Annotated in this window: 48 protein-coding genes (1 of these 48 running past the window's edge); 15 read left to right on the top strand and 33 right to left on the bottom strand. The window is 42.2% G+C overall.

Annotation, left to right across the window (positions count from 1 at the left end):
• The 4 genes from aceE to ampD form a co-directional block, all read right to left on the bottom strand.
• Nucleotides 1-1,721, bottom strand: the 5' portion of a protein-coding gene (gene aceE / locus AAC147_RS13205) for a pyruvate dehydrogenase (acetyl-transferring), homodimeric type (protein WP_047681817.1). It extends 943 nt beyond the left edge of the window; only the first 1,721 of its 2,664 coding nucleotides appear in the window; the start codon lies at nucleotides 1,719-1,721; its stop codon lies off the left edge, out of view.
• Nucleotides 1,722-1,962: 241 nt separating this feature from the next.
• The gene (gene pdhR / locus AAC147_RS13200; RefSeq protein WP_047681814.1) at nucleotides 1,963-2,727 is read right to left on the bottom strand and encodes a pyruvate dehydrogenase complex transcriptional repressor PdhR; all 765 of its coding nucleotides are present in this window, start codon (nucleotides 2,725-2,727) and stop codon (nucleotides 1,963-1,965) included.
• A 1,051-nt stretch (nucleotides 2,728-3,778) separates the two neighbouring features.
• Nucleotides 3,779-4,633, bottom strand: a complete 855-nt coding sequence (gene ampE, locus AAC147_RS13195; protein ID WP_047681812.1) for a beta-lactamase regulator AmpE — start codon at nucleotides 4,631-4,633, stop codon at nucleotides 3,779-3,781.
• Nucleotides 4,630-5,181 carry a 1,6-anhydro-N-acetylmuramyl-L-alanine amidase AmpD gene (gene ampD / locus AAC147_RS13190; RefSeq protein ID WP_047681809.1) on the bottom strand — a complete coding sequence of 184 codons (552 nt, stop codon included), beginning with the start codon at nucleotides 5,179-5,181 and terminating at the stop codon, nucleotides 4,630-4,632. Before ampD ends, ampE begins: the two co-directional genes overlap by 4 nt.
• A gap of 340 nt (nucleotides 5,182-5,521) precedes the next feature.
• On the opposite strand from ampD, the gene ppdD reads away from it, so the two are divergent.
• The 6 genes from ppdD (at nucleotide 5,522) to yacG (ending at nucleotide 10,542) form a co-directional block, all read left to right on the top strand.
• Complete coding sequence (gene ppdD, locus AAC147_RS13185; protein WP_047681807.1) at nucleotides 5,522-5,944, top strand: prepilin peptidase-dependent pilin; 423 nt, start codon at nucleotides 5,522-5,524, stop codon at nucleotides 5,942-5,944.
• Nucleotides 5,945-6,075: 131 nt separating this feature from the next.
• Nucleotides 6,076-7,617 (top strand): type II secretion system protein GspE, encoded by a 1,542-nt coding sequence (gene gspE / locus AAC147_RS13180; RefSeq protein ID WP_047681805.1) that lies wholly within the window; start codon nucleotides 6,076-6,078, stop codon nucleotides 7,615-7,617.
• A complete protein-coding gene (gene hofC / locus AAC147_RS13175; protein WP_047681802.1) occupies nucleotides 7,614-8,813 on the top strand; it encodes a protein transport protein HofC in 1,200 nt (399 codons plus the stop codon). The genes gspE and hofC overlap by 4 nt, the downstream gene beginning before the upstream one ends.
• 135 nt (nucleotides 8,814-8,948) lie before the next feature.
• Nucleotides 8,949-9,572 (top strand): dephospho-CoA kinase, encoded by a 624-nt coding sequence (coaE, locus tag AAC147_RS13170; RefSeq protein ID WP_047681799.1) that lies wholly within the window; start codon nucleotides 8,949-8,951, stop codon nucleotides 9,570-9,572.
• Entirely contained in the window at nucleotides 9,565-10,323 is a 759-nt protein-coding gene (zapD, locus tag AAC147_RS13165) for a cell division protein ZapD (protein WP_047681797.1), read from the top strand. The genes coaE and zapD overlap by 8 nt, the downstream gene beginning before the upstream one ends.
• Before the next feature lie 33 nt (nucleotides 10,324-10,356).
• A complete protein-coding gene (gene yacG, locus AAC147_RS13160) occupies nucleotides 10,357-10,542 on the top strand; it encodes a DNA gyrase inhibitor YacG (RefSeq protein WP_047681794.1) in 186 nt (61 codons plus the stop codon).
• A 125-nt stretch (nucleotides 10,543-10,667) separates the two neighbouring features.
• Here the strand turns inward: yacG and mutT are convergent, their stop codons facing one another.
• A complete protein-coding gene (mutT, locus tag AAC147_RS13155; protein WP_047681791.1) occupies nucleotides 10,668-11,063 on the bottom strand; it encodes an 8-oxo-dGTP diphosphatase MutT in 396 nt (131 codons plus the stop codon).
• 340 nt (nucleotides 11,064-11,403) lie between these two features.
• On the opposite strand from mutT, the gene AAC147_RS13150 reads away from it, so the two are divergent.
• Nucleotides 11,404-12,993 (top strand): ATP-binding cassette domain-containing protein, encoded by a 1,590-nt coding sequence (locus tag AAC147_RS13150; RefSeq protein WP_047681789.1) that lies wholly within the window; start codon nucleotides 11,404-11,406, stop codon nucleotides 12,991-12,993.
• A gap of 64 nt (nucleotides 12,994-13,057) precedes the next feature.
• Here the strand turns inward: AAC147_RS13150 and secA are convergent, their stop codons facing one another.
• Complete coding sequence (secA, locus tag AAC147_RS13145; protein WP_047681786.1) at nucleotides 13,058-15,766, bottom strand: preprotein translocase subunit SecA; 2,709 nt, start codon at nucleotides 15,764-15,766, stop codon at nucleotides 13,058-13,060.
• Nucleotides 15,767-15,870: 104 nt separating this feature from the next.
• Complete coding sequence (gene secM / locus AAC147_RS13140; protein ID WP_047681783.1) at nucleotides 15,871-16,407, bottom strand: secA translation cis-regulator SecM; 537 nt, start codon at nucleotides 16,405-16,407, stop codon at nucleotides 15,871-15,873.
• A 36-nt stretch (nucleotides 16,408-16,443) separates the two neighbouring features.
• On the opposite strand from secM, the gene AAC147_RS13135 reads away from it, so the two are divergent.
• On the top strand, nucleotides 16,444-16,995 hold the full coding sequence (locus AAC147_RS13135; protein WP_047681780.1) for a DUF721 domain-containing protein: 552 nt from the start codon (nucleotides 16,444-16,446) through the stop codon (nucleotides 16,993-16,995).
• Between the two features lie 117 nt (nucleotides 16,996-17,112).
• Here the strand turns inward: AAC147_RS13135 and lpxC are convergent, their stop codons facing one another.
• The 21 genes from lpxC to leuO form a co-directional block, all read right to left on the bottom strand.
• Nucleotides 17,113-18,033 (bottom strand): UDP-3-O-acyl-N-acetylglucosamine deacetylase, encoded by a 921-nt coding sequence (gene lpxC / locus AAC147_RS13130; RefSeq protein ID WP_047681777.1) that lies wholly within the window; start codon nucleotides 18,031-18,033, stop codon nucleotides 17,113-17,115.
• Between the two features lie 99 nt (nucleotides 18,034-18,132).
• The gene (gene ftsZ / locus AAC147_RS13125) at nucleotides 18,133-19,296 is read right to left on the bottom strand and encodes a cell division protein FtsZ (RefSeq protein WP_047681774.1); all 1,164 of its coding nucleotides are present in this window, start codon (nucleotides 19,294-19,296) and stop codon (nucleotides 18,133-18,135) included.
• A 66-nt stretch (nucleotides 19,297-19,362) separates the two neighbouring features.
• Entirely contained in the window at nucleotides 19,363-20,619 is a 1,257-nt protein-coding gene (ftsA, locus tag AAC147_RS13120) for a cell division protein FtsA (RefSeq protein ID WP_047681771.1), read from the bottom strand.
• A gap of 35 nt (nucleotides 20,620-20,654) precedes the next feature.
• Nucleotides 20,655-21,461: a cell division protein FtsQ gene (gene ftsQ, locus AAC147_RS13115; RefSeq protein WP_047681768.1), complete on the bottom strand. Its 807-nt coding sequence runs from the start codon at nucleotides 21,459-21,461 to the stop codon at nucleotides 20,655-20,657.
• Between the two features lies 1 nt (nucleotide 21,462).
• Nucleotides 21,463-22,383, bottom strand: coding sequence for a D-alanine--D-alanine ligase (locus AAC147_RS13110; RefSeq protein ID WP_047681765.1), 921 nt, complete (start codon nucleotides 22,381-22,383; stop codon nucleotides 21,463-21,465).
• Complete coding sequence (gene murC / locus AAC147_RS13105) at nucleotides 22,376-23,851, bottom strand: UDP-N-acetylmuramate--L-alanine ligase (RefSeq protein WP_047681763.1); 1,476 nt, start codon at nucleotides 23,849-23,851, stop codon at nucleotides 22,376-22,378. Before murC ends, AAC147_RS13110 begins: the two co-directional genes overlap by 8 nt.
• Before the next feature lie 90 nt (nucleotides 23,852-23,941).
• The gene (gene murG, locus AAC147_RS13100; RefSeq protein ID WP_047681760.1) at nucleotides 23,942-25,027 is read right to left on the bottom strand and encodes an undecaprenyldiphospho-muramoylpentapeptide beta-N-acetylglucosaminyltransferase; all 1,086 of its coding nucleotides are present in this window, start codon (nucleotides 25,025-25,027) and stop codon (nucleotides 23,942-23,944) included.
• A complete protein-coding gene (gene ftsW / locus AAC147_RS13095; RefSeq protein WP_047681757.1) occupies nucleotides 25,024-26,217 on the bottom strand; it encodes a cell division protein FtsW in 1,194 nt (397 codons plus the stop codon). The genes murG and ftsW overlap by 4 nt, the downstream gene beginning before the upstream one ends.
• A complete protein-coding gene (murD, locus tag AAC147_RS13090) occupies nucleotides 26,217-27,530 on the bottom strand; it encodes a UDP-N-acetylmuramoyl-L-alanine--D-glutamate ligase (RefSeq protein WP_047681919.1) in 1,314 nt (437 codons plus the stop codon). Before murD ends, ftsW begins: the two co-directional genes overlap by 1 nt.
• Before the next feature lie 86 nt (nucleotides 27,531-27,616).
• Nucleotides 27,617-28,699 carry a phospho-N-acetylmuramoyl-pentapeptide-transferase gene (gene mraY / locus AAC147_RS13085; RefSeq protein ID WP_047681754.1) on the bottom strand — a complete coding sequence of 361 codons (1,083 nt, stop codon included), beginning with the start codon at nucleotides 28,697-28,699 and terminating at the stop codon, nucleotides 27,617-27,619.
• Nucleotides 28,693-30,075 (bottom strand): UDP-N-acetylmuramoyl-tripeptide--D-alanyl-D-alanine ligase, encoded by a 1,383-nt coding sequence (gene murF / locus AAC147_RS13080; protein ID WP_047681752.1) that lies wholly within the window; start codon nucleotides 30,073-30,075, stop codon nucleotides 28,693-28,695. Before murF ends, mraY begins: the two co-directional genes overlap by 7 nt.
• The gene (gene murE, locus AAC147_RS13075; RefSeq protein WP_047681749.1) at nucleotides 30,072-31,559 is read right to left on the bottom strand and encodes a UDP-N-acetylmuramoyl-L-alanyl-D-glutamate--2,6-diaminopimelate ligase; all 1,488 of its coding nucleotides are present in this window, start codon (nucleotides 31,557-31,559) and stop codon (nucleotides 30,072-30,074) included. Before murE ends, murF begins: the two co-directional genes overlap by 4 nt.
• Nucleotides 31,560-31,588: 29 nt before the next feature.
• Nucleotides 31,589-33,343, bottom strand: coding sequence for a peptidoglycan glycosyltransferase FtsI (locus AAC147_RS13070; RefSeq protein WP_047681746.1), 1,755 nt, complete (start codon nucleotides 33,341-33,343; stop codon nucleotides 31,589-31,591).
• A gap of 27 nt (nucleotides 33,344-33,370) precedes the next feature.
• Nucleotides 33,371-33,691: a cell division protein FtsL gene (gene ftsL, locus AAC147_RS13065; RefSeq protein WP_047681743.1), complete on the bottom strand. Its 321-nt coding sequence runs from the start codon at nucleotides 33,689-33,691 to the stop codon at nucleotides 33,371-33,373.
• On the bottom strand, nucleotides 33,688-34,632 hold the full coding sequence (rsmH, locus tag AAC147_RS13060) for a 16S rRNA (cytosine(1402)-N(4))-methyltransferase RsmH (protein ID WP_047681740.1): 945 nt from the start codon (nucleotides 34,630-34,632) through the stop codon (nucleotides 33,688-33,690). The genes ftsL and rsmH overlap by 4 nt, the downstream gene beginning before the upstream one ends.
• 2 nt (nucleotides 34,633-34,634) lie before the next feature.
• On the bottom strand, nucleotides 34,635-35,093 hold the full coding sequence (gene mraZ, locus AAC147_RS13055) for a division/cell wall cluster transcriptional repressor MraZ (RefSeq protein WP_047681738.1): 459 nt from the start codon (nucleotides 35,091-35,093) through the stop codon (nucleotides 34,635-34,637).
• Nucleotides 35,094-35,740: 647 nt separating this feature from the next.
• The gene (gene cra, locus AAC147_RS13050) at nucleotides 35,741-36,748 is read right to left on the bottom strand and encodes a catabolite repressor/activator (protein WP_047681736.1); all 1,008 of its coding nucleotides are present in this window, start codon (nucleotides 36,746-36,748) and stop codon (nucleotides 35,741-35,743) included.
• 89 nt (nucleotides 36,749-36,837) lie between these two features.
• Nucleotides 36,838-37,329 (bottom strand): acetolactate synthase small subunit, encoded by a 492-nt coding sequence (gene ilvN / locus AAC147_RS13045; RefSeq protein WP_047681733.1) that lies wholly within the window; start codon nucleotides 37,327-37,329, stop codon nucleotides 36,838-36,840.
• 2 nt (nucleotides 37,330-37,331) lie between these two features.
• Nucleotides 37,332-39,059 (bottom strand): acetolactate synthase 3 large subunit, encoded by a 1,728-nt coding sequence (gene ilvI / locus AAC147_RS13040; RefSeq protein WP_047681730.1) that lies wholly within the window; start codon nucleotides 39,057-39,059, stop codon nucleotides 37,332-37,334.
• Nucleotides 39,060-39,362: 303 nt separating this feature from the next.
• On the bottom strand, nucleotides 39,363-41,162 hold the full coding sequence (locus AAC147_RS13035; protein ID WP_369793152.1) for an AMP-dependent synthetase/ligase: 1,800 nt from the start codon (nucleotides 41,160-41,162) through the stop codon (nucleotides 39,363-39,365).
• 209 nt (nucleotides 41,163-41,371) lie between these two features.
• A complete protein-coding gene (gene leuO, locus AAC147_RS13030; protein WP_047681724.1) occupies nucleotides 41,372-42,325 on the bottom strand; it encodes a transcriptional regulator LeuO in 954 nt (317 codons plus the stop codon).
• Between the two features lie 1,053 nt (nucleotides 42,326-43,378).
• Here leuO and leuA point away from each other — a divergent pair.
• The 5 genes from leuA (at nucleotide 43,379) to AAC147_RS13005 (ending at nucleotide 50,456) form a co-directional block, all read left to right on the top strand.
• Nucleotides 43,379-44,995: a 2-isopropylmalate synthase gene (gene leuA / locus AAC147_RS13025; RefSeq protein WP_047681721.1), complete on the top strand. Its 1,617-nt coding sequence runs from the start codon at nucleotides 43,379-43,381 to the stop codon at nucleotides 44,993-44,995.
• Between the two features lie 2 nt (nucleotides 44,996-44,997).
• Complete coding sequence (gene leuB, locus AAC147_RS13020) at nucleotides 44,998-46,119, top strand: 3-isopropylmalate dehydrogenase (protein WP_052189549.1); 1,122 nt, start codon at nucleotides 44,998-45,000, stop codon at nucleotides 46,117-46,119.
• Complete coding sequence (locus AAC147_RS20180; protein WP_047681718.1) at nucleotides 46,091-46,300, top strand: hypothetical protein; 210 nt, start codon at nucleotides 46,091-46,093, stop codon at nucleotides 46,298-46,300. Before leuB ends, AAC147_RS20180 begins: the two co-directional genes overlap by 29 nt.
• 733 nt (nucleotides 46,301-47,033) lie before the next feature.
• Nucleotides 47,034-47,723 carry a DNA mismatch repair endonuclease MutH gene (gene mutH / locus AAC147_RS13010; RefSeq protein WP_047681715.1) on the top strand — a complete coding sequence of 230 codons (690 nt, stop codon included), beginning with the start codon at nucleotides 47,034-47,036 and terminating at the stop codon, nucleotides 47,721-47,723.
• A 561-nt stretch (nucleotides 47,724-48,284) separates the two neighbouring features.
• Nucleotides 48,285-50,456, top strand: coding sequence for an ornithine decarboxylase (locus AAC147_RS13005; RefSeq protein ID WP_047681914.1), 2,172 nt, complete (start codon nucleotides 48,285-48,287; stop codon nucleotides 50,454-50,456).
• A gap of 101 nt (nucleotides 50,457-50,557) precedes the next feature.
• Here AAC147_RS13005 and AAC147_RS13000 read toward each other — a convergent pair whose 3' ends face one another.
• The 4 genes from AAC147_RS13000 to AAC147_RS12985 form a co-directional block, all read right to left on the bottom strand.
• Entirely contained in the window at nucleotides 50,558-50,956 is a 399-nt protein-coding gene (locus AAC147_RS13000; RefSeq protein WP_047681712.1) for a hypothetical protein, read from the bottom strand.
• Nucleotides 50,957-51,226: 270 nt separating this feature from the next.
• Nucleotides 51,227-51,733: a peptide deformylase gene (gene def, locus AAC147_RS12995; protein ID WP_047681709.1), complete on the bottom strand. Its 507-nt coding sequence runs from the start codon at nucleotides 51,731-51,733 to the stop codon at nucleotides 51,227-51,229.
• A gap of 259 nt (nucleotides 51,734-51,992) precedes the next feature.
• The gene (locus tag AAC147_RS12990) at nucleotides 51,993-53,147 is read right to left on the bottom strand and encodes a trans-sulfuration enzyme family protein (protein WP_047681706.1); all 1,155 of its coding nucleotides are present in this window, start codon (nucleotides 53,145-53,147) and stop codon (nucleotides 51,993-51,995) included.
• Nucleotides 53,148-53,167: 20 nt separating this feature from the next.
• Nucleotides 53,168-54,538, bottom strand: a complete 1,371-nt coding sequence (locus tag AAC147_RS12985) for a pyridoxal-phosphate dependent enzyme (RefSeq protein WP_047681703.1) — start codon at nucleotides 54,536-54,538, stop codon at nucleotides 53,168-53,170.
• Between the two features lie 287 nt (nucleotides 54,539-54,825).
• Between AAC147_RS12985 and AAC147_RS12980 the strand changes: the two genes are divergently transcribed.
• Together AAC147_RS12980 and AAC147_RS12975 are read left to right on the top strand one after the other, a co-directional pair.
• Nucleotides 54,826-55,746, top strand: a complete 921-nt coding sequence (locus tag AAC147_RS12980) for a lipase family protein (RefSeq protein WP_047681700.1) — start codon at nucleotides 54,826-54,828, stop codon at nucleotides 55,744-55,746.
• Nucleotides 55,747-55,810: 64 nt separating this feature from the next.
• Entirely contained in the window at nucleotides 55,811-56,266 is a 456-nt protein-coding gene (locus AAC147_RS12975) for a hypothetical protein (protein ID WP_047681697.1), read from the top strand.
• A 148-nt stretch (nucleotides 56,267-56,414) separates the two neighbouring features.
• Here AAC147_RS12975 and galE read toward each other — a convergent pair whose 3' ends face one another.
• On the bottom strand, nucleotides 56,415-57,434 hold the full coding sequence (gene galE, locus AAC147_RS12970; protein ID WP_047681912.1) for a UDP-glucose 4-epimerase GalE: 1,020 nt from the start codon (nucleotides 57,432-57,434) through the stop codon (nucleotides 56,415-56,417).
• Nucleotides 57,435-57,671 lie beyond the last annotated feature (237 nt).

Here is a 57,671-nt window from a genome sequence, read left to right as displayed (position 1 = left end):
CCCAACTCGTTGATACCTTCCTGTAGGATCTGACCTTTAGAATCTTCTTTATAGTACGCAACCTGCTCACGGTCTTGCGGAGTATACTGCTGACCATTCGGACTGTAGATACCGATCTGACGGAACAGACCTTCCATACCAAAAGTACGTGCTTCATCAGCAATGATTGGAACCAGACGATCTTTGATCGACTTATTCTTCAGCATGATGTTCAGTGCACGAACGAAAGCGATAGTGGTAGAAATTTCTTTAGATTGTTCTTCCAGCAAAGAGCTGAAATCTTCCAGAGCAGGGATATCAAGTTTTTCGTCGAAGTTAATACGACGGCTTGGCAGGTAACCGCCCAGTGCATTACGACGCTCATGCAGATATTTAGATTCTTCAGAGTCTTTGTCGAAAGTTACGTATGGCAAGTTTTCAATTTGCTCATCAGATACAGGTACATTGAAGCGATCACGGAATTGACGAACACCTTCCATGTTCATTTTCTTAACCTGGTGAGCAATGTTTTTACCTTCGGCGGTATCCCCCATACCGTAACCCTTGATGGTTTGAGCCAAGATTACAGTTGGTTTACCTGTAGTTTCCTGCGCTTTTTTCAGTGCAGCGAAAACTTTCTTAGGATCATGACCACCACGGTTCAGAGCCCAAATTTCGTCATCAGTCATGTCCTTGACCAATTCCGCAGTTTCTGGGTAACGGCCGAAGAAGTGCTCACGAACATACGCGCCATTCTTGGACTTGAATGTCTGGTAGTCGCCATCCAGCGTTTCATTCATCAGTTGAACCAGTTTGCCGCTGGTATCTTTACGCAGCAGTGCATCCCAACGCTCACCCCACAGGACTTTCAGTACCTGCCAGCCAGCACCGTCGAAAATGCCTTCCAGTTCATTAACAATTTTACCGTTACCCGTTACTGGGCCATCAAGACGTTGCAGGTTACAGTTGATGATGAAGACCAGGTTGTCCAGCTTTTCACGAGTTGCGATAGTGATCGCACCTTTGGATTCTGGCTCATCCATCTCACCGTCGCCCAGAAAAGCATAAACGGTTTGCTTAGAAGTGTCTTTCAGACCACGGTGTTCCAGATATTTCAGGAATTTAGCCTGATAGATAGCAGAAATTGGACCCAACCCCATTGAAACAGTTGGGAACTGCCAGAAATCAGGCATTAATTTTGGATGTGGGTAAGAAGACAGACCATTGCCGCCAATTTCCTGACGGAAATTGTTCATCTGTTCTTCTGTCAAACGACCTTCAAGGAATGCACGTGCATAAACGCCCGGAGAAATGTGACCCTGGAAATAAACCAAGTCGCCACCATCATTCTCATTACGAGCACGGAAGAAATGGTTAAAACAAACTTCATAAACAGTAGCGGAAGACTGGAATGAAGCCATATGACCACCCAGCTCCAGATCTTTCTTGGATGCACGCAGAACAGTCATGATTGCATTCCAGCGAATAGCAGAACGAATGCGGCGCTCCAAATCCAGATTACCAGGGTAAGCCGGCTCATCCTCAACCGGAATAGTGTTGATGTAATCACGGGTTGCAGCACCAGCCGCAACATTAACGCCACCTTTACGTGCTTCGTTCAAAACCTGATCAATCAAGAATTGAGCGCGTTCAACACCTTCTTCACGGATGACCGATTCGATCGCCTGTAACCAATCGCGAGTTTCGATCGGATCCACGTCATTTTTCAAAATATCTGACATGGTGTGTTCCTTATCTGTTATCTATTTCTAATGGTTGTTTTGGAGCCTATCTTCTGGTCATACCCTTTGACATTCAGTCAGTCATGACCGGAAGATAGGCCCTGCTATATGTTGCCGCTAAACCCCTTAAATAAAGAGCTAACAACTGTACAGACGCAGCAGCCAGGATCTGTACAGTCAAGTTTAGAATCTATCCCATTTGGGAGTTGTATTAATCCATGACGCCCCGGGGGATAGGCTCTTAGTCCTGATGTTGTTGGAACCGTCTTAGTGAGCGCTCACGACGAGTATGCTCACGAGTCATATCCAATAAAACTTCTTCTATAAAAGACAAATGGCGATGCGAAGCTTCACGCGCTTTTTCCGGTTCTCTCGCCATTATTGCGTGATAAATCTCTGCCCTGTGGCTACTTACTGCTGCCAACATTTCTTTGCGGGTATAAATGAATTCGAAATTACGCCGGATATTCTGTTCCAGCATCGGGATCATACAACGCAATAAATGCAGCAATACCACATTATGGGCTGCTTCTGTGACAACAAGTTGATATTGCAAGACAGCATCTGATTCCGCATTGATATCCCCGCATTGTTGGGCTTCTTGAATAGCGAGGTGTTTTTTCTCAATACGTTTAAAATCTTCATCCGTTCCCCTGAGAGCAGCGTAATAAGCCGCAATACCTTCCAGTGCATGGCGTGCTTCCAGGAGATCAAATTGTGATTCTTGATTCTCTGCAATAAGTTGGGCGAGTGGATCACTGAAACTTTGCCAGAGATTATTCTGTACAAACGTTCCTCCCCCCTGACGACGGAAAAGAAAGCCTTTAGCTTCCAGTTTTTGAATGGCTTCGCGCAATGAAGGGCGTGATACTTCGAACTGCTTCGCCAGTTCACGCTCAGGCGGCAGCTTTTCTCCAGGACGTAATGAGCCTTCGAGAATGAGGTGTTCAAGACGTTGCTCAATCACATCTGATAACTTTGGTTGGCGAATTTTGCTATAAGCCATATCTGCTGTAAGCCATTCAGTAAGTAAACGTTACTTTCGAACTATTTTTATGTGAATTAGTTTTATGTGAATTAATTACTTCAACTATATCCCTATCCCCTGTTTGACAGGGTATTCAGACGAACTTTTAGACAATCAACCTCATTCAACTGACTTCATTTAGTCGGGATTTAGTCAATTGGTAATACCAATTTAAAATACAGGCCATAAAGTAACAAAGTATTCACTAGCTGTCTATAAAGACCTTGGGCTAAATCATAAAAACCTGCAAATTTTAACAAATTATTTTAATTTTTATCAGAAAATTATAACTAAACGGGACTTTCAGACAATAAAATAAGTAAGCATTTAAGAGCATAATACGAATTCATTATCCATTATTATAATTCATTTAGTATATCAATTCATTTGTTTATTTATTATTTAAATTTATACATTATTATTAGTTTGTAACACATGGTGTAAAGAGAAAATGGATATAATGCTTTAATATAAAAGCAACAAGAGCATGTTATCGGTAAAACTCCTAATGTCTAATCTCTAAGCATAACTGAAAAATTACTACTGTATATTCTATATACACAATCAATATGCTGGATAGATAGATAGATTGTGAGCTACCAATATGCTGGATAGATAGATTGTGAGCTACATATTCAAGAATCAAGTTACATAGAAGTGTCAGTTACACAGCAGTGGCAAATGAGTGGTTAGAAAAAACAGCAAGACACATTGAACGCAATACTCTCCCCCTCAGGAATAACAAGAATGTTATGGATATTTTCTTCAAATGGTCACACTAAGTGCCAACTCAGGGAATATTCCAACTTTTCAGGATGGAAAACTATTAAGGATGAAGAGGTTCAGGCTAATTGATATGTACCAATAGATTTCAAGTTGCATCACTGTAGCAAGTGAATACTCACAGCCATCAAAGAAGCAACCTGAAAGATGGACGGTATAAAGCTCTTTTTCATGCAATTCCCGCCATATATGTCAAACCTGACACCGGCGGGATTTTTTTATGTTGCCCCAAAGTGACTGTTCTCAACTAGGCTAACGTCCCATAAATCGTCAACAAGGCAACAATGATCACAATCGTAAATGTCGCTTTTTTCGCGATTTTTACTGCTGCCAGGGGAGTCTCCAAAAGATCCAGATGAGGTTCCTTACTCAATGCAAATTGAGCCAATTGACTGACCACTTTATATTGGGATGTCCGCAAGTCGCTGAGTGATGCAATCCAGGCAGGTAATGCCTTTTCACCATGTCCCAACAGAGCATAAGCGATACCAGCCAAACGTGCAGGGATCCAATCCAGACAATTTAATAACGCATCAACACCTGATTGAGCACGTTGTACAGTAGTCCCATATCTTGCTAACCATCCTTGATATGCTCTTAAAAAACCATAACCCATCAAAATTGCCGGGCCAAATTCCCCCATCACGACTAACCAGAAAATTGGAGCAAGGTAGTAACGGAAATTGATCCAGATTAATGCGTTCTGTATTTCACGCAATCGTTCATCTTTTGTTATATTCGATGGAATTCCTTGTCCCATTGTCAAATGGGTAAGATGGATATTTTGCTGATCTGAATCATCAATACGCACAGCTCGGAGATATTCACGATAGCTATGACGCAAAGAACCCGCACCAACACATAACAAACTAATCATGATGCTCAATAAAATTGCCGGCATACCAAAAACCACTGTACTCAGAACCCCAATGAGCTTCCAGATCAAAAAAATAACCACAAGGGTCATCCCTAAGCTTGCCCACAGTGAATATAATTTTACTCTGGCAAAAAAAGGGGCCAGATAGTGTTCCAACTGCCAATGGTCTCCCATCTTAAAAATGCGCTCCCATGCCAGTATTAACAATAGGATAAAGAGGGTCATCCAACTCGCTCCTTCAATAATTGCCGATAATGTTCCCAATAAAAATAAGGCCCTGGGTCGGTTTTTCTACCCGGTGCGATTTCACTATGCCCTGTAATATTGTTACGAATATCAGGGTATTGTTTGATAAGTAGCTGAGTGACTTCCACCAACTTAAAATACTGGATTTCAGTGAATGGTTCGTAATCCGTCCCTTCCAACTCAATACCTATTGAAAAATCATTACACGTTTCACGATCACAATAACAGGAAACACCCGCATGCCAAGCCCTTTTATCGAATGGAACATACTGTACAACTTCACCATCTCGACGGATCAAACAGTGAGCAGAAACATGCAGTCTTTTTATCTCTTCAAAGAAAGGATCTTCATTGGGATCCAACGTTCCCATAAATAACTGATCAATATACGGCCCACCGAACTTACCGGGTGGTAAGCTAATATTATGAATGACAAGTAATGATGGGATTTCCCCTTCCGGGCGCAAATCATAATGTGGAGAAGTCACTTTTCTGGCAGCATCAATCCACCCTTCATTTAACTTCATTCTCTTACTCCATCGAACTGTTTCATCGCTAATTTTTCCACAACATTGGAAGACAACTGCTCAAAGTGTAACAGATTAGTATGTTAGCATTTTCAATCGAGAGATTTTTTCGCTCTTACTTTCATTTGCGAGCAAGCTCGAAAATTTTCCAGTAAAAAATGTAATCAATAGTTATCTTTTCGAGCCATTTCCACAAAATTCACTAACATCATTTTCTTTTTTTAAAATATCTCCATCCTTATTAGCACCAACTCATATTAAAAATCATGCATAGCTCTGAAAAAAATATGGTGGGATATGCAGAAAAACACATAAAAGAAGAAAATAAAAAGGAGATAATATGAATCAGCAAGGATTTACATTAATGGAAGTCATGGTTGTGATGGCAATTGTATCTATCCTTGGTGCAATTGGTATTCCCAGTTATCAAGGCTATATTCAAAAGGCAGCATTAACCGATGTACTCCAGGCTATTATACCTTATAAGTCTGGAGTTGAAATTTGCCGTTTTGAAACAGAAAGCTACAAAGAGTGCAACACTGGCCATACATCCATTCCATCTGGTCACAATAGCCGTTATATCAGTACTATAACTGTAAAAATGGGAGAAATAGCTATCGTTGGTAAACAAAATCTCAATGGCCTTAATGCCATCTTAAAACCGATTCAGGATATTAAAACAGGTATTACACATTGGCAAACGACATGTAATGCCGAAAATGAATCATTAAAAACAAAATGTCAAGAAACACTGAAATTTTAACAGTCATTAATTTAATCATTAGTTAATAATTGAAAAATATAAAAATTCATTTTTATAAAAAATAATATCTTTCCAAAATACTATTTGGACAAAAATCATTAAGCCATTTAAATAGCAAAGGAATATAATAAATGAAAAATACGGAAAATATTTTAATTGAAAGAAAAATCAAAGAACTCTGCCAAAAACATCAGGCAATTATTATAAAAAGGGATGCTTATACTATAACTATTGCCTGTAGCCAATCCCCTAACGAAGAGTTCATTGCTTCACTACGTTTTATTTCTGGTGCAATAATTGATTTTGATATTTGGCCAAAAGCTAAAATTGAATCTATGTTGACACAAGAAGGACCATTTATACCTTGTACAGAAAGTTACTGTGCTGAAAACGATGAAACAAAAACTTACCGAAGAGAAAAATTAAGTACTCCAAACAATAATCACAATGATACACAATTCAATGACAGCTATACCGAAGATATTGATACTCCCGTCATTCAGTTAATTAATCAGACAATCTCAATCTCTATACAAAAAAGAGCATCAGATATTCATTTTGAACCTTCTCAATACAACTATCGGATACGTATTCGAGTTGATGGTGTGCTGCATTCTATGTCATCACCCTCTTCTCAAATGAATGCGGGTATTCCTGCTCGCTTAAAAATCATGGCAAAACTTAATATTGCTGAAAAGCGCCAACCGCAAGACGGGCAATTTGACTGGAATGATCACAAAACCAGTTATGCAATACGCATATCTACATTACCAACATTGTATGGAGAAAAAATTGTTCTGCGAATTTTAAACACCATACACCAATTATCATTGGAACAACTCGGTCTATCTGAGTCCCATTTACAGCTTTTAAAGCAGAAACTTCGTGTACCACAGGGAATGATTGTGGTCACAGGTCCGACAGGAAGCGGTAAAACTGTCACATTGTATAGTTGCCTGAAATATTTAAATCAAGCGAAGAAGAATATCTGTAGTGTTGAAGATCCGGTAGAAATTCCTTTAACGGGCATCAATCAAACACAGGTAAATAACAAAATTGGACTCGATTTCGCTAAAGTCTTACGGGCATTATTGCGGCAAGATCCCGATATCATCATGGTTGGTGAAATTCGTGATAACGAAACGGCTGAAATATCAATGAAAGCCGCTCAAACAGGCCATTTGGTTTTATCCACTCTGCATACGAATTCCACAATAGACACACTATCTCGCTTGCAAAATCTTGGGGTTTCAGGCTATACCACTGCATCATGTGTAAAATTAATTATTGCCCAACGGTTAGTTCGCAAACTTTGTCCCCATTGCCGGCAAAAAACGGAAGAACCTACGATCATACATTTTGAAAACAGAGAAATAAAACAACAAATTACTGTGCAGCAATGGGTGGCAGTCGGCTGTGAACACTGTTTTTCTGGTTATTATGGCAGGACAGCCATCTATGAATTTCTCGAAATCAAGCCTGAACTCCAGCAAACTTTATCAGAACAATTTTCTGACAAATTTCCTTGTTTGCCCGTCCGACAACAGCAAGCAACTCTTTTCTCTGCTGGATTGGAGTTAGTAGAACAGGGGACAACGACACTGGAAGAGATTTATCAAATTACAGGACAAGAGACATATCCAATAGAGATCAAGGCAGAGAGTACAGAATGAAAATGGAATATATTTATCAATGGCAAGCGATTAATAAAAAAGGAAATATTATAAGAGGAGAAAGTATTGGCCGAAATAGACACTCTATTTTCCAGTACTTGAGCCAACTTGATTTGCAACCTTATACGATAAAATGTAAAAAATTTATTTATTACAGCGAAAAGGAAATTACTTATCGTCTGCATTTCATCCATCAACTAAATACATTACTGACATCAGGTATCCCTTTATTGCAGGGGCTGACTATCCTATTACAAGAATGCAAGAACATCATTTGGCGATGTGTATTGACAGATCTTATTCAAAAAATCAGCCAAGGAGAATCATTTTCCACCGCGTTGCAACACTATCCCCGATTATTTTCTCGCTTATTTTGCCAAATTATCGCAGTAGGGGAGCAAACCGGCCAACTCGAAACTTGCTGCCAACTACTCATTCATAGATTAGAACAACAAAATATACTGCATAAAAAGATCCAAAAAGCGTATCGCTATCCTTTGATAGTCGCCTTTATCACAGTACTTGTCATTTTGTTAATGTTAATTGTCGTCCTGCCCGAATTCAAACAGGTATATTCTGCATTTGATGCCTCACTGCCATTATTAACACAAGGAGTTTTGTCAACCTCTGACTTTCTGACTAACCGGGGTATACCACTTTTAACAACGATATTAATATTGGTAATCCTCTATTCCTGGTTACGTTTTCGATTCCCTATGTTGCATTCAAAGGAAAAAATGCTTCTTCTTAAGCTGCCTCTTTTCAGAAAACTCATAATCTACCAGCACACCAGCCAAATATTCCATATTCTGTTTATGACACAGAAAGCAGGTTTGACCTTAACCCGCGGTCTGGAATGTACACTGAATGCAACACACCATCCTTTATTTATAGCGGGGATAAAAAGCCTTCACCGACAGATTCAGCAAGGGATACCAATGAGTAGTGCCTTGAAAAGAGAAGACTGTTTTCCGCCATTATGTAAACAATTTGTCATAATTGGTGAAGAATCAGGTGAACTTGACATATTTTTGGGTAATCTAGCGTTATGGTATCAAGAACAATTTATCAACTATGCTGATAAATTAGTGCAATTACTTGAACCAGTATTAATGCTGATTATGGCAGTGATTGTTGGCTTGCTACTACTCGCCATGTACTTGCCTATCTTTCAATTAGGTACTATTTTGGCGTAACAGCTTAATTTGCATGTTTTCATTATTTTTTCTCAAGGGGTGTAAAAACTGGAATTATACATGTTTGTTTATAGCTCATGTGCATCCCTTGAGTTACAATTTGCATATGCTATCAGAAATCTTTTAAGGGATAGAATGAATTATATTGTTGCACTCACAGGTGGAATTGGTAGCGGTAAGACGACTATCTCTAATGTATTTTCATCCCTTGGTGTCCCGCTTGTTGATGCAGATATTATTGCCAGAGAGGTTGTTACTCTTGGTTCTCCCGCATTACAAGCAATTTCAGAATACTTTGGCTCCGACATCTTATTACCAGATGGCAGTTTAAACCGCACCGCGCTACGTCAGAAGATTTTTTCAGCACCAGAAGAGAAACAATGGCTCAACTCACTTCTTCATCCACTAATACATGCAGAAACACAACAGCAATTAAATCAGGTCAGTTATCCTTATGTTATTTGGGTTGTTCCTCTGTTAATAGAAAACAACTTAACACACTTGGCTGACCGTATCCTGGTTGTTGATGTTCCTCCTGAGATACAAATCAGCCGGACAATTACACGTGATGGCATCAGCCGTGAACAAGTTGAAAATATTCTGGCTGCGCAAGCCAGTCGTCAAGAACGGCTGGAAAAGGCAGATGATGTCATACTTAACGATCAAAAAAAGCAAGATCTCACTGCACGTATAATCGAATTACATCAAAAATATTTGAAACAAGCAGAATTAGTTAGACAGGAAGAACGTAATGAATGATGAAACCTCCGCTATTATTTTTGAACACCCACTAAATGAGAAAATGCGTTCATGGTTGAGGATTGAGTCTTCACTACAACAACTAGAAAAACAGCGTTATCTGGATTCACAAGCAAACAGTCTCGCGTTTTTTCGTACGATTGCTGAATTAATTGAGATATTGGAACGTGGTGAAGTGCGCTCTGAATTATTAAAGGAACTGGATCGCCAACAAATAAAATTAAAACAATGGCTCAGTGCACCTAATGTGGACACTCCTATGATTCACAAACTGATAGAGCAACTAAAAGAACGGAGCCTCGCATTACATCATGCTCCGCGCCTTAGCCAACAAATTAAAGAAGATCGTATTATCAGCATGGTGCGTCAACGGCTCAGCATCCCTGGAGGATGTTGCAGTTTTGACTTACCGACATTACATCTGTGGCTACATCTACCACAATCTATCCGGGATGAAACAGTTAAATCCTGGCTAGACAGTTTGTTACCATTAAAACAAGCATTAGAAAGTATTCTAGGGCTGATACGCCACTCAACGATGTTCTCTGCGCAAATCAGTCATAACGGTTTCTATCAGGGAAACGCCGATGAGGCAGATCTATTGAGATTAAAATTAGATATTGTGCTGAACTCACTGATTTATCCACAAATCTCCGGCCACAAAACCCGTTTTGCTATCCGTTTCTTACCAATGGATAGTGAAAACGGTACTGTGCCTACGCATTTGTCATTTGAATTGGCCTGCTGTTAATATAATCATCAAACTAAGCAGGAGAGAACTAAAATGTCTGAAGTATTGACTGTCGCATGCCCGACATGCGGCAAGACAATAATATGGGGTGAAATCAGTCCTCATCGCCCATTTTGCAGTAAACGTTGCCAGTTAATTGACTTGGGCGAATGGGCGAATGAAGAAAAGAAAATCCCCAGTCAGGGCGACAGTACAGAAAATGATGACTGGAGTGAATAACCTGATTAGTAATCACATCTTATATTTCCGCCTGCATTGGGCGAAAGTGTACGGTGCTTTTCGCTAAAACATATCACGGTAGTATCGAATCATCTGGCACTACCGCGATATCTGTTTCAATTAGTTCAACCTTTAGTTAATAGATTGACGATACTGCGGTTTGCTGGTGGAAATTCATCAGCAATTAATTCAGCTTGCGGGATCCAACGATAAGGCTGTCCCTCTTTACCAAACGGCTCATTCTTCCATTGGTCAACCAAATAAAAGTAAAGGGTAATATTTCTGTCCGAGAATTCATGTATGATAGTTTCCAACAATTCACAATGAGTTACCGTGATACCAACTTCCTCTTTTAATTCCCTGATCAAAGCCTGTTCTGGTGTTTCTCCCTGTTCGAGCTTCCCTCCCGGAAATTCCCAAAATCCCCCCATGTGTGAATCAGCACGGCGTTGGGTGATAAAAATTTCATCATTGCTATTTTTAATAATTCCTGCCGCAATATGCAGATATTTTTTTTCCATAATACTTTTCCAGAATAGTCTTTCTTGCAGACCATAATAAAACAGCCTTACGGGAAAAACACAGGATTAATATCACGAGATCTAAGTCACTTCTTATCTCTTTTTACCAAACCTTCCACAGATAAGAGAGTATTATGTATACAGATACTCAACAGATTTCGAATTACATCATAGTGGTAACCACTACACAACCATAGGTAATTATTTGATTTAAATACAATAATAATAAAATATAACTGTGAGGTAACTTGGGAAATGAACAGAAAAAATTGCAAATAAGGCTCTGCCCAATAATTAAAAATAAGCATTTTACATCTTAAAGATTGAGGAAAAATCATTCATGCAATATGAAGATCAACCATTAATCGAAGCAAGGCAAATAACCTATCAATTTTCTGGTGAAATCAATCCATTATTTTCTAATATTGATATTTTTTTGCATACAGAACAACACGCTTTAGTGGGCCGTAACGGTATTGGCAAATCTTGGTTAGCATCAATATTGGCACAACAAGTCTCGCCTTCAGAAGGAAATGTAAAACATTTTTGTGATGTCGGTTATTTGTCACAAGGCCTGTCTGCTTTTACCGGCAACGTTGGAGATATGCTCGGACTGACTAATATTATAAATGCCAATGAGCGCATCCTCGCTGGCGCTGGTGAAACGGTTGATTTTGACATTATGGAGGGAAATTGGGATTGGCAATTTCAAATCGAATCCTTATTGGCAGAAGGTGAGCTGGCCCCGGAGATATTAAACCAGCCCTTCGATTCACTGAGTGGAGGAGAACAAACTCGTCTTCGATTGTTGGCACTTAAAAGACGAGGAGCGGGTTTTATGATCCTGGATGAACCAAGTAACCATCTTGATCGACAAGGACGCCTTTGGTTAGCTCAGTGGCTAACAACATTCAATGGCGGTATTTTGCTGGTGACACATGACACTAAACTATTACAGCATGTGTCAGTTGTTTATGAACTCAGTGGGTTAGGATTATCCCGTAGTACTGGTGGTTGGGAAACATGGCAGGAGAGTAAAAAACAGCTCCGGTTGGGTATACAACGTGATGTTGACCAGACCAGAAAAAACCTCAAGCAAGCTTTGCGCGATAAGCAAAGAGATCGGGAAAAAACTGATAAAAGGCAAAGTCAGGGTAAGCAGCGTAGGGAAAATGCCAACCAAGCTAAACTCCTTCTTGATTATTCACTTGGACGCTCAGAAGTCACGTTATCACGGATAGCAAAACAGAATGAAGAGAGATTGCAACGCAGCTCTTCATTAGCCGCTGAAGCCAGTACAAAACTGGAAATTATCGATCCACTGTCAATCGCTGTTGCAATACCACAAGCAGCAACTTCTCCGTTGCTTTATTTACAAGATGTCATTTTGCCCTTTGGTTCCGACTCCTCTATTAGTTTAACCATAAATAATGGTGATCGTCTCGCTATTACTGGCAAAAATGGTAGCGGAAAATCTACCTTATTAAAGGTAATGGCAGGGCTATTAGCACCAAGAAAAGGTATCTGCCGAGTAACTTCTTCACATAATCTGATGGATCAGCACTTTTCATTTCTGGATAAGACACAGTCAGCTCTGTATAACTTTCAATTACAGTCACCAGGCTGGACTGAAGATCGTTACCGTACTCGGCTGGCACAACTACGTATGCGTGGAGAAGAAGCATTAAAACCTGTCAGTTATCTGAGCGGAGGTGAACAACTTAAGGTAGCTCTTGCTTGCCTATTTTGTGGGCCTTCCGCACCAGCCTTGCTGCTGTTGGATGAGCCGGATAATCATCTGGATATTGAGTCACGAGAATTACTTCAACAAGCATTGCATGATTATACTGGTGCCATGATATTGATTTCCCATGACGACCAATTTCTTAAGGCTGTTGGCAATATGCAAGAATTGATACTGGGGAAATAAGTTCTTAAAGTTGAGCAAAGTAGCCAGCGATGAAATATCGCTGGCTGTTTATGACTAATTTTAATTATAAACGACCGTGACAATGTTTATATTTTTTACCTGAACCACATGGACAAGGATCATTTCGTCCAACTTTACGGACACCGCTTGCCATTTGTGCTTCGGCTTCTGACATCAAAGCACCTTGCTCAATTTCATGGCTTAAATGCTGTTGTCTTGCCAGACGTTCTGCTTCCGCACGACGCTGCTGCTCAAGTGCTTCCACTTCTTCTGGCATTCTGACCTGAACTTTGCTCAAGGTGCTGATCACTTCGTATTTCAGTGATTCCAGCATGTTGGCAAACATAGCGAAAGATTCGCGCTTATACTCCTGTTTTGGATCTTTCTGTGCATAACCACGTAGGTGAATCCCTTGACGCAGATAATCCATCGCAGCCAGGTGCTCTTTCCACAATGTATCCAGTGTTTGCAACATGATGCCTTTTTCAAAATTACGCATCATTTCTGTGCCGACAATTTCTTCTTTCTGTTTGTAAACTTCAATTGCCTGCTCAAGAATACGCTCACGCAACGTTTCTTCATGCAGCTCTGGTTCTTTATCCAACCACTCTTTAATAGGCAGAGCCAAATCAAAGTCGTTGACCAAACGTTCCTGTAAGCCAGCCACATCCCACATCTCTTCCAGAGATTGAGGTGGAATATAAGCATCAATAGTGACTTTGAAGACATCTTCACGGATGCTGGAAATAGTTTCACTGACATCGCTCACATCGAGCAGATCGTTACGTTGTGCATAAATCGCGCGACGTTGATCATTGGCAACATCATCATATTCTAACAATTGCTTACGGATATCGAAGTTACGGCTTTCGACTTTACGCTGAGCATTTGCAATGGCTTTGGTCACCCACGGATGTTCAATGGCTTCACCTGGCTGCATACCCAATTTGCGCATCATTCCTGTAACACGTTCAGAAGCAAAAATACGCATCAGAGAGTCTTCCATTGACAGGTAAAAGCGTGAAGAACCCGCATCCCCCTGCCGTCCAGCACGTCCACGCAACTGATTATCAATACGACGTGATTCATGGCGCTCTGTACCAATAATATGCAAACCACCTGCTGCCAGTACTGCATCATGACGCTCTTGCCATGCTGCTTTGATTTGTTCAATTTTTTCTTCCGTAGGTTCTTCCAGCTTAGCAACCTCTGCTTGCCAGCTTCCCCCCAGCATGATATCTGTACCACGTCCTGCCATGTTAGTTGCGATAGTTACAGTACCTGCTTGTCCGGCCTGTGCAATAATATCTGCTTCCATTGCATGGAACTTCGCATTCAAAACGTTATGCTCAATACCTGCTTTTGTCAGTGCGTTGGAAACCAGTTCTGATTTCTCAATTGAGATAGTCCCCACCAATATCGGCTGACCGTTATTTGTACGCTCCTTGATATCTTCAATGATCGCATCAATTTTTTCCGCCTCAGTCATGTAAACCAAATCAGGCAAATCCTGGCGGATCATCGGACGATTTGTCGGTACAACAATAGTATCCAATTTGTAAATAGAACTGAATTCAAAGGCTTCAGTATCAGCAGTACCTGTCATACCTGCCAATTTTTCATACAGACGGAAGTAATTCTGGAAAGTAATGGAAGCCAGCGTTTGGTTTTCATTCTGAATTTCAACATGCTCTTTGGCTTCCACTGCCTGATGCAGACCATCAGACCAACGGCGTCCTTGCATAGTACGCCCAGTATGTTCATCAACAATGATGACTTCACCGTCTTTGACGATATAGTCCACGTCACGGGTAAACAGAGCATGGGCACGCAATGCAGCCGTAACATGGTGCATCAGCATAATATTGGTCGGTGAATATAAAGACTCACCTTCATCCATCAACTTAGCATTCACCAAAAGTTCTTCAATCAGAACCAGACCTCGCTCGGTAAGGTTAACCTGACGTGTTTTTTCATCAACAGAGAAATGCCCTTCTCCCTGAAAGGTATCCGAATCCTCTTTTTCCTGACGAACTAATTTAGGGATCAGCTTATCTACTTTGATGTAGAGTTCAGAACTGTCTTCCGCTGGCCCGGAAATAATCAATGGAGTACGGGCTTCATCAATTAGGATGGAATCAACCTCATCCACTAAAGCATAATGCAGTTTACGTTGTACCCGCTCTTCCGGGCTAAATGCCATGTTATCGCGCAGATAGTCAAAACCATATTCGTTATTGGTGCCATAAGTAATATCTGCCGCATAGGCTGCACGTTTAGCCGGAGCCGGCATACCCGGCAAATTGATGCCAACACTCAGACCCAAAAATTCAAACAACGGTCGGTTATTTTCAGCATCACGTTGCGCCAGATAGTCGTTCACGGTAACAACATGAACACCACGTCCACTCAACGCATTCAGATAAGCCGGCAGCGTTGCTGTCAGAGTTTTACCTTCACCGGTCCGCATCTCTGCAATACAGCGCTCATTGAGTACCATACCGCCCAACAATTGCACATCAAAGTGACGCATACCAAATACACGCTTACTGGCTTCACGAACCGTAGCAAAAGCTTCCGGCAGGATCTTATCCAGTGATTCTCCCTCTTTGAGCCGGGCACGGAATTGATCAGTTTTTGCTTTCAGCTCTTCATCTGACAGCTTTTCGAAATCAGGCTCCATACGATTAATAACATCAACCATTTTACGCAAACGGCGCAGAGTACGGTCATTACGGCTACCAAAAATCTTAGTAAGTAATTTAATCAACATAATTAATACATCTCAGATAAGGCCACAGTTGTAGCCAACCAATTGTCTTTTTTATGACTAATATTTCATGACTGCCCTATTCATTCAGAAATCAGGCAGACGCATTAAGATAAAGATCTATGGTTAGCCAGAGGCCCGGCCCGAATACCTTGAATTTGAGCAACCCAAAGTGCTGGTGTATGGATGTCAGGAGAGATTGCTGCCACAATTGCAACATCAACCGCAGATTTAAATCGGGTTGGTGCTTGTATCAGCATAGCATGTAACGTATCCAGCATTAATTGTTGCATGAATGGCATGGCAATTCGGATACTTTCTTTTGCTTCTTCGTTCCTGACAAGTTCAGTAATGGAAAAAGCAAAAGAAAGCCGGCGAATGACATTGCGGACAGCATGTTGCTGCCAATAATTTAAATAATTAGAAGGTTGACACCGAGAATTTTGTAATTGAAATAAATGTTCAAATGACGAAAGCACCTGATGGTGTTTTCTCTGAGCAGATAAGGTATTCGTATGGAGAATATTTTCTGTCACACTTGCCAGAGCAGGAGGCACACCGATTCCTGTAGCGACCATGCCCAGTAAAAGGTGAGACCAAAAATAACGCCTACCAAATTGTCGCCAAAGATTTAAAATACTCATTAACCCTTCATTAATAAATACGGAACCATCTTCATTATGCGAGATAGCCGCCCACAATCACTAGAAACGTTATTGTCTGAAACATCATTTGAAGATGCGGCAACTGCTGGCAAAAGCCCGCTCCAAACCATTCAGCGGCATGCCATTGCATTACTAAAACTCAATCGTACCGTCCTCAGTTTGCTTCCCGTACAACTACGTCCCTGGTGCCGAGTCGCCAATTATCGTAAACAAATTCTGGTACTGGAAGCAGGTAATGCCAGTTGGAAAACCAGACTTTACTATGAAATCCCTATCTTACTCTCAGCACTAAGATGCGAAATTCTACCATCTTTATCCTCTATCGACATCAGGATTAATCCATCATTAATGGTTAATGGTCGTAATAATGGGCAGAATGTTGAAAAAATCTCAGCAAAAAAACTTAATAATGATAATCGGGATTTATCAATGCGCCAGTTAAGCCATGAAAGTGCAGAAACATTGATGGTATTGGCCGAACGCTGCCCTGAAAAATTGAAAAGGAAATTAGAACGATTGGCTGCGCTGGCCGGAGAGAGTACCAGTACAGCCAAGATGAAGGACTAGCGCTGAATAAAAAACATCAGCGAGAGAAGTGTAATAGATAACATAACCCACTGATGAATCATAAGAATATTCTCAATACATATTTTATCAATAACGTTTATATCAATAACATTTGTATTAATATGCCAACACTGTAGATGGTGCACGGAAAGCCAACGGCATTTCAGCTTCATCTTCAAATGTGACAAATTCCCAAGCACTTTCTTGTGCCAGAACTGCTTGCAGCAATTTATTGTTCAATGCATGACCTGATTTAAATGCAGTAAATGCGCCGATAATGTTATAACCACACATAAACAAATCACCGATGGCATCTAACATCTTATGTCGGACAAACTCATCTTCAAAACGCAAGCCATCTTCATTAAGTATGCGGTAATCATCTACCACAATTGCGCAATCAAAGCTGCCACCTAAGCACAAGCCCTGAGATTGCAGATACTCAATGTCACGCATAAATCCAAAAGTACGCGCACGACTAATCTGACGAACAAAAGAATCCGCAGAGAAATCCAGACTATAACGCTGAGAGCTGGAATCAATAGCGGGATGTTTAAAGTCAATGGTAAAATCCAGACTAAAACCGTGATATGGTGCCAATTCAGCCCACTTATCACCATCTTCCACACGTACTGTATCCTTCATGCGCACAAATTTTTTCGCAACGCTCAGCTCTTCAATACCTGCATCCAACAGCAGGAAAACAAATGGGCTGGCGCTACCATCCATAATTGGAATTTCTGGTGCATCAACTTCAATAACAATGTTATCGATACCCAGACCTGCCAATGCCGCATTCAAGTGCTCAACGGTTGAAATCCGCACATTCTGTTCATTTACCAGACAAGTGCAGAGCATAGTATCACGCACGGATTTGGCATCTGCCGGAAAATCTACCGGAGGATTCAAGTCAGTACGACGATAGATGACCCCGGTATTAGCCGGCGCTGGACGCATTGTCAATGTGACTTTTTTACCGGTATGCAAACCGACCCCTGTCGCCTGAACAATACGCTTTAATGTCCTTTGTTTGATCATCGTTTATATCTCGCAATGTTACCGATCCTGCCAACCACTATAAAATATGATTGGCAGAATATTTTAACACAAAAAGCGGAGAAACCAATTCTTTAGCTATCAATCAGCCTGCTTGCGCAAAAATGCCGGAATATCTAGATAATCAGGTTCCTTACTTGTTTGTGTATTTTGATCATTAACCACTTTGGCAGCAGGTTTATTCTCATCAGACAATGGCGACATTCCACCAGGCATCTGCTGGTAACGACGATCCAATGTATTTGATTGAGATGATTTATTGTTAGTCACCAGTGTGATTTCAGGACGTTTATCCATCCCAATGCCGGTAGCCACAACGGTGACACGCAGCTCGTCATTCATATCTGGATCCAATGACGTACCGATAACCACCGTTGCATTGTCAGAAGCAAATGCACGGATGGTGTTACCGACCGTTTCAAATTCATCCAAACGTAAATCAAAACCTGCGGTAATATTGACCAGAACACCACGCGCTCCGGACAAATCAATATCTTCCAGCAATGGGCTGGAGATGGCCATTTCAGCCGCTTCTTCTGCACGATCTTCACCTTGTGCAATACCTGAGCCCATCATGGCATAACCCATTTCAGACATCACGGTACGAACGTCAGCAAAGTCAACATTCATCAGTCCAGGACGGGTAATCAGTTCAGCGATACCCTGAACCGCGCCTTTCAGTACGTCATTGGCTGCACCAAACGCATCCAACAAAGAGATACCACGCCCTAGTACTTTCAGTAATTTGTCATTTGGAATGGTAATCAATGAGTCCACATGTTTGGACAGCTCAGTGATACCTTGTTCCGCGAAGGCCATACGCTTCTTGCCTTCAAAATTAAATGGTTTGGTGACAACAGCAACAGTCAAGATACCAAGTTCTTTGGCAATTTCAGCCACAACAGGAGCAGCACCAGTTCCTGTACCACCGCCCATACCAGCAGCAATAAACACCATGTCGGCCCCTTCCAGGGCAGTACGCAATGATTCGCGATCTTCTTCCGCCGCTGTACGACCGACTTCAGGGTTTGCACCAGCGCCTAATCCTTTTGTAATGCCGTTGCCAATCTGGATAGTCTGACCGACAGCTGTTTTGCGCAATGCTTGAGCATCAGTGTTAACCGCAAAGAAGTCTACACCTTCAATCCGCTCACGCACCATATGTTCAACAGCATTACCGCCGCCACCGCCGACGCCGATGACTTTAATCACCGCGTCATTGGTTAATTCCAGTGGTTCAAACATAATTTCTCTCCGTTTTGTGCCTTTATGTCGAGGCCTGCGTCATTTTCACGGCCTCTGTATAAAAAATCAAAATTCTTTTCTCAGCCAGCTACTGACTTTTTTGAACCAGCCGCCCACTGACGTTCTTTTCTCAGCATCAGAATCTCCGCCAAGGTGGGATTCTTTGCCATAATGCAGAAGGCCGACTGCTGTTGAGTAGCAAGGCTCCTGCACATAATCTGTCAAGCCGGTAATGTTCAGGGGACGACCAATACGTACTTGAGTATGGAATACCCGTTGAGCACATTCGGCCAATCCATCTATTTGAGCACCCCCGCCTGTTAAAACGATACCTGCGGCCAGATGATGTTTTACTCCCTGCTGACGCAACTGCTCCTGCAATCGCAAAATTTCATCATTTACTAAATTCAGCAGTTCGGTATAACGTGGCTCAATAACCTCAGCCAATGTCTGGCGTTGTAAACTACGGGGAGGACGCCCTCCCACACTTGGGACTTCGACGCTTTCATCCTTGCTAACTATCGAACCCAACGCGCAACCATGGCGCACTTTGATGGTTTCAGCATCACTCGGAGGTGTACCAAATGCATAGGCAATATCACTGGTAACAACATTTCCTGCATATGGGATCACTTTGGTATGACGCAATGCACCGCCTGTATATACAGCGATATCCATCGTTCCGCCGCCGATATCAACGACACAAACGCCTAATTCACGTTCATCTTCTGTCAAAACAGCATAACTTGCTGCTAATCCTGCAAAAATAAGCTGGTCAACTTTCAAACCACAACGCTCAACAGCTTTTACAATGTTTTTCGCCATATCGTTATGGCAGGTAATCAAATGAACTTTGGCCTGCATCCGCACGCCAGAAAGCCCAACCGGGTTTTTGATCCCTTCCTGATAATCAATAGCGTATTCTTGTGGGATTACATGCAAAATACGGTGTTCATCGCGAACACGAACTGATTTGGCGGTATGGACTACACTGTCCACATCATCCTGTGTCACTTCTTCTTCTGAAATTGGCACCATGCCAATCTCATTCTGACAACTAATATGTTTGCCAGATAGCGCCAGATAAACTGAAGATATTTGGCAATCAGCCATTAATTCAGCCTGGTCAATCGCACGCTGGACACATTTAACGACTGACTCAAGATCATTGACACCACCTTTATCCATGCCGCGGGATGGACAACTTCCCACTCCGATAATATTAACCATACCATCGGGCAGAATTTCACCAACCAGGGCAGATACCTTTGCTGTCCCGATTTCAAGGCCAACTACTAATTTTCTGTCCGTTGATTTGATCATCGTTATTCTGCCTGTCTCTGTATTATTGCCAGTCACTATTTATTTTCTTGCCCGTTCATTAAAGCCGGTGCATCAGTTAATAAAGGAGCCCAACCTACCGCAACACCACTGTCATAACGTAAATCCACATAGGCGACACGTTTTCCCGTGTTTTTCAGCAACACAGGATAAAGTTCAATAAAACGTTGAATTCGTTCTTCTTGATCTTTATTGCCTAATTCCAACCGGATGTCATTATCCAGTACCAGTTGCCAAGAATTACGCGCCGTCATGATCACTGCTTTCAATTTCATTTTATGTGCAGCAAGCTGTACAGCCATCGTGCGATATTCTGCCAATACGACTTTTTCTTTACCTTCCGGACCATAGAGCATGGGATAATGTCCCCCGGCACTACGCTCAATCGGTAAACTGAACACCCTTCCTTCCGTATCCAACATGCGTGTATCATTCCAACGCACATAAGGCACGTATTCTACCAAATGAATTTTCAGTTCATCAGGCCACTGTTTACGTACAGTGACTTGCCTAATCCATGGTAGTTGCTCTATCTGTTCCTGGATGACATTCACATCCTGTGTCATAAATGTCTCAGGCGTTCCCAGTGACAGAATGGCCTGTCTGACATCATCATTCGTGGTGTAATGCCGCTCACCAGTTAACACCAGTTTTGAAAGTGGCAGCCTGTTTGAATCCTTCATCCACTCTAATGTCATCCAGCCTCCCCATGTGATAGTGCCAACCACTATCAAGAAGAAGAGGATCCCAGCCAGATAATAACCATTACTGGGGCGGGAGCTTCTAACTTCAATCTCCCGCGTATTCCGGGCTGCCTGTGACATATCAATCGGCCAGCTCCAGAATTCTCGCGACTAACTGTGAAAAATTTAAGCCTGCCTGACGTGCAGCAATAGGCACCAGACTATGACTTGTCATACCTGGAGAAGTGTTCACTTCTAATAAATAGAAATTGCCATTACCATCATCCATAATATCAACCCGTCCCCAGCCACAGCAGCCCAGCACCTTATAAGCTTTTGATGCAATATCAGCCAACTCCTGCTCTTTTTCTGTGCTCAAACCACTTGGACAGAAATATTTCGTTTCGTTGGAAATATATTTAGCTTCATAGTCATAAAATACTTCCGGTGCCTGAATTCGGATGGAGGGAAGAATCTCATCACCAAGAAATGCCACTGTATACTCAGGGCCAAACAGCCACTTCTCAACCAGTACATCTGTGTCATATTGGAACGCCAGTTCCAATGCGCCGCGCAGTTCTGAATAGTCATTCACCTTGGTCATGCCAACACTGGAACCTTCCAGATTTGGCTTCACCATAAGTGGCAACCCTAATTCTTGAACATATTCTTTGATTCGAAAATCATTAAGTTGTTCAAATTTTTGAGAATTAATCACGACATAAGGAGGAACGGGCAGTTTTGCTCCCTGCCATAACAGTTTTGTGCGCAATTTATCCATTGATAAGGCGGATGCCATTACACCGCTGCCGGTATAGGGGATCTGCAAGAATTCTAGTACACCTTGCAATGTACCGTCTTCTCCACCACGCCCATGCAGAGCAATAAAGACTTTGCTGAACCCTTCTTCTTTGAGTTTAGTCACATCAACGTATTTTGTATCGACTGAATGTGCATTAATACCTGCTTCTCTCAACCCAGCCAAAACAGTTTGCCCCGATTGCAGTGAAACTTCACGCTCAGCAGAAGTTCCCCCAAACAGAACAGCGACCTTATCAACCATGATGTTCCCCCTCATTAAAAGATGGCTGTAATTTTGTTTCAGCCAAATTGCGCGCTATTTTACCGATATTCCCGGCACCTTGTACTAATACTAAGTCGTTGTTTTCCATTATTTGTGACAATATGACTGAAATTTGTTCCGGTTCTGACACAAATATAGGGTCTAACTTCCCTCGACTTCGGATGGTACGACATAAGGAACGGCTGTCCGCCCCCGGAATCGGCGTTTCTCCTGCCGAATACACATCCAGCATTAATAAAACATCCACCTGATTTAAAACGTTGGCAAAATCATCATACAGATCACGCGTTCTCGTATAGCGATGAGGCTGGAATACCATGACAATACGTTTATCCGGCCAACCCATTCGTGCAGCTTTAATCGTGGCATCAACTTCGGTCGGGTGATGGCCATAATCATCCACCAACATCACACCGCCATTTTTGCCATTAATGTTCCTGAGGGAAAATTCTCCAAGAAAATCAAAACGACGGCCGGTTCCCTGAAATTCAGCCAATGATGCCAGAATAGCGGCTTCATCTATTCCTTCTTCGGTCGCAACCGCAACCGCGGCAGTGGCATTCAACGCGTTATGTCGCCCAGGTGCATTCAGAACTACATGAAGTTCAGGCGAATCCTCACGGCTGATCGTGAAAAAGCCCTGTGCCCCTTTTTGTTCATAATGGGTAATACGAACATCAGCCTCTTTGCTGAAGCCATAAGTCGTGATATAACGCCCGATGCGAGGAATTAACGCCTTCACAACCGGATCATCGACACACATCACCGCGCGACCGTAAAACGGCAAATTATGCAGGAAGTTGACAAATGTTTGCTTCAGGTTTTCGAAATCGCCCTGATAGGTATCCATATGATCCGGCTCAATATTAGTCACAACGGCCATCATCGGCTGCAAATGCAGGAAAGAAGCATCGCTTTCATCCGCTTCTGCAATCAGGTAACGGCTAGTACCGAGACGCGCATGAGTCCCCACTGCTTTGACTAAACCACCATTGACAAATGTAGGATCAAGGCCGGCCTGAGCATAGATGCCTGCAATCATCGCCGTTGTCGTGGTTTTGCCATGTGTTCCTGCAACTGCAATCCCATGCCGATAACGCATCAGCTCTGCCAACATTTCTGCACGACGGATAACCGGAATACGTGCTTCACGAGCAGCAATAATTTCTGGGTTGTCAGCAGGAATTGCAGTAGATGCAACAACGACACTGGCATTACGCACGTTTTCCGCTCGGTGATGAAAATAAATGGTTGCTCCCAGAGCAATTAGCTGTTGTGTGACAGGGTTGGGAGCCAGATCAGAACCACTTATTTGGTAACCTTCATTAGCCAACACCTCGGCGATACCACCCATGCCAGCACCACCAATGCCAACAAAGTGGATATGCCTGACTTTTCTCATTTCAGGCACTGAAGCTCTTAGTTTCGCCAACTGTTGTATATTCACGTTTTAATCTTCACTCGTTATGTTTACATCATTGTTCTACTGTTATTCAGAACACCTGGTATTCAGAACATGTGTTCAGAACATATAGAACTATTTAGAACGGCCTGAATATTTTTCAGCAGCATCAATTAATGCCGCAGCCACTTGTTCAGTTGCATTAATAATGGCAACGGAGCGGGCTTTTTTTGCCATTTCCCGCAATTGCGAGCGCTGCCACTGTTTCAGCAATTCCACCACAGCATCAGCCGTAAATTGGGGTTGTTCGAGTATCTTTGCCGCCCCTGCTTTCTCCAGTGGTAAGGCATTCCAGTATTGTTGACGATCTTTATGCTGAAATGGCACAAAAATCGCGGGTAATCCTGCCGCTGATACTTCACTGACGGTCAATGCGCCGGAACGACATACTACGATATCAGCCCACGCATAAGCCTGCGCTATATCATCAATAAACTCAGTCACTTTGAATTCAGAGTTGGCTGCGTTCCCATATTTTTTCTGCGTCTCTTCTTGCGCACCTTTCCCTGCCTGATGCCATATCGTGATGCTGTCTCCCATGCGGGCAGCCACTTCCGGCATGGTCTGGTTCAAGATCCTCGCGCCCTGGCTCCCCCCAACAACCAACACACGGACAGGACCTTGTCTGCCTGCAAGACGCTCTTCCGGCACAGGTAGTGCCAATACGTCTTTACGCACCGGATTACCAACCACAGGTGCTTCAGGAAATGCTCCCGGAAATGCTTGTAAGACTGTTTTCGCAATTTTCGCCAGCCAGCGGTTAGTCAAACCGGCAATGCCATTTTGCTCATGCAGAATAACCGGAATACCGCACAACCATGCGGCAATGCCGCCTGGTCCCGAAACATATCCCCCCATCCCCAACACCACGTCCGGCTGATAGCGTTGGAGAATTGCTTTAGCCTGCCGGATCGCCTTAAAAATTCTGACAGGAGCGGCAAGCTGCGCTTTTATCCCTTTACCGCGCAATCCGGAAATCTGTATAAACTCAATATCTATGCCATGTTTCGGAACTAAATTAGCCTCCATGCGATCAGCCGTTCCTAACCAGCGAATATCCCAGCCCTGTTCTTTTAAATAATGGGCAACCGCCAATCCCGGAAACACATGGCCTCCAGTACCGCCTGCCATTACCATTAACCGCCGGTTTTTGCCACTCATTTAGGGCTCCTTACGAACGCCTGTGCTTTTGCCAGACGCACTTCATAGTCAATTCGCAATAATAAAACGATGGCTGTTGACATCACGAGCAAACTCGAACCACCGTAACTTACAAGGGGTAATGTCAGCCCTTTTGTCGGCAACATTCCAGAAGCAGCGCCGACATTGATAAATGCCTGAAAGCTGAACCAGATACCAATGGCACATGCCAGAAAACCAGCAAAACGTTGATCAAGCTGTAATGCCCGGCGGCCAATCATCATTGCGCGGAAAGCGACGAAGAATACCATTGCCAACACTAAAACCACACCCAAATAACCTAATTCTTCTCCTAAAATAGAGAAAATAAAGTCAGTATGGGCTTCCGGCAAGTATTCCAGCTTCTGAACAGAATTCCCCAGCCCCTGTCCAAAAAAATCTCCACGGCCAAATGCCATCAGGGATTGTGTGAGCTGGTAACCACTGCCGAAGGGATCATCCCACGGGTTCAGGAAAGAGGTTACCCGGCGTACCCGGTATGGTTCAGCCACAATCAACACGACTACGGCAAAGATCCCGCAGCCAATGATGGCAAGAAATTGCCATAATTTTGCCCCTGCCAGAAACAGCAGAGCCAGTGTTATCACAAACAGTACTACCACCGTTCCCAGATCAGGTTGTGCCAGCAGTAAGATAGCCAGCGCAATCATGACCCCCATCGGTTTACAGAATCCCCAGAAGTTGTTTCTCACCTCTTCCACTTTTCTCACCAAATAACTGGAGAGATAACAAAAAAGCGATAACTTCGACAATTCCGCTGGCTGAATACGCAGGGGGCCAATCGCTACCCAACGTGATGCTCCATTAACTGAACTGCCAACAAACAACACCACGATCAACATCATGATCGTCATCAATAACATGACGTTGCTGTAACGCTGCCAAAATTCCATCGGAATACGTAGTGTGATAAGTGACAGACTAAACGACAGAATCAGATAAATGGCATCGCGACGCGCAAAGATAAATGGATCTTGTGCAAGGCGCTGACCAACCGGCATTGAAGCTGATGTCACCATCACAAAACCAATCACGGCTAACCCCAATATCATCCAGACCAGGGTACGATCATACATGACGATATCTGTGGGATCTGTCTCCACATTATCCGCCAGCCAATGTTTAAATTTACCAAGGCCTGGAATGGTCATTAGCCTAGCTCCTCCGCCAAACGGGCGAATTCACACCCCCGATGTTCAAAACCATTAAACTGATCAAAGCTCGCACAGGCCGGTGACAATAACACCATATCTCCGGTAATCAATTTCGGTGCAATTTCCCGCATCGCCTGTTCCATCGTATCCGTCAATCTGGATACTTCCGGGCGCAATTGTGCCAACTGATTACCATCACGACCAAAACAGTAAAGGCGAATGTTATTCCCTAATACATAAGGTCTGAGTGGCGCGAAATCTGCCTCTTTTCCATCTCCACCCACTAAAAGATAAAGTGTACCTTCCAGGGTCAGACCACTCAGCGCAGCCTGGGTACTGCCTACATTGGTTGCTTTAGAATCGTTTACCCAACGAACACCCTTTCTCATATGTACTACCTGAAAACGATGTGCCAACCCCTGATATGTTCGCAGTGCCCGCAGGCTCGCCTCACGAGGTATACCTACAGCATCCGCCAGTGCTAATGCTGCAAGTCCGTTGGTGTAGTTGTGTTGCCCGGTCAGACACATTTCCTGTGTGGACAACAGTGATTGTTGATTGACGACCAATTGCTGATGTTCATTATCAAGTTGATAATCACCCCGACCTATTCCAAAACTGATACAACGGCTATCTTTACCTGCCATTGGCAAGGTCAACTCATCCTGTGCATTCACTACACATACTTTTGCCTGATCATAGATACGCAGTTTTGCTGCACGGTATTGTGCTAATCCTTCAGGGTAACGAACCACATGGTCTTCAGTGACATTTAAAACTGTCGCTGCGGCTGCCCGCAGGCTGTAAGTCGTCTCAAGCTGAAAACTGGAAAGCTCCAGCACATATAGCTGGTACGATGGCTGTTTAGTCGATTGTTTTAACAGCGATAAAGCCGGGATGCCGATGTTCCCACCTACACCAACCTGCCATCCCGCTTCTTTTGCCATTTCACCAACCAGACTGGTCACTGTGCTTTTGCCATTTGAACCGGTAATAGCCACAATTGGTGCTGTTGCTTCACGACAAAACAGTTCAATATCTCCGACAATTTCAACTCCGGCGTCAGCCGCTGCCCGCAATTCAGGTGTTGCCAGTGCAATACCTGGGCTGGAGACAATTAAGTCAGCTTCCATCAACCATTGTGTATTGAAACTGCCTGTATGACATTCAACGTTATCAGCTAACTTATCAATTCCCGGCGGCAGGCTACGGGTATCCATCACACGTGGCGTCACACCACGCGCCATGAAAAAATCGACACAAGAAAGTCCGGTTAACCCCAATCCAACTATGACAACTTTTTTACCCATGTAGTTAGGAGTAATATAGTTAGGAGCAATATAGTTATGAGCAATATAGTTAGGCGCTGTGTTGTTAGTCATATAGCCCGTCATGATTAACGTACCTTTAATGTTGCCAGACCAATCAGCACCAGCATCAAAGAAATAATCCAGAAACGCACAATAACCCGCGGTTCTGGCCAGCCTTTCAGTTCATAGTGGTGATGAATAGGTGCCATACGGAAAATACGCTGCCCTCGTAACTTGAACGAACCAACTTGCAAAATGACAGACAGCGTTTCTACAACGAATACTCCGCCCATAATGACCAGCAGGAATTCCTGACGCAGTAATACCGCAATGGTTCCCAGTGCCCCGCCCAAAGCCAATGAGCCAACATCGCCCATAAATACTTGTGCCGGATAAGTGTTAAACCACAGGAAACCCAATCCTGCTCCGACAATTGCGGTACAAACAATTACCAGTTCCCCTGCACGGCTTAAATAGGGAATGTGTAGATAGTTAGCGAAATTAACATTACCTGTCGCCCACGCCACCAATGCAAATCCGGCTGCTACAAAAACTGTTGGCATAATTGCCAGTCCATCCAGACCATCTGTCAGGTTAACCGCATTACTGGTGCCCACAATCACGAAATAAGTCAACAGGATATATAGCAGACCAAGCTGCGGCATCACCTCTTTGAAAAATGGCACAACCAGTTGTGTCGCGGGTGTATCTTTACCAATGCTATACATTGTAAATGCCACACCCAGTGCCAGTACGGACTGCCAAAAATATTTCCAGCGGGCAATCAACCCCTTGGTATCTTTACGAACAACTTTTCGATAATCATCAACGAATCCTACGATGCCGTAACCAAGCAGAACGACCAGTACGCACCAAACGTAAGGATTATCCAGACGTGCCCATAGCAGAACAGAAATGGTAATGGAGAACAGGATCAGCAACCCGCCCATAGTCGGTGTTCCGCGCTTACTTAAATGGGATTCTGGCCCGTCATTGCGCACAACCTGTCCGATCTGTAATCTTTGCAGGTAAGCAATTAAAGTTGGTCCCATCCACAGCGCAATAAACAGTGCAGTCAGCAAGCCGACAATGGCTCTGAACGTCAGATAGGAAAAGACGTTAAAACCGGTGTGATATTTAACCAGATATTCGGCTAGCCAAACTAACATTGGAAGTTCTCCTTCAATGAGTTCACTACCTCTTCCATTTTGGTACTGCGTGAACCTTTAATTAATACAGAAATCGTTTCGTGTTTTTTCAGTAAAGGAAGCAGAGCTGCAACTAATTCAGCCTTGTTTGCAAAATGCTGCCCCCGGCCACTTGCATCAGAGATATATACACTTAAAGGCCCGACGCTAATTAATTGATCGATGTTTGTAGAGGCGATGGCTTCACCAACCTGACGGTGACATTCAACCGCCTGTTCTCCCAATTCCCCCATATCGCTGACAACCATCACGCGATAGCCGGGCATCCGGGACAACACTTGCGCTGCGGCAATCATAGAACCCGGATTGGCATTATAGGTGTCATCCAAAACCATTTTTCCCTCGGCCAAATGAACAGGGAATAAACGCCCCGGAACCGCTTTCAACGCCAATAGGCCAGCGTGAATATTATCGAGGGAAGCCCCTACAGAAATCGCCAGCGCACTGGCAGCTAACACATTGGCAATATTATGTTTGCCGGGTAGCGGTAACATAACGTTACAACTTCCAATTGGCGTATGCAGACAAAAATGCGTTTCCAATAACTGCTCTTGAATATCTGTCGCGTAAAAATCAGCTTCTGCTGTCGGGGTAATAGAAAAACGCCACACTGTCTGTTGCTCACTGCTAGCCTGCTGCCAGTTATGCCAGTCATTGCTCTCCAGATTGATAATGACGGTTCCTGTTGGTGAAAGCCCTGCAAAAATTTCACCTTTTGCTTTTGCAACTCCCGCCAACGAGCCAAATCCTTCCAGATGAGCAGAAAACAGGTTATTTACCAATGCACTTTCAGGACGTACCATTTCAGTGGTATAAGCAATTTCACCAATGTGGTTAGCGCCCAACTCAATCACGGCAAACTGATGTTCCTGAGTGAGTCTGAATAAGGTTAATGGCACACCGATATCGTTATTGAAATTCCCTGCGGTATACAGCGTATTACCACATTGACGCAAAATTGCTGCGGTCATCTCTTTCACCGATGTTTTGCCGGAAGAACCAGTCAATGCAACAACTCGCGCATTACTTTGCTGGCGAACCCAACTTGCCAGTTTGCCCATTGCCAAACGGGTGTCCTGCACGATCACTTGAGGACAATCAACATCAAGAGGTCGGCTAACCAATAATGCCCCTGCTCCCCGTTTCGCAACATCCGCCGCGAAGTGATGGGCATCAAAGTTTTCCCCTTTTAAAGCAATAAACAGATCACCACGAACTATTTTACGGCTATCAGTTTCTACAGACCGAATCTGAGTGGTAACAGCCTGCTGTTCAGAAACACAATGTAGTGTTCCTTCGGTGACTTGGACCAGTTGCTGTAGTGTCAATGGGATCATGCGGTCACCCCCAATAAACGTGCAACCGTCAGGCGATCTGAGTAATCCAACCGACGATTACCCACTAATTGATAATCCTCATGGCCTTTACCTGCTACCAGCACAACATCTTCCTCACCCGCCTGCATGATGGCACTGGTGACAGCTTCAACACGCCCATGAATAACCATTGCACTTCCCGGGTTGATGAAACCCGCCAAAATATCCGCAACAATAGACTGAGGTTCTTCGCTACGGGGATTATCATCAGTAACAACAACCCGGTCAGCCTCTTGTTCTGCAACGCCTCCCATCAGTGGACGTTTGCCTTTATCGCGATCTCCTCCACAACCAAATACACACCAGAGCTGCCCCTTACAATGCAACCGTGCAGCAACCAGCGCTTTTTCCAATGCATCCGGAGTATGGGCATAATCCACGACAACCGTAGGGTGAGCTGATGCCAAAAAGACCTCCATACGCCCACAGACGGGCATCAGACAAGACGCCGTCTTCAGCAATTTTTCCAATGGATATTGCAGTGATAATAGCGTTGCAAGCGCCAATAGCAGATTGCTGACATTAAAGGCCCCCATCAGAGGACTCTTGATAGTTCCTGTCCCCCAACTAGAGGTAAATGCAATGGAGGCACCTTTATTGTGATAACGAACTTCCTCCGCGGATAACCAACGCCCCTGCCAACTTTCCGGCAAACGATTTTCCATCGTGACAGCAACGGCTTCTGGCAGACAAGAGAGCCATTTCAGCCCAACCTCATCATCGGCATTAATAATTTTTTGTTTGACTTCATGGTTACTAAACAACAACCATTTGGCTTCTTCGTAATTTTTCATATCACCATGATAGTCAAGATGATCACGGCTTAAGTTAGTGAAAACAGCAGCCTGAAAAGGTAATGCAGCTACTCGCCCTTGAACCAGACCGTGTGAAGAAACTTCCATTGCTGCAAAAGTTGCGTGCTGATCGACGAGCTGTTGTAAATCAAGTTGAATATCAACGGCGGAGCCTGTGGTATTTTCACTGGGAACTGTCATACCTAGCAGGCCATTCCCTACCGTACCCATTACCGCACTGGTTTCTCCAAGAGCTTGACTCCACTGTGCCAATAATTGTGTTGTCGTGGTCTTACCGTTGGTGCCCGTCACACCTACCAGTTTTAATTTATTACCTGGATGTTGATAAAATTCACCTGCCAATTTCGACAGTTTATTATTTAAATCATCAAAATAGATAACTGGAACACCGTGTATTTCCTGAATAGTGCCGTTATCCGCTTTTCCCTTCGCTTCAGCGATCACCGCAGCGACCCCTTGAGCGATAGCTTGAGGAATGTATTTTCGACCATCTGCCTGGTGCCCTTTAACCGCAACAAACAGATCTCCGGCAGCCGCTTTGCGGCTATCCAATGTCATTTCTCGCAGCGGAAGCTCAGGAGCATCAACTCCCCAAAGAGCCAATAAATCGCGTAAATTACGATCTTCCACTTTTATCCTCTTTATTTATTCATCACAAATTAGTTATTAACCACGAACTCTTTTTTATCGTCCGCAGGCAATGCATCAGGCTCGACGTTCATCGTACGGAGAACACTACTCATGATGTTGCCGAAAATAGGCGCTGAAACTGCACCGCCATAATATTTACCTGCTTGTGGATCATCGACAATCACAACCAGTGCAAAACGTGGGTTACTCGCAGGCGCAACTCCTGCGGTATAAGAGATATATTTATTGACATACTTGCCATCCGGCCCGACTTTTTTCGCCGTACCGGTTTTGATTGCAATGCGGTAACCTTTTATTGCCGCACGTACCCCACCTCCACCAGGCAATGCCACACTCTCCATCATGTGCACCACTGTGCGCATGATATTCTCAGGAAATACTCGAGTACCCGGAACTGGGGGATCGACCTTAGTAATTGATAAAGGACGATAAATACCGAAGCTGCCTATTGTTGCGTAGACTCGCGCTAACTGTAACGGTGTTACCATCAGCCCGTAGCCGAAAGAGAAGGTGGCCCTCTCAAGATCAGACCACCGTTGTCTATTTTTTGGAAATACACCACTCTTTTCTCCGACCAACCCCAAATCGGTCGGTTTTCCCATCCCAAAGCGGTAATAAACATCTACCAGCTCCGAGGCAGGCATCGCTAACGCCAGTTTAGAAACACCAACGTTACTCGATTTCTGTAAAATCCCCGTGATGGTTAACTCAGGACGTGGCGCTACGTCTTTGATTTCATGTCCTCTCGAACCATACATCAATCGGTAAGGTCTGGTATCCAACACGGTATTTTCTTTAACAATGCCACTATTCAGCGCACTCATCACAACCAACGGTTTCACTGTAGAACCGGGTTCGAACATATCAGTAATGGTACGATTACGCATGGCATCTTTTGGCGTTCCCGCCAGATTATTCGGGTTATAAGACGGGCTGTTTGCCATTGCCAACACTTCGCCAGTGTTAACGTCTACCAATACGGCAGAGCCAGATTCCGCCTTGTTAAGTACCACAGCTTTCATCAATTCCCGATAAACCAAAGTCTGAAGACGCTCATCAATACTGAGAGCCAAATCATGAGCAGCTTTTCTGTCTACAGATGAAACATCTTCAATAACTCGCCCGGTGCGATCTTTACGAACAGTCCGGCTTCCCGGCTTACCTGTCAGCCAGCTATCGAAACTCTTTTCCACCCCCTCGATACCATTGCCATCAATATTGGTCACACCAATAATATGTGCAGTCACCTGCCCTGCCGGATAATAACGGCGGGACTCCTGGCGCAAATAGATACCCGGAAGTTTCAGTTTTCCAACATAATCACCAATAGAGGTATTAACTTGACGAGCAAGATAAACAAAACGCCCTTTAGGATATTCATTGATTTTACTGGTTAATTGATCAAGAGGAATGGAGAGCGCATCAGCTAACGCCTGCCAACGGGTGTCATCCGTAATACCGCCTTTTTCAAAGATTTCTTTGGGATCTGCCCAGACAGCATCTACAGGTATACTGACTGCCAATGGGCGTCCATTGCGATCGTTAATCATGCCACGGGCAGTCGGAATAGATTGGACACGCAGAGAGCGGGAATCCCCTTCTTTCACCAAACGATCAGGATTAATGATCTGCAAATAAGCCACTCGAATCAAAAGCCCGATTAAAGCAAGCGAAATGCCTCCACACAGTAAGACAAAACGCCATCTGACAAAACTGGCTTTATCTTCTTGTTTTTTCAACTTTAAAGAGCGTGCAGCTTTCATCGCCTACCTTTTAGTTGTCAACTGGACTTATTGAGTAATCACAATATTTTCTTGTACCGGATCGACATGTTGCATATGAAATTTTTCAGTCGCTATAGATTCGATCCGACTGTGGTCACCCAATGCATTTTCTTCAAGGAGCAAGTTACGCCATTCAATATCTTGGGCATCAATCTGAATTGCCTGACGTTCTTTCTCCGCAGTCAATAAGCGGGTCTGATGGGTGACCGTCACAACACTGATCGCTGAAATCACTACAGCCACCAGTAAAATCAATGGGATTTTGGCATTGCGGATTAAATCGCTGCCAATGACTCCCACTAATCCATGACGTTCACCTGCCATTATTCACCTGCCTTTTCAGCAAATCGCAATACCGAGCTTCTCGCTCTCGGATTGGTTGCCACTTCATCCCCTGAGGGTTTCAACCTGCCAATTGATTTCAGACTACGCCCCCCTAATGCTTTTAATTGCACTTCGGTAAGAGGCAAACCTGCTGGAACCTGTGGCCCCTGACTATGTTGCTGGATAAAGCGTTTCACTATGCGATCTTCCAACGAGTGGAAACTGATGACTGATAATCGCCCTTGTGGTGCTAAAACCTGTAATGCACCTTCCAATGCACGTTCTATTTCTTCCAGTTCACTGTTAATGTAGATCCTGATAGCCTGAAAACTGCGTGTCGCAGGATGCTTATGTTTCTCCTTAATTGGACTCGCCTGAGCAATTAGCTCTGCCAATTCTCTGGTCCGCGTGATGGGTTCTTCCTGATTGCGAGCAACAATGGCTCTCGCAATTCGTTTGGCAAAACGTTCTTCACCAAAAGTTTTCAGTACCCACGCAATATCATCTGCTTCAGCCTTCATCAACCATTCTGAGGCTGATTGTCCCCGGGTGGGATCCATCCGCATATCCAAAGGCCCATCACGCATAAATGAGAAACCACGTTCAGGATCATCCAGTTGCGGTGAAGACACCCCTAAATCCAGCAAAATACCATCGATTTTTCCAGCCAGACCTGCATCTCTTACATAAGTAGCCAAATCTGAAAATGGCCCATGAGTAATAGAGAAACGCAAATCAGTAATTGTTTTTGATGCTTCAATGGCCTGCGGATCGCGATCTATTGCCATCAAACGACCATTTGGCCCCAACTTTGATAAAATCAGGCGAGAGTGTCCCCCTCGCCCGAATGTTCCATCAATATAAATTCCATCTTCCCGGATATTCAGTCCATTGACAGCTTCATCCAGTAATACACTGGTGTGCTTAAAATGACTATTTGCCATGTTTATAGTGATAAATCCTGTAGCCTTGCTGATAAAGGTTCATGTGTGGATTGTTCAGTCGCAATATCACTCTGTACCTGCTGATACCAGACTTGCTCATCCCACAATTCAAATTTATTAAATTGCCCAACCAGCATGACTTCTTTTGTTAGCCCTGCATGCTGACGCAATGTATTGGCTAACAGAAGACGCCCTGCACTGTCCATTTGGCATTCACTAGCGTGTCCTAATAACAAACGTTGAACGCGACGTTCGGCTGGGTTCATGCTGGATAAGCGAGATAATTTTTCTTCGATGATTTCCCATTCGGGTAATGTATAGAGCAACAGACACGGCTGATGAAGATCAATTGTACAAACCATTTGACCTTTTGATTCCGTATTCAGTGTTTCCCTATATCGGGCAGGTACAGTAAGTCGCCCTTTAGTATCGAGATTAACCAGCGTTGCTCCACGAAACATACTCAGGTTACCCCTTGGTGGCCCAAATCTCCACATTATCCCACAAATCACCACAATTAAGAGTTTACGGATGGTATGAAAACCTTGTCAAGCCAGAGCCGATGTGCTTTAGCTAGATTTACAGAAAGATTTAAGAGAGAAAAAGAAGGATTTTTCAGATTTGGTAATATTTATAAAATATAACACTATGATAAATATGAATTATTTAATGATACTGACGGGGCTAATCTGAAAAAAATTTTTTAGGGCAAATAATTACCACTTAAATTAATTTATGTAATCCATATCGCATTATTGCCCAATTGTTAATCAGTGGTAATCTATCAATAATAAAAATATACTCAAGTTAAAATAGTATAAAAAGTAATAATAAAATGAAATAAAATAGAATACCAGAAACTACAATTATTTTAATATCAATCAAATAGAATATTTTCTTCCATTAAAGAAATAACATTCATTTATAGTGCCATTTTAAAAGAAAAAATCTATTTTTTTATCTTCAATAGCAGGTCAGCCATTTTTTTACTCATGGATTTTTGTTTAGAAAAATTTTAGTCAGAATAATCTTAAAATTAAGTCAACGAACCCATTTTAATGATTTTAGATACATGATAAGTACCCTCATATTACATGAGGGCACACAATCAGATTTTACGGCTCAAACTTCCGCGGCGACATAAATGACGGCGCATACGTGTCATTCCCGGAGCGGGTCTCTGTTTTTCATCCAGACTGGCTAATACTAGCGACAGAGCCTGTTCGGCAACATCACGATGGCGTTGTCCCACTGATAACACCGGACATTCAAGAAAATCGAGTAATTCATGGTCACCAAACGTTGCAATGACCAATTGCTCCGGCAATCGTCCACTGCGTTTAAGAATGGTATCCATCACTCCCTGGAGCAAGGCAAATGAAGTTGTGTATAACGCCTGAGGCACTGGATTATTTTCCAACCATGAAGCAAAAACTTCTGCGGCGGCTTCACGTTCATAACTGTTCGCATAAAGATAGTTCACTTTACGCGGATCATTTTCCCATGCTTCGCGGAATCCTTGCTCGCGTAAAAAGCTAACTGATAATTCAGGCAGTGCACCCAAATAAAGAACAGATTCTGACGGGAATTGACGCAATTCCTGTGCCAGCATTTTCGCATCTTCGAGATCATCCCCGACAACACTGACAAAATGTTCACTATCCAATGCACGATCAAGTGCGATAATCGGCAGAGAGCGATTTGCCCAACGTTGATAAAATGGATGTTCAGGAGGAAGAGCAGTGGAAACAATAATAGCATCCACTTGTCGCTGCAAAAGATGTTCAACGCAACGCATTTCATTATCTGGCTGATCTTCAGAACAGGCTATCAATAACTGATACCCGCGTTGCCGTGCCTGACGTTCAAGATAGTTGGCAATGCGGGTATAGCTCGTATTTTCCAAATCCGGTATCACTAAACCAATTGAACGGGTGCGCCCCGCCCGAAGACCCGCGGCAACAGCATTAGGATGGTAGTTATGCTCCCTGACCACTGCCATCACTTTTTCTACTGTCTTATCGCTGACACGATACTGTTTGGCTTTACCATTGATAACATAACTGGCCGTAGTACGTGAAACCCCTGCTAAACGGGCGATCTCATCCAGTTTCACATTAACCCCTCAGTAATATGATAGAAAAAGCCCTACTTTACAGTAGGGCCCGGTAAATATCTGTATATTAATCCGCATATTGCGATCTTTCATCGCATAATTTTCTCACCACGGCTGACACCAACAATACCTGAACGTACCACTTCCACGATTTCTGCAACCTCTCGCACAGCATCAAGAAATGCATCCAGTTTTTCGCTCGTACCCACCAACTGAACGGTATACAACGTTGAAGTGACATCAACGATCTGCCCGCGAAAGATATCTGTGCTACGTTTGATTTCTTCACGGCCATATCCACTGGCCTGTAACTTCGCCAGCATAATTTCACGTTCAACATGAGCACCGGCAGTTAACTCATTGACCCGTAGAACATCCACCAGCTTATGTAATTGTTTTTCAATCTGCTCTAATACCTTAGCATCGCCTTTGGTTTGAATAGTCATACGTGACAAAGTTGGGTCTTCCGTTGGTGCCACTGTCAGACTTTCAATATTATAGCCACGTTGGGAAAACAGCCCGACCACACGAGACAATGCGCCCGATTCGTTTTCAAGTAATACAGACAAAATCCGGCGCATGATCAGGTCCTCTCTGTTTTGCTTAACCACATCTCATCCATTGCTCCACCCCGGATCTGCATTGGATAAACGTGTTCTGTTTCATCAACGGTAACATCAACAAAAACCAGACGCTGGTTTTCAGTCACTTCACGCAAAGCCTGAGTCAGTTTACTTTCCAGTTCATCATACGTTCGGATAGATACACCAATGTGACCATAAGCCTCTGCTAATTTGACGAAATCAGGTAGTGACTCCATATAGGATTGAGAGTGGCGACCGGCATAAATTATATCCTGCCACTGTTTCACCATCCCTAAAAAACGGTTGTTTAAGTTCAGTACCAGCACCGGCAAACCATACTGTAATGCAGTGGACAGTTCCTGAATATTCATCTGAATACTGCCATCTCCTGTCACACATACTACGGTCGCTTCCGGTTTCGCCAGCTTAACCCCCAGTGCTGCCGGCAAACCAAATCCCATGGTGCCTAAGCCACCGGAGTTAATCCAGTGTCTTGGCTCATCAAATGGATAATGCAGTGCGGCGAACATCTGATGCTGGCCGACATCTGATGCGAGATAGGCTTTTCCTTCGGTCAGGCGATAGAGGGTTTCAATCACCGCCTGCGGTTTTATTTTCGGACGGGTGCGATCATAATCAAGGCACTTGCGGCTACGCCACTGTTCAATGGAAAGCCACCAATCTTTTATGGCATCCGGATCTTGTGTATCTTCCGTTGTATCCAACAACTCCAGCATTTGACCAAGTACCTGTCTGGCATCACCCACAATCGGAATATCAGCCGTTACAGTTTTGGAAATTGATGTTGGATCGATATCAATGTGTAATACCGTCGCTTTCGGGCAATATTTAGCAAGATTATTGGTAGTACGATCATCAAAACGCACCCCCACAGCAAAAATAACATCAGAATTGTGCATTGCTTTGTTGGCTTCAAACGTGCCATGCATTCCCAACATTCCCAGACTCTGCCGGTGAGTCGCAGGAAAAGCACCAAGCCCCATCAGCGAACTGACAACAGGAAGATGAAAATGCTCTGCCAGTTTCAGCAATTGCGGTGAACACCCTGAACTGATGGCACCACCGCCCACATACAGCACTGGCTTTTTCGCATCCAGCAGTGTTTTCAGCGAACGCTTAATCTGTCCTTTATGCCCCTGTATCGTGGGGTTATAAGAACGCATACTGATTTTTTCTGGATAAACATAGGGAAATTTCAGTGCTGGATTGACAGTATCCTTAGGAAAATCAATAACAACAGGCCCTGGCCGACCGCTTGCCGCCAGATAGAAGGCTTTCTTGATTGTACTTGGGATATCTTCTGCTTTCTTCACCAGAAAACTGTGTTTTACGATAGGACGCGAGATCCCTACCATATCACATTCTTGAAAAGCATCATTACCTATCAGAGAGCTAGGCACCTGACCAGACAGCACGACCATCGGTACTGAATCCATATAGGCTGTTGCAATTCCCGTGATAGCGTTGGTTGCTCCTGGTCCTGAAGTGACTAATACAACCCCTGTTTTTCCCGTTGAACGAGTATATCCATCTGCCATATGAACAGCTCCCTGTTCATGACGAACCAGAATATGCTCTATTCCCCCAACCGTATGCAGGGCATCATAAATATCCAAAACTGCCCCACCCGGATAACCGAATACATGTTCAACGCCCTGATCGATTAACGATCTGACGACCATTTCGGCTCCTGACAACATCTCCATCGAGTTTGCCTCCAGGCTCTGTTTGCAAGTTAATGTCAGAACTTCATAAGGCCATCATAAGAAACAACCTTACTTATTCCATTTCTTATTTATATAAAATGAATATGTAATAAGCGTACTTAATCATGTTCATTTCATGAATACATTGAACCATTAACATAACGTTAGATACCAAGGTTATCAAACATCAATTCACATACTAAAAACATTTTTTTAAAAAAGATATTGGCATTGAGCTAATTTGAACCAGAAACTACCGTGTTTTTATGCTTTATTTTCAATAATCTTTTTTGTCATTTCTTTTCAATCCCGATACATAGATTCAATTTCACTCTGATAATGCTGTGAGATTACTTTGCGCCGCAATTTTAGTGTTGGCGTTAATTCACCTTTTTCCATGGAAAAAGCCTCTGGCAACAGAGTAAAACGTTTCACCTGGTGGAACTTCGCAATATTTTTTTGTAATTCTTTCAGGCGTTGTTCAAATAACTCGATAACCTGATGATTACGCAGTAACTCAAAACGACTGTGATAATGGAGATTAATGGATTTTGCATAATCCTCCAGCGCTTCATAGCTAGGTACAATCAGTGCAGAAACAAACTGACGGGTATCAGCAATAACAGCAATATGTTCAATAAAACGATCCTGACCTAACGTCCCCTCAATCAATTGTGGAGCAATATACTTTCCTGTTGATGTTTTCATTAAATCTTTCAGGCGTTCTGTAATGAACAAATTGCCTTTATCATCTATCCCTCCTGCATCTCCGGTGCGCAACCAACCATCTTCGGTGAAGGCATGAACAGTGTCTTCCGGCCGGTTAAAATATCCCTTCATCACGATTGGGCCACGAACCTGAATTTCTCCCTCAGTACTAATACGAACATCGATTCCGGGTAATGGACTACCAATCGAACCTAACAGATAATTTTTTTCTTCCCAACAGGAAACGGTGGCACAAGTTTCTGTCATACCATAGCCATACTTGATATTGAGTCCAACAGACAAGAAGAAACGCATAATGGAATCGTCAAGGCGTGCTCCCGCGACTGGCAGAAAACGGATCCGGCCTCCCAATATTTGGCGAAGTTTGTCCAATACCAACCGATCTGCCAGTTTTTCGCCACATAAAGAGAACGGACACCCTTTCTTACTGTTTAATTGACGTAACCAACGACTTTCACCCCGTTTGATTGCCCAGTGAAAAATCATTCTGCGCCAAAACGGCGCACGGGAAACTTTTTCAAGGATTGCGCTATACACTTTTTCATAAAAACGCGGGACAGAGCACATCACTGTCGGTCGCACATCAACCATCGCTTCACGCACAAAATTTGTGTCAGTCAGATAAACATTCAAAGCGCCTGTATGCATGACGTAATAACTCCATGCACGCTCAAAAATATGAGATAACGGCAGAAAGCTCAGAGATACATCCTGCTCAGTCAGCGTCAATCGCTGGTCATGCAGATAAAGTTGAGCAGCCACATTCTGGTAATCCAGCATGACACCTTTAGGCTCTCCTGTTGTGCCTGAGGTATAAATCAGAGTAAAGAGATCACGCAAATTCTGCCCTGCGATACGGTTATCAAGTTCAGATTGATATTGTGACCAATCGGTCGCAATAAATGTTGATAAATACAACGCTTGCGGACATTCCTGCAAATCAACAGATTCATCCAGTACAACCAGATGATTAAGCTGCGGACACAACGCTATCAGAGTCACCGCAACATCATATTGTTCCTGTCCTCCAACGAATAATACCCGTACACCAGCATCATTAAGAATAAATGCAGCCTGCTCACGGCTACTGGTGGAATAAAGCGGTACAGTGACAGCACGTAGCTGTAAGATAGCCAGATCTGCCAATGACCATGCCATTGAGTTATGCGCAAAAATACCGACTTTTTCCTGAATCTCCACACCAAGCGATAACAAGGATTTTGCGATAGATTTTGTTTTCCTATCGACATCCTGCCAGCTCATTTCAAACTGTTCTGATGGTGACCATTGGCGAAATGCAATCTTTTCAGGATACTTGCTGATTTGCTGCTGTAATCGCGTGATCAAGTGATAAGAGTGCAAAGAATTTGTTATCACAATATATTCCTGTTCTAAATCTTCGGTTCATCATATTCAGCAAAGATAACTGACTACTTTTCAGCTTACATGTGTTAGCTATTTTCGCGCAGTCTACCCATTCCTGATGAAAGGGGGAAGAATATTTTTAAGATCTTCTCCCCCCTGACGGGGGAAGTTTGCAGGATTTATCAGATAACTATAGATATGTAGAACTAAATACCACCTTATACCTGCTCACTAAGATCTCTTAGTAACGATTTCATCCATTGGTGCCCTTTATCTCTGTTCATAGAAGCGTGCCATATTAAATAACAAGGACAAGAAATGTTACTATTGGACAGCGATACTGCCCGTATATTTAATTGTTTGGAATAGTGTTCAACCATCCATTTAGGCGCTATAGCAACCAAATAAGTCTGAGACACAATGTTGAGAACACTATTTAAATCTGTTCCCTGATAAGAGATCGAATCCAATAATTCACTATTTTCGTAGTAAGGTTTACTGAATGAATCAGTATTATCTAATGTCACAATCGCATGTCTCTCCTCCAACAATTGCTGTTGATTGATACATTCACTAATTCTGGGATGTTTTTGGGAAACAGCCAGAACCAACTCGTCATTAAATAATGGGAAATGCTGAAAATCAGGATGTTCAAATTTGGTATAACTGATAACGAATTCTATTTCTTGATATTTTAATTGCCGCTCAATATTTTCGCTAATTTGTGTTTTAATCACCACATCAATATTCGGAGAGTGTTTTTTTATTTCTCCAACAATTTGAGCAGCTAAACGGATATCAAGTGGGCTGCAAATAGAAAGATTAAATGTTCTTGTGCTATTATCAGGATCAAACCCGGCACCGGGTAATTCATTATGCACAATCTGAAGTGCCTGCTTAAGTGGTCCGAAAAGCTGCTTTGCTCTTGCTGTTGGCTGAATTCCCCGCCCATGCCGCACAAATAACTCATCATCAAACATCGTTTTTAAGCGGGAAACTGCGTTACTGACCGCTGGCTGTGACATACCTAATGCCTGAGCCGCGCGTGTAATATTCTGCATTTGCATAACAGCATTAAAAACAGTAAGCAAATTGAGATCTACACTACGCAATTGAACTTCACAGGGTTCTTTTCTTCCCATACCTGTAGTTACTGAGTTGTATCCAGCCATTATTTAATTTCACTCCACTATATTTATTACAGCGTTCTCATTAAGGAATGAATATTGGCAACTTTACCATGCAAAATTTCAACATTTTAAAAAGCCATATCAATTAATGAGAGCATTTACCCAATTAGTTATAATTTAATTGAGATTGTTCCTTGTACAAGAAATATGCATACAACATATTCTTATCTATACCCTATGAATTTCAATTCACTTTAGCGAAGTAGGTATAAAAATCAGTCGATAATAACAGGATAACAATCATAAATGATTCAATAGTAAATGACTGTATTCCAATTACCAAACCTATGCAGGCTAAAACCAACTTTTTATATATCGCTAAAATTCATCAAGAATAAACTGTCTATCAGAAATTAATATCTATAACCATTTTCAGAAAGTTTATTTTTATAAAAATCGCTTTCAGAAAAGCCAATGATTTACATTAATAAAAATGAAAAAATACCAACCATAAACAGCATAACTGTTTAATATTATTAATAATTTATTTTTATTGATATGTAAATTATAAATATAGTTATTATTTATATGTCTAAGAAAACCATAGTGAATATTCATTTCATCCCTGTCTCTTCAATGAACATCTGTGTAAAAACACAAACATCATATCTATTATCCATTAAGGCCGGATTTTACTTCATATATTGATACGAAAAATAGATAAAAGCATCGCTAAAAATGTAAAAAATAGTCACTAAGGCTAAATGCAGGTCAAAAAAAGAACTATCAATGAATATTATTTATTCTTAAGCCATTATTTATGCTGCTTGACATTGTTTTGCAGATAACGTATCAATAAATATATCGAACCGATAATACTCGTTTAACAGATTTTCAAAGGTTGACTTACATGATTCACAATTCCCGTCTACTAAGCCTACTACTAATCGCCTTTAATGTGCGCGGTATGCTGGTAGACTGAATTCTAAGTTAACTTTTTACCAGAGATAAAAAAACCCGCGCCGTACGCGGGTTTTTTTATACCGGCTCGGCGCTCTAAAACTCAACATGACAGCCAATCGACAGGAGCACCACATGAGCCAGCAAGTCATTATTTTCGATACAACTCTGCGTGACGGGGAACAGGCGTTACAGGCCAGTTTAAGTGTGAAAGAAAAACTGCAAATCGCTTATGCATTGGAAAGACTAGGCGTTGATATCATTGAAGCCGGCTTCCCGGTTTCTTCTCCGGGGGATTTTGAATCAGTCCAGACTATTGCTCGTGAGATTAAAAACAGCCGCATCTGTGCATTGTCCCGCTGCGTTGACAATGATATTGATATTGCGGCTGAAGCTTTGAGAGTTGCAGAAGACTTTCGGCTGCATGTGTTTTTAGCCACCTCCAGCCTGCATGTCGAACATAAATTAAAAAAAGGGTTTGATGATGTTGTCGAAATGGCAGTCCGCTCTATCAAACGAGCACGCAATTATACCAATGATGTCGAGTTTTCCTGTGAAGATGCCGGTCGCTCCAATATCGATAACTTATGTCATATCGTAGAACAGGCTATCAAAGCAGGAGCAACAACGATCAATATTCCTGATACAGTCGGTTATACAATACCCTACCAATTTGGTGGTATTATCCAAACCTTATTTAATCGGGTGCCTAATATTGATCAAGCCATTATTTCTGTCCATTGTCATGATGATTTAGGCATGTCAGTAGCCAATTCCATTACCGCAGTTCAAGCCGGAGCCAGGCAGATTGAAGGAACAATTAATGGCTTAGGCGAACGCGCCGGAAACTGTTCACTGGAAGAAGTGATCATGGCAATCAAAACCCGCCAACAAATGTTGGGAGTGCATACCAACATTAATCACAAAGAAATTTATCGTACCAGCCAATTAGTCAGCCAAATCTGCAATACTCCGATTCCAGCTAATAAAGCGGTTGTAGGCAGTAATGCTTTTGCCCATTCGTCAGGTATTCATCAGGATGGAGTTCTGAAAAACCGCGAAACTTACGAAATCATGACGCCAGATTCCATCGGCCTGAAAGATACCCAACTGAATCTGACTTCCCGCTCTGGCCGCTCTGCCGTAAAACATCGTATGACTGAAATGGGCTATCAGGAACAAGATTATGATCTGGATGCACTGTACCAAGCCTTCCTGCGGTTGGCAGACAAAAAAGGTCAGGTGTTTGATTACGATTTGGAAGCCTTGGTATTCATTAATCAACAACATCAGGAAAACGAATACTATCGACTGGATTATTTTAGCATCCAATCCGGAACCAATATTGTCCCAACAGCAACTGTGCGTCTGGCGTGTGGTGGTGAAATGAAATCTGAAGCTGCGACCGGAAATGGGACTGTCGATGCTATCTATCATGCTATTAATCGCATTACGGGTTATCCATTGAAATTGATCTCCTATCAATTATCCAGCAAAGGTCATGGGGAGGATGCTCTCGGACAGGTCAATATTATTGTGGAATGCTTTGGTCGCCGTTTTCATGGTATGGGTTTGGAGACAGATATCATTGAATCATCTGCTAAAGCGATGATCCACGCTCTGAACAATATTTGGCAGGCAGAACAGGTTAAAAAAGAAAAGCGACGTATACAAGACTTTCTTTCTAAAAACATTAACCAGAATATTTCCCAGAAAAATATATCTCAGAACGTTACAAAGGAAGCGGAATAACGATGTCAAACCACTCTATTGCAAACAAACAAACATCAACTCACCACCATATTGCAGTATTACCCGGTGATGGCATCGGCCCTGAAGTCATGAAGCAAGCCTACAAAGTGTTGGATGCTATCCGTCATCGTTTTAATATTCGCATCACAACCAGCGAATACGATATTGGGGGAATTGCCATCGACCGGCACGGCAGCCCTTTACCTGAAGCAACAATCATTGGTTGTGAAAAAGCAGATGCTATCCTGTTTGGCTCTGTTGGTGGCCCCAAGTGGGAACATTTACCACCAGCCAGTCAACCAGAACGGGGCGCATTGCTACCATTACGCAAGCATTTCAGACTATTCAGCAACCTGCGACCTGCGCGTTTATATGCTGGCTTAGAATCTTTTTGCCCGCTTCGTCATGATATTGCGGCAACAGGTTTCGACATTTTATGCGTGCGAGAGTTGACTGGCGGGATCTATTTTGGTCAACCCAAAGGACGGGAAGGAGAAGGAAAATACGAACGCGCTTTTGATACCGAAATCTACCATCGCTTTGAAATAGAACGAATTGCACGAATTGCTTTCGAATCCGCTCGCAAACGACAGCATAAAGTCACTTCAATTGATAAAGCGAATGTTTTACAAAGCTCTGTCTTATGGCGTGAAGTCGTTAGTGAAATTGCGAAGGAATATCCTGATGTTGAGATCAATCACATGTATATCGACAACGCCACCATGCAGTTGATCAAAGATCCTTCTCAATTTGATGTTCTGTTGTGCTCTAATATTTTTGGTGACATTTTATCCGATGAATGTGCCATGATCACCGGTTCAATGGGTATGTTGCCTTCTGCCAGCCTGAATGAAAAAGGATTTGGCTTATATGAACCTGCTGGCGGCTCAGCTCCTGATATCGCTGGCAAAAATATCGCTAACCCAATCGCCCAAATTTTATCCACGGCACTGTTGCTGCGTTATAGCCTTGGACGTGATGATATTGCAGATGCTATTGAGATTGCTATCAATGATGCCCTGGAACAGGGTTATCGAACGGCTGATTTAGCAGGTAAAGATAAAGCAGTCAGCACTGATAAAATGGGAGATATTATTGCCCGATATATTGCCGAAAGACGCTAAGCGTCAAACGCTAAACGTTAAATTTAATGAAGAAGAGCTAATATTGAAAAAAGCCAGTAAGTCACCTTACTGGCTGGCGACTCTCTATGAAATTCCACTGTTGAAAAAATGTCTGAGAAATGATTTAACCAAGGAAATAGCTTTATGGAAGCAAAATAATCTGAATGTCGAAGAATTGTGAGAAAATTGTCGATGCTCATTGATTACATCTGTAATTTCATCACTGGCTTGAGTTACAAGACCAGTGCAGTATGAGAGGAGTAAAAATGAGCTCTTTTGGATGGTTTGACTTTAAATGTGCATGGTTTACACCTCCGGAAGGATAATTCACAGAAAAAGCCAAAGTTATAAACATTTATAGTCTGACAATGATAATTTTATTCACTTTTTCTGTGGATATGTATGTGAAAAAGTCAGGGGTAAGACAGGTATAATTTTCTTTCACATTTTACAACGCCTTATAAGATTAAATAAATACCTATTATTTTTCATTACGTTAATGTTTATACTCCCCTTTTTCACAACCTGTGCGATACATCACAATTTCTTGCCTCACTCTCACTGAGCAAATATCAATCAATGATGAATTTATCCACAGGATATGCCTTTTAGTTAAACAAAAATTGCTTATTTTTGTAGAAAACCGCCTTTGATAAGGCTGTAAATCAAACCAGTAATCCCACTTTTTACCACTTATCCCATAAATCTGTGGATAACATGGTGTAAGATCCTGTTTATTATCACTGGGAAGAGGTGAACAATCATAATGAGTCTATTTTTAATACTGAAAATACACCTGAAAAAATCTTTTATATCATGCTATTATCAAGTCAATCAGCGTACTAATAAACTTATAATGAACTTCCACAACCACATGTTCATTTTTTAAACACCATTAAATATGTCTTATAAATATGCAATTCATACCGCCGGCACCACCAGAAAACGAACAACAATTACTCGAACGTGCTCAATCTCTGGCAGGTTTAACCCTGGGAGAGCTAGCCGCACAAGCCAATCTCCCTATACCACCTAACTTGAAACGTGATAAAGGTTGGGTAGGCATGTTACTTGAATATTATCTGGGCGCAAATGCGGGCAGTAAACCTGAACAGGATTTCGAGCATATCGGTGTTGAATTGAAAACGATCCCAGTGGACAGAAAAGGTACACCTCTGGAAACAACCTTTGTCTGTGTCGCACCTTTAACCGGTAACAGTGGTATCACATGGGAAAATTGCCATGTCAGACGCAAACTGTCACGTGTTCTATGGGTACCTGTTGAAGGAGAAAGAGAAATTCCCCTTTCCGAACGTCGCATTGGTTCTCCACTCCTCTGGAGCCCAAATCCGGTTGAAGAAGAACGACTAAGATGTGATTGGGAAGAATTAATGGACTTAATCGTCTTAGGTAAAGTTGAGAATATTACCGCCCGTCACGGTGAAGTACTCCAATTACGTCCGAAGGCGGCAAATAGCCGGGCATTAACAGAAGCTATTGGTGAATATGGTCAACCCATTATGACACTTCCCCGCGGTTTCTATTTAAAGAAAAGTTTTACAGCACCATTATTGGCCCGTCATTTTTTCGTAGGATATGATTAACGCAATCAACAAAGCTGCAACCTGAAAGATGACGGGTATTAATATTTGAGTATTAATAGGAGAATACTTTATATAATATTTATCTCTCGTATCCTGATATTGATAAAAACCAAATAAAACATAAGATAATCTATACTGATAAAAAACCAATCTGATAATCTCGTCAGGTATTTGAAACTATTTCTAATAAATTTACATTTGAATGAATACATATAAAAACAGAATTTTTACTAACATAATTTTTTTGGCTATTTAGTTTTTCTTGTGGCATAGTAATCTCATTCTTTCAGCCATTACTTTTCACTACTTACTATTTATTACTAATTAGAGATTAATATTTATCTCTTATGGTTTACTCTCTGGCTTAAGGCTACATAAATTTCAAAATACAGTACAACCACAAAGGATTCCCCTTCAGTATCTCTAATATGACTGGGGTAATTACAGCTCATGAAACTGCAACCGGAAAAACGCAGAGTATAAAACAGTTAATCATTATACCTAATACCACTCTTCCATAATTCCGTTTTGATTTAGATTTAATATAGGAAGATTGAAATGATAAAAAAACTTAATATTGCATGCAGTAACAATGTATGCGATTTTTTTAATAGTGAAAGAGAAACTATCAATATTAATGAAACTAATTTTATTGATGTATCCGCTGTGGTTATTTCATTGGAAGATACATTAAATGGTGAATTAAAACGTATTGAAAAAACAGGTTATCCACTTCCTATTTATCTTGTCATATCACCGGATGAATCTATACCGCCCAATCTTTTATCTCGTATTACTGGTATATTTCAACCAGAAAAAGGCAATGAAAAATTTTATGGGAAACAACTGGATAGAGAAGCAGAGAAATATGAAAACAACTTATTGCCTCCTTTTTTTGGTGCCATAATCCAATATGTTTCACAGGGTAATTCTGCCTTTGATTGCCCAGGACATCAAGGCGGACAATTTTTTCGCCGTCATCCCACTGGATTACAATTTTTCAATTATTTCGGTGAAAACTTGTTTCATTCAGATCTATGTAGCTCCGATGTTTTTATGGGAGATCTACTCACTCATGAAGGCGCGCCCTGCTCTGCCCAAAAGAATGCAGCGAAAGTCTTCAATGCTGACAAAACCTACTTTATCCTCAGCGGCACTTCTTCTGCTAATAAGGTCGTATTGAATGCTTTATTAACTCCCGGTGATCTGGTGCTTTTCGATAGAAATAATCATAAATCTAATCACATCGGCGCTCTTATTCAGGCAGGAGCAACGCCCGTTTATCTGGAAACTGCCCGCAATCCATTTGGTCTGATTGGAGGTATAGATGCTCATTGCTTTGATGAAGATTATCTGCGTAACTTGATAAAAGAAGTTTCCCCTGAACGAGCAGAAGAAAAACGCCCAATTCGTCTGGCCATCATCCAATTGGGGACATATGACGGAACTGTCTATAATGCCAGACAGGTCGTGGATAAAATTGGTCATCTTTGTGATTATATTTTGTTCGATTCTGCCTGGCTTGGTTACGAACAATTCATTCCGATGATGGCAAATTATTCACCATTATTATTGGAACTTAATGAAAATGATCCCGGCATTCTGGTCACACAATCTGTCCACAAACAACAAGCCGGTTTCTCTCAGACATCACAGATCCATAAAAAAGATCGGCACATCAAAGGACAGCCACGTTATGTAAACCACAAACGGTTTAACCACGCCTTTATCGCCCATGCATCTACCAGCCCATTCTATCTTCTTTTTGCTGCCCTTGACGTCAACGCCAAGATACATGAAGGAGAAAGTGGCCGGCAAATGTGGATGGATTGCGTGAAAATTGGCATTGAAACACGGAAATTGATCTTACAACAATGTCAACATATCAAACCGTTTATTCCAGATACCATCGATGGCTGTCATTGGGCGCATTATGATACAGATGAAATCGCAAATAACCTGCGTTTCTTTGATTTTCTGCCGGGAGAAAAATGGCATTCATTTGAGAGTCATGACAAGCATCAATACTTTGTTGATCCTTGCAAACTTTTACTTATCACTCCGGGAATTGATATCAATGTTGGAGAATACACTCAATTCGGTGTACCTGCGATTATTTTGGCATACTTCCTGCGCGAAAATGGTATCATTCCGGAAAAATGTGATTTGAATTCGATCCTGTTTGTGCTCACCCCTGCCGAAAATATGGCCAAAATGACCCACCTTGTCTCCCAACTTGCTCGTTTTGAGCACATGTTGGAACAAAATGCCCCCTTAGAAATTATGTTACCTACACTCTATCGCACTTATAAAACACGCTATCTTAACTACACTATTCGCCAATTATGTCAGGAAATGCATGATCTATATGTACGTAACAACGTCAAACAATTACAAAAAGAGATATTCCGAAAATCTCACTTTCCCAAAATAGCCATGAGTCCTCAACAAGCCAATATTGAGTTTATCCGTAATAATGTGGAATTAATTCCCCTGCAAAATATTGACAAGAAAATTGCAGCAGAAGGTGCAATACCTTATCCCCCTGGCTTATGTTGTATCGTACCTGGTGAAATTTGGGGAGGTTCTGTATTAAGCTATTTTCTTGCTTTGGAAGAATGTATCAATCAATTGCCAGGTTTCGAACAAAATTTGCAGGGGGTTTATTCCCAAAAAGAACCTGATGGCTCCACTCGTATTTATGGATACGCTATAAAACCCAAAACAAGCTAAATTCACAAGGACACGATTATTTTCTGTCTGATTTATTATCATCCTGCGGTGGTCTGTGTATGACCACCTTACTTAACTTTCGACATAATAAACCAAAGTCACTATCTTTTTCTCAGTATAAAATGAAATTTAGTGTTATCCACTTGATCAATGGCTAAGTCGAGCAGAGAGTTGGGCAATATCTTGATTTCGGTAATATCAATATGTCCCGAAGATGGATGATAGTGAACATAAATAGTTCCAACCAGTGGATAACTGCCATTCTCTCTGTTCTGAATATAAATAGAACAGGTGATTCGATTACTACTCGCTATTGAAGGAATGTGGGCATACTTGATGTCATTTCCGGTCTTAACCGAAGAAACCTTCAAATGATTAATACCTTCTGCATCAATCATCATCACATAATTACCGTCCTTAGCATCAGTGGTATCTATCAAGCTCAGGCTGATAATAAAATTAGATTGCTGATAAAATACAATCTCACTTGTCTCAATCACAATAACTCCCCTGTTTATTTCACCATCTAAACAATCACTCAAAAACCAAAACCATTTTATTGCTGCGATGGTTCAAAACTGTACAAAATACTGCATAAAATTATGCAGTATTATTGTGCTTAGCAATGTAGTTTGAAATCTATTAGTATAGATTTTAAACCTTTTATATATATTTATAATTAATAATTTAAATAATAACAATATATAAATCACATTATTTAATAGTCTTAAAATGAAACTAAAGATACTATTTTCACTGGTAACAATCAGTTAGTTTTCTCTGCTATTCAAATACTTTTTCACTTTTTTCAGCGCCATCTGTCTTTTTAATGGCGATAAGTAATCGATAAAGATAATACCATGCAGGTGGTCAATTTCATGTTGCATAACGATAGACAAAAAATCTTCACTTGTCACTGTAATCGCTTTACCATGCCGATCCAGAGCTTCCACCTTTACTTTTTCAAATCGCTCTACGTCTGCGTAATATCCGGGAATAGATAAGCATCCTTCTTGATTTACAGACCGACGCTCTTTTTCAACGATTTTAGGGTTAATTAAAACCAGAGGTTGATTGCGTTCCGGCGAAATATCAATGACTAACACAGCCTCTTTTCTTCCCACTTGAGGAGCTGCCAACCCAATACCATTACCCGTGTCATACATTGTTTCCAACATATCATCAATCAGAGTTTGGACATCCTCTACATCAGTGACATCAACGCATTTCTGCTTCAATCTTTCATCAGGAATTGTGAGTATATCTAAAACAGCCATAACCATTCTCCTTTATTCACGAAGCGGCTAAAACACCTCTTACGTCTGATTCAGAAAAAGTAGTATCTCTTCCCATCCAGATGGATTGAAAAATACTTTACCACTAAAAGGCAAGCACGCTATACCCAATGGATTTCAAGATAGAAGATACAGGCAATTTTAATTAATATCGGTAAATTATAGTGATAAAAAATGCCAACCGAGAAACCCGGCCGGCATACGATTTTTTATTTACTTATATTGTAACATTATATTTTTTCTACAGATTTTCTGTTTCCAATGCTTGTGATAAGTCAGCAATCAAATCATCTACATTTTCAATGCCTACTGAGATACGGATTAATTGTGGTGTGATACCTGCCGCCAGACGTTTTTCCAACGGAATTGAAGCATGGGTCATCGTAAATGGCTGACCAATCAAACTTTCTACGCCTCCCAAACTTTCTGCCAACGTAAATAATTTCAGAGCCTTAATTACCCTATTCGTATAACCATCATCACCTTTCAGCACGATAGAAATCATGCCACCAAACCCTTTCATCTGCCGTTTCGCCAGTTCATGCTGAGGATGAGCGATAAGACCGGGATAAAAAACTTTTTCTACCTGTGGTTGTTGCTCTAACCAATGAGCAATCTTCTCTGCGTTGCTGATATGTCGCTCCATACGCAGGGCCAATGTCCGTATTCCACGCAGAACAAGAAAACTACTAAAAGGATCAAGAATTCCGCCAATCGAATTTTGCAAAAAAGCAACCTGCTCTGCCAGTTCAGGATTATCACCTACCACCGCAAGCCCTGCGACAACATCCGAATGGCCGTTCAGATATTTAGTCGCAGAGTGAACAACAACATCAAACCCTAAATCAAGCGGACGTTGAATATAAGGCGAAGCGAATGTATTGTCCGCAACACTGATAATCTTATGGCGTTGAGCTATCCGGGCAATCGCCGCTAAATCAGCCAGTTTGAGTAGTGGATTTGTGGGTGTTTCAACCCAAATCATTCGGGTATCTGGTTGAATGGCCGCTTCCAATGCCTCAATATCTCCCGCTTCAACATAGGTGACGCGCAAACCAGCCGTCCGGCGACGTACTTTTTCCAGCAGACGATAAGTTCCGCCATACAGATCATCTACGGCAACAATATGACTGTCTTTATCCAGCAATTCCAGAATAGTCGAACTGGCCGCCAGGCCAGAGCCAAAAGCATAACCCCGGCTACCATTTTCCAGCTCAGCAATTGCACGCTCCAAAGCATCACGTGTAGGATTCCCACTGCGGGAATACTCATACCCTGTATGCTGACCCGGTGCTGGTTGTGCATAAGTGGATGTAGCATAAATTGCAGGCATTACAGCACCAGTATGGTCAGGGATATAACCAGCATGAACGCTTTTAGTATCAAATTTAGTCATTAATTTATTCCTGAAAGAGATTAATTGAGTTGTTGACGCCATGCGTTCAGCACATCCGTACGAGTAACAAGGCCGATGAAGTGATTACCATCATCAACAATCAGCGCTACATGACCCGCATCAAAAGTCGCAACCAACTGCTCTAATGGCGCTTTTTTATGAAGAGTATTAACCTGACTGGTCATTGCCTGACTGACAGGCAAAGAGAAATTACGGGAATTAGCCTGAATAGCATGCATTAAATCCCACTCATCTATGATGCCGACAACTTGCTCATTATCGAGCACAGGGAGCTGTGAAATGTCATACAACCGCATTCGTCCATGAGCAATTTGCAAGGTATCCTGTGGAGAAACAAAAACCGTCGCACCATCCCGGTAACGATACGTTACATAATCGCTTAAATCGTTTTCTTTCTGCTGTGAACGCAATCCCTGCTCCAATAACCAATAGTCATTGAACATTTTGGACAAATATTTATTGCCACTGTCACAAGCTAAAGTCACCACCCGTTTTGGTGCTTTTTGCGCACGACAATAGCGTAAAGCAGCCGCCAATAACGTACCTGAAGAAGAGCCAGCCAGGATACCTTCCTGTAACAGCAACTTTCTTGCACAAGAAAATGCTTCTGCATCCATGATCCGGTAAGCATGACGAATCTGGGAGAAATCCCCAAGCGGAGGGATAAAATCCTCCCCAATACCTTCGACAAACCAACTTCCTGCTTCATCGTAGTGGCCGTATTCAACGTAATCAGCCAGAATAGAACCTTTGGGATCAGCAAGAACAAATTCAGTATTAGGAGAAACTTCTTTGAAGTATTGGCTTAAGCCGCCCAATGTTCCACCAGAGCCGACTCCCACAACCACCGCATCCACGTCATGTTCCATTTGCTGCCATATTTCAGGGCCAGTCGTTGTCGTATGGGCCAGCGAATTCGAAAAGTTATTGAACTGATCGATATAATAGGCTCCGCTGATTTCCTTTGACAAACGTAAGGCATAATCCTGGTAGTATTCCGGGTGTCCTTTACACACATCAGAACGTGTCAAACGAACATCCGTCCCTAGTGCTCTCAGGTGATATATTTTCTCCCTGCTCATCTTATCCGGTACAACCAGAATCAGCTTATAGCCTTTCATAGCAGCAACCAGCGCCAACCCGATACCAGTATTACCCGCTGTAGCTTCAATGATAGTGCCACCAGGCTTTAGCAAACCCTGCTTTTCCGCCTGCTCAATCATTGAGAGTGCAACCCTGTCTTTAATAGAACCACCTGGATTTTGGTTTTCTAACTTAATAAATAACTGACATGGGCCAGTGTCCAGATGGGTCAGTTCCAGTAATGGTGTATTTCCAATCAGTTCCAGAACCGAACGTGGTGCTGACATATTAGCCTCTTAATATTCAGTAATATTTAAAAATAATACTTACAGATTAATAAAGGATAACGCTGCATAGCGGCAGATTTAAAAGAACAAATCAAAACTATATATAACAAAATGTAATTAATTACTGGCTAAAAACATAACGCGATCAAATTCCCAGAAATTCTGTCAGAATGATATACGCTTAAATTATCCCTTTTATATTTTTTATGCTGCAAGATATTCGAATTGCAGTATGTCAGAGATATGCATAATACACACAGCCAACAATGATAAAGAGGAAATAGATTATGTATAACATAACATTATCCAGAGAAGCCCAATTGGCATCATTAATACTGTACGCAGCAGATATGAACATACAATATTACAATAATCCAACTCCTCCTCCTGACCCGCGTATAGAAAAAGATGGCTGGAAACTTGTCGGTTATATTAGTGGTAATGATCTGTCCTTCTCTGTAGATCCAAAAACTAATAAGCAATTTTTAATTATGTTGCCTGTTAGTGTCTGTTATGGATATATCGCAGAGAATAAAAAAACGCCAAAAGAGTATGTTATTGTTATTCGCGGGACAGATATTTCAAACCTATTTGAAGCTCTACATGATCTTGTTCCTGTTTTCACCTCACCATGGGCAGATACTCCGGAACAAAAAGTCAGTATCGGTTTCTATAGCATTTATAATTCATTAAAACTTAATATTGTTGATCCTGAATATAAAGGTGATCTCCAATATCTCAGATTCTGCAACGCAATTGCACAATTCATCGGAATCAACACGCCATATACCATACTTGGTCATAGCCTTGGCGCTACCATTGCTGCTTATCTTATGAGAGATATTCCGTTACTTGGTGATAAACATAAAGCCTGTTTATTCGCCAGCCCAAAACCGGGAAACCATGAATTTGTTACCTATATTGACCACCATTTCTCCAATTATGCAGTCTTCAACTACGAAAAAGATCTGGTTCCCCATCTTCCCCTGCATATTCCACTCATACTGGAATATGAATCCCTGTCAAAAGTGACCTTACTCAAACCACCAGATGGCCTGAACATAGCTGACAGTTTGGGATGTAATCATTATTTAGCCAGTTACATTGCAATATTGGATCCAAATCAATTCAGGCACCTGATCTTAGAATCTAAAACTCCAGATTCAGAAAAGCATAAAATGGTATCGTCTTGCATCTCATTAACATAATCATCTAATAAAATAACAATAGGCAACTGATTGATATAAAAACTTAATAAACAGGAGAAGAAAAATGAGAGGGCGTGGTTACACATACAGAACAATACTGATATTACTGACAAGTTTTCTGTTCAGCCCGATCTTACGGGCACAAGGGGAAACTCATTTGTTATTCCACATGGGATTGGGAGCTAATGGAAAATTCTTTGTGGGAGGAACACTGCAAAATAAAGGTGATCAACCTGTAGCAGGTGGTTACCTGGCGATTTTGCCTCTTAATATTCAATGTGAACCACAATCCCTGATCGTGTACTCATTTGATTCCCTGGCCCCTGAGGAAAAAAAGACATTTCGCATTCCTGTAGATATCCCGCTCAGTAGTTATCATTTAATGGGTTTTGTGGCTTATGATGACATGGGTTTTTCTCTTCCCACTGTGGATGAAACAGCCAAAATCATCAAAGATCGTGAACCCAATGAACGTAAGGCATGCCAGTTGGCACGAGAAACAAAAGTTACTCATAAATGAAGAAAATGCAGAAGATACTCCACACTCATTAAATTTTTAAAATTATGGGAGGAATATAAGTGTTATATCCTATTGCGATTGAAATTGGTGTTGCGAACCACGCTTACAGCGTGGTTATGCCCTCTGTACTTGATGCTAATTCGATGTGTTATCCGGCTTTATAACCATTGGGATTCCGTGACTGCCAACGCCATGCATCATGGGTCATTTCTACAATGGTACGGCTTGCTTTCCAGCCCAGTTCACGTTCAGCTTTCTCCGGGCTTGACCAACATTCAGCAATATCTCCCGGACGACGTGGGCAAATTTCATAAGGAACAGACTTACCACATGCCTGACCGAATGCTTCCACCATTTCCAATACACTCGTTCCTTTGCCAGTTCCCAAGTTGTAGATATGCAAACCTGATTTCCTGCCAACTGCATTCAATGCCGCAATATGTCCATCAGCTAAGTCAATGACATGGATATAATCACGGACGCCTGTTCCATCCGGTGTAGGATAATCATTACCATAAACAGACAGTTTTTCCCGGCGCCCTACCGCCACTTGGGCGATATACGGCATTAAATTATTAGGAATGCCTTGCGGATCTTCTCCCATCGTACCAGAAGGGTGTGCCCCGACTGGGTTGAAATAGCGTAGTAATACCACTGACCCGTCATTTTCCGCATGATGGAAATCAGACAGGCAACGTTCCACCATATATTTACTTGTGCCATAAGGATTTGTGGTATTACCCACCGCAGATTGCTCTGTGATAGGCACAATCGCAGGATCGCCATACACAGTTGCCGATGAGCTGAAAATGATGCTTTTCACACCTGCTTTGTGCATGCTACGCACCAATACCAGCGTTCCATTAACATTATTATCATAATATTCAAGCGGTTTTGCGACTGATTCCCCAACTGCTTTCAAGCCAGCAAAGTGGATAACTGACTCAATTGAGTGACGGGAGAAAACAGAATCCAGGAATGCTTCATCACGAATATCACCTTCGTAAAACAGCGGCTTGACACCAGTCAGTGCTTCAATACGGTTCAAAACCTCACAATTAGAATTACACAGATTATCGACAATAATCGGCGTCATTCCCGCTTCAATCATCTGGACACAGGTATGGCTGCCAATGTACCCCATTCCACCTGTCACTAATATTTCCACATTTACCTCTTTTTCAATTAGACTGATTAAAACATCCATACAATCAACAGAATAATATCGCTTTTCAGCTTCTTATCGATATAAATAGCTTTCATAATAATGATACACTCATTTTTCTCACTCCCGGTTGTTGTCCTAATGAAAATGCGGTCATAAATCCTTCAACGCACGCTAAGAGTTAGCCACATAGATAGACTGACAGCAATGATTGCCACAGGCGTTCAATCTTATTTAGCC

Source organism: Xenorhabdus sp. NBAII XenSa04, from assembly GCF_963866145.1.
Lineage (GTDB): Bacteria > Pseudomonadota > Gammaproteobacteria > Enterobacterales > Enterobacteriaceae > Xenorhabdus > Xenorhabdus indica.
The sequence above is the reverse complement of the archived record's forward strand: the minus strand, read 5'-3'. Positions and strand labels throughout refer to the sequence as shown.

Coding starts and splice junctions, on each gene's coding strand:
- AAC147_RS13150 (WP_047681789.1), top strand. CDS start 11,404: ATGCAATATGAAGATCAACCATTAATCGAAGCAAGGCAAATAACCTAT.
- leuO (WP_047681724.1), bottom strand. CDS start 42,325: ATGGCTGGATACAACTCAGTAACTACAGGTATGGGAAGAAAAGAACCC.
- yacG (WP_047681794.1), top strand. CDS start 10,357: ATGTCTGAAGTATTGACTGTCGCATGCCCGACATGCGGCAAGACAATA.
- mutT (WP_047681791.1), bottom strand. CDS start 11,063: ATGGAAAAAAAATATCTGCATATTGCGGCAGGAATTATTAAAAATAGC.
- rsmH (WP_047681740.1), bottom strand. CDS start 34,632: ATGGCAAATAGTCATTTTAAGCACACCAGTGTATTACTGGATGAAGCT.
- AAC147_RS12985 (WP_047681703.1), bottom strand. CDS start 54,538: ATGTCAGCACCACGTTCGGTTCTGGAACTGATTGGAAATACACCATTA.
- secA (WP_047681786.1), bottom strand. CDS start 15,766: ATGTTGATTAAATTACTTACTAAGATTTTTGGTAGCCGTAATGACCGT.
- leuB (WP_052189549.1), top strand. CDS start 44,998: ATGTCAAACCACTCTATTGCAAACAAACAAACATCAACTCACCACCAT.
- gspE (WP_047681805.1), top strand. CDS start 6,076: ATGAAAAATACGGAAAATATTTTAATTGAAAGAAAAATCAAAGAACTC.
- mutH (WP_047681715.1), top strand. CDS start 47,034: ATGCAATTCATACCGCCGGCACCACCAGAAAACGAACAACAATTACTC.
- mraY (WP_047681754.1), bottom strand. CDS start 28,699: ATGTTAGTTTGGCTAGCCGAATATCTGGTTAAATATCACACCGGTTTT.
- mraZ (WP_047681738.1), bottom strand. CDS start 35,093: ATGTTTCGTGGAGCAACGCTGGTTAATCTCGATACTAAAGGGCGACTT.
- murF (WP_047681752.1), bottom strand. CDS start 30,075: ATGATCCCATTGACACTACAGCAACTGGTCCAAGTCACCGAAGGAACA.
- zapD (WP_047681797.1), top strand. CDS start 9,565: ATGAATGATGAAACCTCCGCTATTATTTTTGAACACCCACTAAATGAG.
- def (WP_047681709.1), bottom strand. CDS start 51,733: ATGGCTGTTTTAGATATACTCACAATTCCTGATGAAAGATTGAAGCAG.
- secM (WP_047681783.1), bottom strand. CDS start 16,407: ATGAGTATTTTAAATCTTTGGCGACAATTTGGTAGGCGTTATTTTTGG.
- ftsA (WP_047681771.1), bottom strand. CDS start 20,619: ATGATCAAATCAACGGACAGAAAATTAGTAGTTGGCCTTGAAATCGGG.
- ampE (WP_047681812.1), bottom strand. CDS start 4,633: ATGACCCTCTTTATCCTATTGTTAATACTGGCATGGGAGCGCATTTTT.
- leuA (WP_047681721.1), top strand. CDS start 43,379: ATGAGCCAGCAAGTCATTATTTTCGATACAACTCTGCGTGACGGGGAA.
- ftsZ (WP_047681774.1), bottom strand. CDS start 19,296: ATGTTTGAACCACTGGAATTAACCAATGACGCGGTGATTAAAGTCATC.
- AAC147_RS12975 (WP_047681697.1), top strand. CDS start 55,811: ATGAGAGGGCGTGGTTACACATACAGAACAATACTGATATTACTGACA.
- coaE (WP_047681799.1), top strand. CDS start 8,949: ATGAATTATATTGTTGCACTCACAGGTGGAATTGGTAGCGGTAAGACG.
- AAC147_RS12990 (WP_047681706.1), bottom strand. CDS start 53,147: ATGACTAAATTTGATACTAAAAGCGTTCATGCTGGTTATATCCCTGAC.
- AAC147_RS13070 (WP_047681746.1), bottom strand. CDS start 33,343: ATGAAAGCTGCACGCTCTTTAAAGTTGAAAAAACAAGAAGATAAAGCC.
- murG (WP_047681760.1), bottom strand. CDS start 25,027: ATGAGTGGCAAAAACCGGCGGTTAATGGTAATGGCAGGCGGTACTGGA.
- AAC147_RS13135 (WP_047681780.1), top strand. CDS start 16,444: ATGCGAGATAGCCGCCCACAATCACTAGAAACGTTATTGTCTGAAACA.
- ilvN (WP_047681733.1), bottom strand. CDS start 37,329: ATGCGCCGGATTTTGTCTGTATTACTTGAAAACGAATCGGGCGCATTG.
- pdhR (WP_047681814.1), bottom strand. CDS start 2,727: ATGGCTTATAGCAAAATTCGCCAACCAAAGTTATCAGATGTGATTGAG.
- ampD (WP_047681809.1), bottom strand. CDS start 5,181: ATGAAGTTAAATGAAGGGTGGATTGATGCTGCCAGAAAAGTGACTTCT.
- murD (WP_047681919.1), bottom strand. CDS start 27,530: ATGGGTAAAAAAGTTGTCATAGTTGGATTGGGGTTAACCGGACTTTCT.
- AAC147_RS13110 (WP_047681765.1), bottom strand. CDS start 22,383: ATGGTTGATAAGGTCGCTGTTCTGTTTGGGGGAACTTCTGCTGAGCGT.
- AAC147_RS12980 (WP_047681700.1), top strand. CDS start 54,826: ATGTATAACATAACATTATCCAGAGAAGCCCAATTGGCATCATTAATA.
- ilvI (WP_047681730.1), bottom strand. CDS start 39,059: ATGGAGATGTTGTCAGGAGCCGAAATGGTCGTCAGATCGTTAATCGAT.
- ppdD (WP_047681807.1), top strand. CDS start 5,522: ATGAATCAGCAAGGATTTACATTAATGGAAGTCATGGTTGTGATGGCA.
- ftsQ (WP_047681768.1), bottom strand. CDS start 21,461: ATGTCACAGGCAGCCCGGAATACGCGGGAGATTGAAGTTAGAAGCTCC.
- hofC (WP_047681802.1), top strand. CDS start 7,614: ATGAAAATGGAATATATTTATCAATGGCAAGCGATTAATAAAAAAGGA.
- ftsW (WP_047681757.1), bottom strand. CDS start 26,217: ATGACCATTCCAGGCCTTGGTAAATTTAAACATTGGCTGGCGGATAAT.
- lpxC (WP_047681777.1), bottom strand. CDS start 18,033: ATGATCAAACAAAGGACATTAAAGCGTATTGTTCAGGCGACAGGGGTC.